Origin of the sequence: Dokdonia sp., from assembly GCF_039945015.1 — a bacterium.
In the GTDB taxonomy this organism is placed as follows: Bacteria; Bacteroidota; Bacteroidia; order Flavobacteriales; family Flavobacteriaceae; genus Dokdonia.
The window spans coordinates 1-57,671 of the sequence record NZ_JBDUXP010000028.1; the positions used below are offsets into that span (position 1 = coordinate 1).

The following is a 57,671-nucleotide window of genomic DNA, read 5'->3' on the forward strand; positions in this document are numbered from 1 at the left end:
GGCTCACCTCTTCCCATTCCGAACAGAGAAGTTAAGCCCGCCAGCGCCGATGGTACTACAATCGTGGGAGAGTAGGTCGCCGCCTTTTTAAGGTCTAATACAGTTAATGTGTTAGACCTTTTTTTATGCCTTAAAATGAGATATACTCATTAAAAGTAAGGGTGTTGTTTAGTATCTATCTTTATTAGGGTGTTGTTTTAATCTATTGATAGTTAGTTTAGTATGTGTTTAAAGACTTGCAAAAGGCGGATGTATTGATCTGGAAAGATGGTTGAGATGTTTTTCGCGAAAGCGGATAGGAATACATTATAAAAACAACGCACTTTACTATCTAAGAATTGATATATTCTTTGTATTCTAAAAAGAAAAGTTCCAGTTTATTCATATAGGTATTAAAGAAGTCAAATACTTCTGGCCAAGTAGTCTTGTTGTGAATACTCACATTTTCTAATGAGAGGTAACAACGTGACACCAACTTGCCGCTAGGTAGTAGAAATTGTTCGTCAAAAATGAGTTCTGAAGACACGTCTTCCTTAAGTATCTTTTTAAGACTAATCAATTTATCAAAATAATAGGCTCTATCAATTTCATCGTTTGCAGCACTTTCTATAGTGACGACTGCTTTTTTTGTATCGAAATCAAATTTTAAACTAAGATCTTTTATACCTGTATTATATAGTAGCCATTTTCTGGGGTGTCGTTTACCAAAAAATATCCAAAATTGTTGTCGTATTTCTTTAGATTGTTCTTTACTAAACATAGTATAAATGTAGTTATAAAAAAATGAGGATCCATAAATTTATGGATCCTCATTATATATAATAAGTTTTAAATACTATAATTTATAATACAGTTGTTGTTCCTGTTCGTCCATTCCATGACCAAGTTCCTGATAACGCAGGATTGCAATCATTTGAGATATAAGATGCAGGAATATTTTCCCCAAGAGGGTTAACTATTTCTGAAGTATAATTAAAGCTCCATGTTGATTCAATACCATTGATCATCGAAGTTTGACCTCCTGCACTTATAGCATCTGCAACATCGCCTAAAGGTAGGGGTGAGTCTATAATAACATCTATAATTACAGGTTCAGTAGTTGGTATTGTTATCCCTGAAGGAGCGCAAGCAATTGCTGCATTTGTATCAAAATCATCTGCACCATTTATAATAAAAGGTGTCATAGAACCTGCATGACTGATTGACATTGTTACAATTTCTTGAGTAACTCCAAAGCCAGAAACAGGAAATGGAACTCCTGGTATCATTGTCGTAAAAGGAGTAGATGTTGCTGTAGCAGGATTTGCAATAAGATCCCAATTCCCAAAAAATGTTGGATCGCTTGAATCTACATAACTACCTACAATAACAGCAGGATCTGCACCTCTTGTTGTTTTGGCCAATACGATATAAGCTTCTGTATCTACATCATTCATAAATACATTAGTAGCTTCTGGTTTTTTAAAATCAGTAAAATCTATATCAAAATTTCCAGTTTCACCTTCAAAGTAAACTAGATTATTATTTTTAGATTGTTGTGGTGTTCCTATAAATTTTAATTCTTCTCCATTTACAAGTTGTATAAGTGCTGTATATCGAGTGTCAAGACCAGCATTGATATAAATCTTACCGTGTAATTCTGGGTTTGTGTAGTGACCAAATATGCCTACATACTTTCCTCTTGATGTATCGTCAAACTGAGATCCAGGAATAAATGTTACAAGATTTGCAATTTCTGGAATACTTTCGTCTATTGTTAATGTTTGGTTATCAGAGTTATCTGTACTACAACTCATGATACATATAACAGCGAATGCTGCTATTAATAATTTTTTCCCCATTATAATTCGTTTTATTTTTTATAATTTATAAAATTACATCATAATTTAGAACTTACAAATTATAGTGGACTAATTATGAGGTATTTTAAGTAAGAAAATACGTGTTTACCATTGCTTTTTTATAGATAATAAGCAATGATAAAACCTAATAGGATAACGGCTAATTTTGAAGCATTAAATTGATGATTCTTTGAGCTTTCAAATAATATTGTTGTAGATACATGTAGTAAGACACCAACAACAAATGCATTTATAGGTGTTTTATAAGATTCTAAAATGAAGTCTTGTTGGTTTATCAAACTACCGATAGGAGTCATTAGAGCAAAAACAACTAAGAACATTATAGATTGCCACGTTTTCATTTTTGATATAAGGAGGAAGGAAGATATGATAATGGCAATAGGAATCTTATGGACTACGATTCCGTAAAGGATATGTTCATGTTCAGGAATAGGAAAACCTTCAATAAGTGCGTGAATACATAAACTTATAAAAAGTAACCAAGGGAATACAGCATTGTCCTTATGATGCATATGTCCATGCTCTGCTCCTTTTGATCCAAATTCTAATAAAATCTGCATGAGTAAACCAGCAATAATATAAATACCAATTTCTTTATCTTGTCCTATATAGATTTCTGGTAAGAACTCAAAGATGGTTGTAGATAGAAGGAATGCACCACTAAATGATAGTAATAGTTTGATACCACTGTTGATACTAGGTTTGAATATAATGGTAATTGTAAATCCAATTAAAACAGCAAATATGGGTAATAGTATCGCAGTCAAAGGTTATTTATTTTGTAATGTTGTGTGGGTAAAATTAACGTATTTTTGCGGTATATGAGTGAACGCAATCAAAACTTTAAGATGGTAGCCAAAACATTTTTTGGTTTCGAGAAAATCTTAGCAAATGAATTACGTAATCTAGGTGCTGGAAAAGTAGAAATAGGTGTACGTAACGTTTCTTTTGAAGGAGATAAAGGGTTTATGTATAAGGCAAATTTATGTTGTCGTACAGCTATTAAAATCCTTAAGCCTATAGCAGAGTTTCGTGCTATGGATGAAGATGAATTATATCGTCGAGTTCAAAAAATGAATTTAAGGTCTTTTATGAATGTCAAGACTACGTTTGCTATTAATGCAACAGTAAGTGGAGATATATTTACACATTCTCAATATGTAGCCTTTAAGGTAAAGGATGCTATTGTAGATAAATTTAGAAAGGAAGAAAAGATACGTCCAGATGTAGATACTAAACATCCAGATGTACGTCTTAATGTACATATACAAGGATACTGGTGTACTATCTCTTTGGATAGTAGTGGCGCTTCTTTACATCATAGAGGATATAGAACGCAAACTAACATTGCTCCTATAAATGAGGCGTTAGCGGCTGGACTTATTCTTATGAGTGGTTGGGAAGGGCAGAGTGATTTGCTAGATCCTATGTGTGGTAGTGGTACGATGCTTATAGAAGCTGCTATGATAGCAGCTAATGTCCCTGCAAATTTAAATAGAAAAGAATTTGCTTTTGAAAAATGGGAAGATTGGGATCCAGATTTATATGACCTTATAGAAGCATCGGCTTTAAAGAAAGTTCGTGATTTTAAGTATAAAATTATTGGGTATGATAAAGCGCCATCGGTTATAAGTAAAGCGAAGGATAATGTTAAGAATGCTCAATTAGAAGATTTTATAACGATTAAGGAACAGAACTTTTTTGAATCAGAAAAAGAAGGAGATGACTTTTTACAATTAGTTTTTAACCCTCCGTATGGAGAACGTTTACCTGTTGCGATAGATGAGTTTTACAAAGAAATAGGAGATACTCTTAAAACTAGTTACCCTGGTTCTCATGCTTGGTTTATCACATCAAATATGGAAGCATTAAAGCACGTAGGTTTACGTCCAAGTAGAAAAATAAAATTATATAACGGTAGTTTAGAGAGTAGACTTGTCAAGTACGAGATGTATGAAGGGAGCCGTAAAGCAAAATATCAAGAATAATAGCTATAGTAATTTATATCCATGAAAAAACTAAAGGTTAAAAAACGTCAGTTTAAAATAAAGTTACGTAAGAAGATATTAGGGGATCATGCAAAAGGGGTGATTTATGATACAGAAAATGGTATGATACTGGCTCCTATAGACGATTATACTATAGGAAGGCATTTAGGTTTTAAAGGGGGATGGAACATTTCGGAAATTACAGAGTTATTAGAATATATAAATGAAGATGATACTGTATATATCTTAGGAACACATATTGGAACATTATTAATTCCTATAGGCAAGAAATGCAAAACAATTATTGGGTATGAAGCAAACCCAGATACTTACGGTTATGTGTCTAAAAATGTGCTTATTAATGATTTAGATAATGCATCTGTTTTTAATTATGCAGTAGGAGATGCAGAGAAGAAAATATCATTTTATAAAAACACACTTAATAGTGGAGGTAGTAAAATAAAACCTATTACCGATAGTTACTTATACTCTCACGATAATCCAGATACGATTGAGGTAGATATGATCCGTTTGGATACTCATATTAATACTGAGAATTTACCTAAGCCTGATCATATTATTATAGATATTGAGGGGGCAGAATATTTTGCCTTACAGGGTATGCAGGATATTCTTAAAGATGTAAAGATGTTGTATATCGAGTATGTGCCACATCATCTTAAAAACGTATCGGGTGTTTCTAATAAGGATTTTATAGATTTGATTGTACCGCATTTTGATAATGTGCGATTTGTGGGGCAAAAGAAAGAAATGGACATTAGTACGTCTTCAGAGGACTTTCTAGCATACCTAGATACATTGTATGCAAACGAAAAGGCAGACGATTTGCTCTTTACAAAAAGTAAATAAGAAATATTGTTAGAATGTTTCTGTATACGCTTTCGCGAAAGCGTATTATATAAAACCAGTCTACAATTTTTATTTTTTGAATAAAGGGATGAGATAGGAAATTGTATATCCATACCCTACACCAAAATCACTAGTATCTGTCGTTTGTCCAAATCCGGGGATATAGATGTTTTCAAAACCGTCTGGACTCGTTTCTGTAATCCTGTTTTTGAGCTGAACATTAATTCCTAGATATAGATTATGGAATAACTCTGCTTGGATACCAAGCTGGACTTCTAACCATACAGCGCTCAGACCATCAAAATCTACAGTATCAGTACGTATGTCTTCTTCAAAAAAAGTATTGGATGTAGAGATTGTAAACGAATTTAATTCTTGGTTAAACGTAGAAAATCCAGCACGCACTCCTGCATAGATCAAATTGTTCATACCAAGCCAGTTCTTATAGGCATTGTAATTAAAACCAGCTTTTATATAAGATCCTTTTGAAGTGACATCAAGATTGGGAAACTCTTCAATAGTACGAGTTTCATTTCCTACTTCTGCCGCTATATAATACCGATTACTTACTCTAAAATCACCCACCACTTCTAAACCACTATAATTGTCGTCTAGAAAACTACGTATTGGTTTTGAGAGGTCTACACCTACTCGTAAGCCATAGTATTGCGTCTTTTGTTGTGTCGTATCTTTTTTTGATACTTTAGTATCTATTTCTTCTTCTTGAGCACTAAGGGACGCACTCATAAGAAGTATAAATAGACTAATGAAAAATCCTAATGTGTGCTGAAGTCTCATCCTCTATAGTAGGGTTTATTACTTGTATTTCATCTATCCAAAAGCCATTGTCTTGTGGCGTTCTGGTAGGATCAAGAGCATCGTATGTTACTCTAAATCCGCATGCTTTACTTATATACTCTTCTATGCGTATGTAGTTAAAACTAATTCCATCTACATTTTCTGGGTTTTCTAATTCTTCACTGCCTGCATTTAATACAAAAAGGAAATCGGTTTGATCTACATTGGTACGTAACGGAATAGAAATTGTTGCTGCATCAAAAGCAAGACCTACTGTTTCTCCATTTTCTACAATAACAAGGCCTTCGGGTATTTTAGGTTCAGAAGTATTTTCTATATCAAAAAAATCAATAACCAGTAATGGTGTAACAGGTGTTGTTTCTGCACATATGTCATCACGCTCACAAGAAGAGAGTAATATGGTGAGCCCGGTTATTAAAATGGCTATTTTAAATTTCATGTTTTAACGTTTTTCGAGCAATACAACATTTTCTACGTGGTGTGTTTGCGGGAACATATCTACAGGTTGTACTCTTGTGACTTTATAGGTCTCATCCAGTAATGCTAGATCACGAGCTTGTGTTGCGCTATTGCAACTTACATAAACTATTTTTTGTGGTGCAATGTTTAAGATTTGTTTAACCACATCTGCATGCATTCCATCTCTAGGGGGGTCTGTAATAATAACATCGGGAATCCCGTGAGTCGTTATGAATTGCTCATTAAAGACCTTTTTCATATCGCCTACATAGAACGCTGCGTTTGTGATGTTATTACGTTCTGCATTTTCTTTGGCAGCTTCGATGGCATCTGGTACAGCCTCGACACCAATTACTTTTTTTGCTTTTTTTGCAACAAACTGTGCAATGGTACCAGTTCCTGTATATAAATCATACACAAGTTCTGAGCCAGTTAGTCCTGCAAAATCTCTAGTGATTTTATATAACTCATATGCCTGATCAGAATTGGTTTGGTAAAAAGATTTTGCATTGATCTTAAATTGTAAGCCTTCCATCTCTTCAAAAATATGATCTCTCCCATGATAACAGATCACTTCTTGATCATATATCGTATCATTTCCTTTAGAATTAATGACATATAATAAGGATGTAATTTCAGGGAATTCATCTTTTAGGTAATCGAGTAGAAGTGTTCTTTTGTCTACATCTTCTTTGTAAAATTGAACAAGCACCATTAATTCTCCAGTAGATGCGGTACGTATCATTAGTGTGCGTAGTAAGCCTTCTTGGTTACGAGCATTATAAAATGCCATATTATGTTGTGAGGCAAAAGCTTTAATACCGTTGCGTATTGCATTACTTGGGTCTTGTTGTAAATGACACTTTTTTATATCCAATATTTTATCCCACATTCCAGCAATATGAAAACCTAAGGCATTACGATCTTCTATAATTTCGTCACTTTTGATTTGTTCTAACGTAAGCCATTTACTATCTGAGAAACCAAATTCCATTTTATTGCGATAAAAATATTGAGAGGCACTTCCTGCAATAGGTGTTACTTCTGGTAGCTCTATTTTTCCTAAACGGGTCAGGTTATTTACAATTTCTTGTTGTTTGTATTCTAGTTGGTACTTGTAGTCCATATGTTGCCACTTACAACCACCACATACTTCAAAATGTTCACATTGAGGTTGTGTACGCTTTCGCGAAAGCGTATGAATATGTATAGCCGTTCCTTCGTAATAGGCTTTACGCTTTTTGGTGGTCTGTACATCTACAACATCACCTGGTACGGCATTATTTATAAAAACGACTTTTCCATCTGGTGCGTGAGCTATAGCTTTGCCTTTGGCACCTGCATCAGTCACTTCAAGTTCTGTAAAAATTTTACGATTTTGTTTTCTTCTAGACATCACGCAAAAATAGCCTGTTTTTATCAAACAGGCTATATAATTTTTAGGATCGTTTTATAGTAAGAAATTATATATAACCAAATCCCTATATCTAATTTTAATTAGTATTTGTGTCTTGATGACCTGGACAAGAGGCACTCATTACGAATCCACATTCAACTGATGAGTCACTTTGTGGGTCTGAAGTACAAGTAGTACAAACAGAAGTGTCAATGGTAGGGCATAGGTCTGTATATTTAGGTATATCTCCTCCAAAAATATGATGCATATTGACTGTTAATCTCGCTATGTCAATTTTTTCTAATGATAATTTTATTTGTTTTTTTTTCATAATACTTTTTACTTTCAGTTTATAATTTTAAACCATCAATTCGAGATATATTTAGAGTCCATTACATCCTAGTTGTTGACTAGGACAGTCATCACTAACCCTTATTACACATTCAACTGATGAGTTACTTTGCGGGTCAGAAGTACAAGTAGTACAAACAGAAGTGTCAACGGTAGGACATAAGTCCGTATGTTTAGGCAGGTCTCCTCCAAAAATATGATGCATATTGACTGTTAATCTCGCTATGTCAATTTTTTCTAATGATAATTTTATTTGTTTTTTTTTCATAATATTATTACTTACTTATTTGTTATGAAATAAACATAAAGTATAATTTCTGATTTAGAGTAATTTACGATCAGTTACTTGTCGTTATTACGAAATATAGACCTATGTATCTTGCTGTTTTTTAATGTTTTCTAGTGACTTTATATAGTACGAAGGGTAAATGCCATATTTCTTATAAAAAAACTTAGAAAAAGACTCTGCATTACTAAAACCAGATTCGTTTGCAATGGTTTTTATAGTATACTTTCTAAAGACTTTATCTTCTCTCAGCCTTTCTAATGCGTAATTAAGACGAAGATTTCTTAAATAGACATTAAAATTTTCATTTTTTAAATAATTAAATGCCTTCGAAAAATAAGGTCTATTAGTGCCTATTTGTTGAGCTAATTTCTCAGCGTTTATAGTGTGTGTTAAAAAATCTTTATCCTTTTCAAATTGTTCTAAATATTCCTTGGTTTTAATAAAAATCTCATCTGGGATATCAGGTTTGTTTTTTGTGTTTTTAATTTCAGGTTTTTTTGATGACTCTTTTCCTTGAAGTTGTTTAAAACGTTTTTTGTATTTGTTTTTTTGGATGAGAGAATATGTTAATGCTAGTAAGATAATACTTATTACAATTGAGAAAATAATTAATGTAATTTTTGATTTTTGATTTTTTGTATCAAGAGAAGCAATGGTATTTTTATGACTTTCTAATAGAATAGGAAGTTCATATTTGTTCTTTATAATATTATTTATAGATTTATAATTAATATCTAGAATACTATCAAAAGAATATATTTTTTTTAAATATTTTAATTCGTTTTTTGATTCCCCTTTTTCTTCATAATAATTTTTTAAGTATTTGTACCCTTCTAAAGTTTCTGGTAAAATGGATGCTGAATTGTCTATAAGGGAGTCTACTTTAAGAAAATATGATACTGCTAGATCTTCTCTGTCATGTTTTAGATGTGATTTTCCAATGTAATAATATGCCAGACTTAGACTTTCTTTAGAATCAATACGATTCATATAATCAATGACTTCATTCATCTTAGGCGATACTTCTATAGTATATGCATTGTCCAACTCATTAATCGCTTGGAATAATAAAAAGTAGTAATAATAATTATTTTCTTTGCTTGGATTGTCATTTGCTTTAATACCTAATTTTAGGTATATATTTGAAGAATCTGCATGGTTTAATTTTCTATAAGCATTGGCTAGATAAAGGAGTACTCTACTATATGTGATAGGCTTTTTATCATTATAATTAAGTGGTTCTATTTTTTTCCAATATTTTTTTAAAGAGTCAAGTGCTTCTTGATTTTCTTCTATTCTAATTTTTAGTGCTGCAATGCTTAGATTGATATCAAGAGCAAGATTGTCTTTATTATCTCCTTTATTATATTCACTTGCTTTTATATAGTTTTCAAGAGCTTTGTTATACTGTAATACATAAAAATAATAATATGCTTTTTGAAGATGTGCTTTCGTTGGAAGATTGCTTTTTTTTAACCTAGGCGCTAAGGCTATAATCGAGTCGTATAAATCTATTCTATCATTTCTTTTATCAAGAATAGCTCTATAATAATACCCTTTTGCTATATGATTTGTATCCTTTTGTTTGCGTGCTCTGTTGAAATATGCATTTGCATATTGTGTCGCTTGGAAGGAATCTAAATTCTTATAATATTTTTCAAATCTTGAATACAATGTGTTATAATCAAGCTTATCTATTTGCTCATAATATTCTTGTTGGGCTTGTATAGGTAAAGTGAAAATTAATATATATATAATAATAGCAACTATTTCTCTGATCATATAGTTAGAACTTAAAGTATATAAATATAAAAATAACTCTCAGAACCTTAATGTGTAACAAGAAAATAATTGTTTAATTATTGAGATAATTACATAAAACTTTATGAAAAATAACTACTCTTAATTTACAAAATATAGACTCTATATTACGTAATAGCGAGATACTTGTCTTGTCTTTTTAGTAAGAATATTAAACATTTGAGGTGTTCAGAACAATAACAAGTTTGTTGAAATTTCAAATATTATAGCGTTGCTTATACTTGGTTAAGTCACGATTGCCAAAAGCATACGAATAATAGTTATAGTAGATAATATAATGCATCTACCCCTACCTCTCTTATTACAAGATTATTTCTACTGCAGATTATGATTGATGACGTGATATCAAATAATAATTAAAACTATTAAAAACTAAAGAAGAGATAACCTTCTTTTTTAATCAAAGATTTTAGAGATATACGGTCTTTAACAATCCAAAATTATTAATCAAAATCACTTTTAACATGAAAACATTAAAAACATTAAGAAAATTTATTTTGAGCGAATCTCAATGCAAATTAATTTCAGGAGGAGCAAACGAATATTACTGCTGGACGTCTGGAGATTTTACATATTACTCTGATAGTGATGATACTGGGAATCCTAGTGAAAGTGGGCAACCAATTAATTGTAGTCCCGTAGCTGTTGTGTCTAGTATTGTAGAGGAGGACGCGATAGGAATTTAATATGTAGGACTCTAAAGTTTTGGATATGGATAGGCGAAACCCGAAAAGCCTAATGATTAAACAGAGTAGGGTTACTAACGATTTTAATTATGAAAAAATATTATATATTAATAATTGCCCTTTTATGGGGAATAACCACAGTCATGGGACAAACAAGGCCTATAAGTGGTACTATAGCAATACCTTGTAATAATCTACCAATTGAAGGTGTTGAAGTTACTATAGTAGATGTAAATGGTGCAATTCTATTTACTGAACAAACAACGACAGATGCTAATGGTAATTATTCTTTTCCCGCTGTACCTTATGGCGCAAATTATACAATTACGGCTCATAAAACAGAAGAATGCCAATCACAAATTGCTTGTGGATTAGACGATGATGATGTTAACCAAATTAGAAGACATCTGTTAGGAGTTGAATTACTTGATAATCCTCTTAATCTTATAGCAGCAGATGTTAATGATGATGAAAGTATAAGCGGTTTAGATATTAATATTATTGCCAGAATTATTCTAGGTATAAATGGAGAAAATGATCCTATAGGCGAAATCTGGAATTTTGTTGTTCCTAATTATCCATTTATAGACCCTGCCGATCCGTTTGGTGAATTAGCGATGGCGAGTGTAATTATGATAGATGATACTTCTGGGCAATCTAATCATGATTTTGATGCTGTTAAAATGGGCGATGTAAATTGCTCATACACTGGTTGTGATGAAACTTATATAGAGATGGTCAAGCTATGGGATGATAGTTATCAAAACCCATCTGGAACTAGTGTAGGTAATTATACAGATTATACAAACCCTTGTATTCCTATTTTTGATATTGATCATCAGCAAATAAACTATAGTGCTTCACATGGAAATGTCTACATGGCTTTTTATATAGATACAGATGAAGATGGAGTATTTGAAGAAATAAGTAATGGTTTTGATGATAATGGGCATTCAGCAGTAACTCTTACTTCTATGATTTCAGGAGGAGAAAAAATCAGAATAATAGTGAGTGAAAACCCAATAACAGGCTATGATGAGATTCCTATTTGTGGAGAAAGAGAAGATTATATGTTATGTGATCCATTGTGTGAACCTATTCCTACAGCTATTATTGTTAATAATGTAAACATTACTAATGATCTAACCTATACATTGCCATGTAATACAGAATGCTTTATTATAGATCCCATGAATGTTAGCGATCCAGTATATAACATTACAGTTCCTATTAACGGTAATAGCTCAATTGATGGACAGTTTTGCATTATTGATGGAACTCCAGATAGTTTTACTGTTGAAATAATCGGGAAAGATTCTTGTGAAGAACCTTATGAAAAGACCATTACAATCAATGTAGAGCAAGATTGTGAAGAGTGTGAGTTAGAGGCATTAGCATCTGTTAGTTCGTGTAGTGATAATGGTACTCCTCTTGACCCAAGTGATGATTTTTATAGCATTGCATTAGATGTCTTTAACACACAAGGAGAACCATGGATGGTACTTAATAGCCAAGGGTCAATCATTTATTTTGGAAATGGAGACGAAAACAATGTAAATGTAGGTAATTACCTTGTGGCTGATCAATCTGAATGGTTTTGGGTAAAATTGAGTAACGATCCTGACTGCTTTGTAGATGTTGCTGTTCTTGCGCCAGAATCTTGTAATTTTTCGTGTAATATAAGCGCTGTTGTTTCTACAGGAGATTGCAATGATAATGGAACTCCAGGAGATCCTAGTGATGATTATTACTTTATGACTGTAAGTGTTCTTGGAACAAACGGAGTTTCTTGGGATTTAGTTGGATATCCAGGTAATCAACCAATATCTTATTCTGGAACAGGGAATACAACAAATATACAACTAGGCCCAATTAATGCAAATGATGCATCTTGGGTGATGTATATTTCCCCAACAGGTTTAGTTGATCCTAGTTGTAAGAGATATGAAACAACCATTTTTGCACCTAAATGTTCTGATGACAGGCCAAAAGATAGAGATGGAGGTAAAGTGTCTATTACTCCAAACCCAAATAAAGGAAAGATGGATATTGAAGTTGATCTAGATACCGATTCAGTAATTGAGTTAAACATTTACAGAATTAATGGTACACTAGTCAAAACAATTAAAAAAGAGAAAACCAATAATAAGATGTTAGCATTTGGTTTAGAACTAGATTTACCAACAGGTTTATATCTGTTTAGTTTTACAACAGATAAAGAAATAATAACTAAAAGAGTTATTATAGAGCGTAATTAATAGATCGTCTTCTTTTGTTTTAGTAGATTATTATGTATCCAAAGATTGTACATATACTATTAAGCTAAGTACCACATGGAGATGCCTAGGAACCTTCTTAAGAAATTAAGGAGGTTCTTTTGTTTTATACTAATTTGAAACGTTATGGTACTTTATCGTATTGTTATTTGCCTATATACGCTTTCGCGAAAGCGTATACTTTAATATTCTTACCTTGATATATAAATAACTTCTTAAAAAATGAACCTATTTAAAAACGCGTCGTCTATACTATAGAAAACGATATGAAACCATCTAAAAAAATAGAAGATTCTTGGCTTGTAACTCAATACTGTAATGGTCATAAAAAAGCCATGGCTGTACTCGTAAAAAGATGGCATAGAAAGTTTTGTAAACAGGCATATAACTATTCTAATGATTTTGATATTGCCAAGGATATTGCTCAAGATGCTTGGATTACCATTTTGAAGAAGATTCATACGATAGAAAACCCTGATAAATTTGGTAGCTGGGGATTGTCTATTGTGACAAAAAAATCAATTGATTGGTATAGGAAAAGTAAAAGAGTTCAGGAAAAGAAGCAAGAGATCATTTCAAAAAAAAGGGAGTTTATCTTAGGCGATATGAATACATCAGAAAATCCATTAATTAAAGAAAAGCTTAAACGAGCCATAGCATCACTTTCTGAAGAACAACAAAAAGTACTAAAGTTATTTTATATAGAATCGTATGGATTACTTGAAATAAGTAAGATCCTGCATATTTCAAGTGGGACTGTAAAATCAAGACTTTATTACGCAAGAGAAAAATTAAAAACAATACTTAAAGATGAGAAATTATGAGAAAAGAATTTGAAGAAGTTGATGTATTAATAAAAGAAGCATTAACAGAAGAGGAAACAAAGTTTTATGATTCACTAGGTGAACAAAATGTTTTTCAAATGCTAGGAGGTGTATTTGATGGAAAGAATAAGTGGATTATTATTATGATGAATATCGTTAGTTTTATAGTACTTGGTTTTTTTGTGTATTGCACCATTCAGTTTTTTAATACTGATGTGACTAATGAACTTATAAAATGGTCTATTGCAGGCGTGTTTTGTATGCTTATGATATCCATGCTCAAACTATTTATATGGATGCAAATGGATAAGAATAGTATTATAAGAGAATTAAAACGATTGGAATTGCAGGTTTCGACATTATCCTCAAAATTATGAGAATGATTTTTTCTCAACACTTAATTTTAGTAAATTGCCACTTCTAAGGATGATTTCTCTCCTCCGCTGAATTTTCGAGCTTTCGAAAGAATAAAGGTACAGTAGGAATTGCATTTTTTTAATTTTTAAACTTTTTAGATTATGGCTACTGTTGATCAACTTACATCAAAAGAGGCAATTGCATTAGAAGACAAATTTGGGGCTCACAACTATCATCCACTTCCTGTGGTATTGAGTAGAGGAGAAGGAGTCTATGTTTGGGATGCTGAAGGAAAACGATATTACGATTTTTTATCTGCATACTCTGCAGTAAATCAAGGACACTGTCATCCGCGCATTGTAAATGCAATGATAGAACAAGCAAAAACGCTTACACTTACATCACGTGCATTTTACAACGATGTGTTAGGAAAATACGAAGAGTATGCAACTTCTTTCTTTGGATATGATAAGTTACTCCCTATGAATACAGGAGCAGAAGCTGTTGAGACAGCTTTAAAACTGTGTAGAAAATGGGCATATGAAGTAAAAGGAATCTCTGAAAATGAAGCTGAGATTATTGTATGTGAAAATAATTTTCACGGAAGAACAACAACGATCATATCATTCTCAAATGACCCAGTAGCTCGTAAAAACTTCGGTCCTTTTACAAATGGTTTTATTAAGATAGAATACGATAACCTTCAAGCATTAGAAGAAGCACTTACAAGTAGCAAAAATATTGCTGGTTTCTTAGTAGAGCCTATTCAAGGTGAGGCAGGAGTATATGTCCCTTCTGAAGGATATCTAGCAGAAGCAAAACGTCTTTGTGAAAAACACAATGTTTTATTTATTGCAGATGAGGTACAGACGGGAATCGCAAGAACAGGACGCTTACTAGCAATAGATCATGAAGATGTAAAAGCAGATATACTAATTCTTGGAAAAGCACTTTCAGGAGGAGCATATCCAGTTTCGGCAGTACTTGCAAATGATGGTATTATGAATGTAATTAAGCCAGGAAATCACGGAAGCACATTTGGAGGAAATCCTATAGCGGCTGTTGTTGCTATGGCAGCGCTAGATGTTGTTAAAGACGAAAATTTAGCAGAGAATGCTCAGGTTTTAGGTACATTATTTAGAAGTGAGCTAGACAAGTATATCGCTACAAGTTCTATCGCAAGTAAAGTAAGAGGAAAAGGATTGTTAAATGCGATTCTTATAAATGATACGGAAGACAGTTCTACTGCTTGGGATATATGTATGGCATTACGTGATAATGGCTTACTTGCAAAACCTACACATGGAAATATTATCCGATTTGCGCCACCACTCGTTATGAATGAGGAGCAGTTATTAGATTGTGTTTCTATTATCACAAAAACACTAAAAGCATTCGAGAAGTAATTTTACTTTTTATAAAAATGAAACCGCCTTTACTATCTGTAGAGGCGGTTTTGTTTTATACGCTCCCGTCTACCGACAGGAAGGTTCGCGAAAGCGTATATATCATCTATATAAAAAGCATAGAAATGTAGAATGTAACTTTATGGTGCAAGATGTGTAAATGGCTCATACGGAATATTACGTAAGATCCAATATCCTAGAACAATAATAATAATCCCATAGGTGAAGTATGATTTATGCCCTAAGTTGTAATAGTATTTAGGGAAGTATTTTTTAGAAAGAAGCGCATATGCCTTTGAGATGATAAGAATTGCAAGAATGACAATAACAATATTATGCTTGAGTGCTTGCCCTATACGTAGATGTAATAAATCATGAGTTGCTCGTTGACTACCACAACCTGGACAATGTAATCCAGTAATTACGTTAAAGAAACATCTTGGAAAAAAACCTTCTCCATTTGCAGCTTCTGGGTCATTATTATAATAATAGGTAACCAAAAAAAATATAGGTATCCCAAGTAGGAGATACCCATATTTTAAATATTTTGATGACTTTATTTTTTTAAAATCCACTACCACCAGAACTTATAGCAGCAGCTATCATAGCTCCATAAAATAAGAAAATGATGCCCATAAGTACGGCTCCACCAATAAGACCTATAAGACCCCAAAGTTTTGCATTTTTAGAATCGCTTATAGCTCCTTCATAATTTCCGCCTTCCCATTTTGCATTTACTTGTGCAGCATATACAATGCTTACAACTCCGGTAATATTGCAACATAAAAATGTTGTTACAATTGCAAGGATAAGATAATTGTTAGGTCTTTCAGGTACCTGTCCAGAAGACGTTGGTTGGTTTTCCATGGTTATTAGTTTTAGTTTATGAACATCCAATTTAAAAGAATATTTTGATTCTGAAAAGCTTAGCATAAAAAAAGCGCCATTAAGGCGCTTTTTATGTATATTAAATGAGGAATATTACATTCCTAATTGCTCAAAAGTTTCTCTTTGCTTTTCCATATAGGCATCGATTCCTCCTAATGAAATAATATATACAATAGAAATTATTAAGGAAATTGCACCTAAGATAAGACCTATTATCGCTATAATTCTAGAAGTTTTAAGTTGACCAGCATTTTCATACACATTGTCCGGATTAGCTTCTAAAGTCTTTTTATCCTTATTTGCTAAGAATAATGCTATTCCAGAAAATAGGACTCCTCCAATTCCAGATGAGCAACAACATGCTATAAATGAAATAATTCCGAGTATAAGAGATATCGTTACATTAGGTAATTTTTGTTGTTCCATAATTTGTTTTGTGTTAGTTAATTAGTGTGTGATTTTGATTAGGTAACTTATAATGATGGTTGCGACTGTTAATATAGCTAAAAAAATAATAGTTTTATTCGCGTATTTTAAGGTTACAAATTGATTTATAATTAAAAAACCCAGTAAACTTATCAAAGGATAGATTCCTGGGTACATTAAAAATGCGTCTATAAACTCTCCCCTAAAAAGCAATGCTACTGAGCGCTGTATTCCACAACCCATACATTCAAAACCTAAATACTTTTTATTCAAGCAAGGTAGCATGTACTCCTCCATATGGGAATATATTATTTGTTTGTAATACTTATTTTACGAGCCTTTGTAAAACCTCCTTCGGTAACAAAAGTGACTACATATATTCCAGTACTTAAATTATGAGTAGGGAATGTATATATAGCTTTAGTTCCTAAATCTTGATTAAAAAAGAGTTGTTTTCCTGTAAGATCAAATAAGGTAACATTCGTAAGTTCAATACTATTTGGATTTCTTATTTCTAGTTGGCTAGCACTATTATTTTGGAAAATAGTAAATGATTCAAGAACACTTTCTCCTATAGTAAGAGTTTCATCTTCTTCTTCCCATTCACCTTCTTCTTCCCAATCACCTTCTTCTTCAGTTTCCTCTTCCTCCTCTTCAGTTTCCTCTTCTTCCTCTTCAGTTTCTTCTTCGGTATTTTCCTCTACTTCTCGAGTAAATCGGATTTCAAATCTTTTTGGGTATTCTCCAGCATCTAATGATATAAGAATACTTTCTGTTTGAATATCATAATAAATCTCTGTAAGAGTATCAAATAAGAAGATACCTTCATAATTAAATTCTTGTATATCTCTAGCTCTAAATCTAAATTCAGAGGGTGTGTCTGCGGTAATTGATAATTGTAATGCTTGATATTCATCATCTGGAACAGCATTGATAACAAATTGATCTTCTTCATTTATTGAGAATGATATATCAGTAGCTATAGCACCTGCACTTTTACCATCCATGGCAGTGTCATATCCTCTAGTTGCATGATCAAGGATTCCTACCCCAAGTTCACGACCATAAGTATCATTGATATTAATCCCTATTTTGAATTGTGTAAATGTCGGGAAGTTATTGATGTCTTCATAATAAGTACCTACACCTATCGCTTCTACAACTTCATTATCTGAAGTTTCTTCATTTGTTCTGAAATCAGAGTTATTACCTTCTTTTACAAATATTCTCATATCATTTGTAAATGTAAATGTATCTGTAGTCTGTAAAGCAGATCCTGTTACCATAAATCCTTGTCCAACAGGGGAGAACCTTCTGTCATAATCGGCTCCAACTACGCCAGTTTCAGAACCTACAATAGGATTACCCGCCTCATCATACATTTGATATTGGGCAGCTACATACATACCATCAGTTGCTAATAACCCCATAGGTGAATACATCCCATAACCAGCTTGATACTGTTCTACAAAGTGTGTTTGTGCTGTAGGATCACTATCCCAAAAATAAGCGACTCCTTCTGTGACATCTATTCCTGTAAAAGTTACAGTATTTCCACTAGGTAATGTCTCCGTAGTGAAGGTTCCTGAATTTGAATTTAATAATAAAAAATAATTCAAGTCTAAAGCAGATGGATATGGGTTTCCTGTAATAGTTTGTGTATCTGGAAGTACGGTAGCAGTAATAGTACCATTATTAGGTCTTCCTTTAAAATCTATACGTTGTCCTAGACCATCACCAAGAACTCCTGCATTATTTGGAGTAGCATCTAGCCCTATACCAGGTACAGTAGTGTCAGTACCATTAACACCTTTCATAGTAAATCCCAGACCTGCAGGTAATGATCCAGAGCTTTGTACATTAATAAATTCGGCAGTAGAATTTCCTGCTTCATATCCATAAATCCAGAAAGATGCAATACTTAGTTGACCAGAACTTGGACCCGAAGAGCCATTAAGTCCAGGTCCTATCAAAACAGGATTACTATTTATTTCAACTCCTGCTCCACCTACAGTAGGTACATAAAAGACTTGTTGAGTTACAGTAACAGAACTTGTTGTAGCGTCTCTAAAAGCAAATATACCATTACCATCTGCTCTTGTAGTTCCATCATCATTAAGAGCAACTCCTACAGGGGAGGCCCATAAGTTATAATCCCATTGGTTGGTCGTTCCTTCTTGATATATGGATATATCTCCGTTTCCTTTGCTAAGCTGATCTGCTCCATTACCCTGAAGTAATTGAGAACCGTTTCTTAATGCGATATTGGGAACTTGGCGTTGTGTTACTATAGAAGCAGTAGAGTTAGATGTTAGTTCTACATCTTCTTCAACGTAAATAAAAGTATCATTAACATAAATATAGGAAGCATCAGTAGTCGTAGGTTGTACGTATAACTGAGCATTTGCTGTAAAACTGAGAGTAGTTAAGACTACTATAAGTAAATTTTTCATAAGGTATTTACTTTAAAAAAATTACTAACGAAGTTAAGTTTTTAAAAGTAATTATGTAAGGTTTTAAGTTATTTTAGATAGGTTTTTCGACAGTTTGCATACTTTTGTCGTTCAACAACGCAATTTTGAATAACAAATTTACAATAGGGCAGTCAGTACAAGTGTTAGACGATGATCTTGAGGGTGTTATTATTGAAATAGATACTTCTTTTATCACTATAGAAACTACTGAAGGTTTCTTGATTCGCTTTCGCGAAAGCGAAATTATCCCTTCTATAAGTAATACTATAAAGGATCAACTTATAGATGTCCCACATCAAATGATACACCAAAAAGAAGAGGTGTCAAGGACAAAATCTACGCGAATAAAACCAAAGGAGCGTAATTTACCTCCTATGGAAGTTGATTTGCATATTCATCAACTTACAAAGTCTTATAAGGGATTGTCTAATCATGAGATACTTACATTGCAAATTGATACAGCAGAACGACAATTACGCTTTGCGATATCAAAGCGTATTCCTAAAGTTGTATTTATACATGGAGTAGGGCAAGGAGTTCTAAAAGAAGAACTATATCATCTTTTTAGATGCTATGATGGGATAAAATATTATGACGCCGATTATCAAAAATATGGCACTGGCGCTACTGAAATATATATCTATCAGAATGCTCAAAGAAATTAATTGATTTTTACAATAGTACTACTAGAAAGTTGGGGTTACGATAATTTCTCCTGATGGAGTTCCTGTAAACATACCAAAAGGAACATTACGTATATCTCGTATTGCTTCTTCTCCATTTTGATTTCTAAAATCTAAGTTTTGAGTATTTATAGTAATGATAATATTATTAAGAAAATAAGTGTGAGGTCGGTATGCATTTGTATTTACAGAATTTGTAATAGCAGGATTTAGATAATCATCTAACGTAGGATTTGCAGGATCTGAATTATCGTTGCTTGGATCAAGATCCGTCATGAATGTATCTTCATTAATCGTTAAGACCCCATCATTATCATCATCAGGATCTAGATAATCTAGAATTCCATCTTCATCAGTGTCACGAGATAACTCCATGTTAATTGTTCCATCATCATTTAAGATAACGCCTTCTTGCCCTGTAGGAACGTTATCTCCATCATCATCAAAATCAATAATATCTACCAACATATCTCCATCTGTATCTATAAGCCCAGTAGGATCTTCTGTTTCTGAAGGGATACCATCACTATCGGCCAATGTCCCTTGTGTAAAAACAGTAACATCTCCATCACTACTTATAAATTCTTCAACAACTAATGGTGTAGCTGGAGGTATAGGATTACAGAAATAATCACTAGTAACTGCATCATCAAACCTTCTATAGCTTATATTGTCATTTCCACTTAATTGTATAGTGATCTCTCTAATTTCGTCTTCTCCATTACCAGGTCCAAAAATATCTTGAGAGGTAGTAAACGCGAGTGCAATACTTTCATTATTGTCAGGATTGATTTTAAAAAACACAAATTGAGAATCAAAATCTTCACATCTTTCTAAGGTTTGTGTTTCAAAATCAAAGGAAGTCACAATAATATCACCGTCGTCACATGATGCAAAACAAGAGATCGCTATGATCGCAATTAATAGCTTTTTCATTAAAATGTATTTTAAAACAAAAATAAGTAGAAAGAGAAGAATAAAACGTTTATGAAAAGTTATTTTATTTACTTTACATTTGTTTTACAATAAAACTACACTTATCATGAATCCTATTTATTTTGATAACGCAGCTACTACTCAAATACGTCCAGAAGTAGTAGATCGCATGATGGAAGTTATGCGTGAAGTACCAGGGAATCCTTCTTCTACACATGCTTTTGGAAGGACTGCCAAGAGTCAGATAGAAACAGCACGTAAACGTATTGCAAAACTCTTTAATGTAACTGCTGGTGAGATTGTATTTACATCTGGTGGGACAGAAGCAGATAACTTAGTTATTAATAGTGCTGTACGTGATCTTGATGTGAGACGTATTATTACATCTCGTATTGAACATCATGCAGTACTTCATGCTGCCGAAGAGGTTTCAACCTGTCATGACATTGATTTACAGTTTGTAAATCTTAAAGAATGTGGAACACCAGATGAAGAACATCTTGAAGAGTTACTAAAATCAAGTGATGTAAAAACACTTGTATGTCTTATGCATGTCAATAATGAGATCGGTAATATGATCGATATTAAGGAAATTGCAATTTTGTGTAAATCATACGGTGCACTTGTGCATTCAGATATGGTACAAAGTATTGGACATTATGAATTAGATTTTCAAGAGATTCCTGTAGATTTTGCTGCTGCTGCTGCTCATAAATTCCATGGACCTAAAGGGATTGGATTTGCATTTGTTCGTAAAAATAGTGGATTAAAACCATTAATTTTTGGAGGTTCTCAAGAACGAGGTTTGAGAGCTGGAACAGAAGCTGTACATAATATAGTTGGTCTAGAAGAATCTCTATTAATGTCTTATAAAAATCTAGAAGAAGAAAGTGCATATGTAAAGGAACTTAAAACATATTTTGCTAAAAAATTACTTGAAGAAATTCCAGGAGTAAAGCTTAATGGTAATTGTAGTGACTCTAAAAAGAGTACATATACATTACTTAATGTATGCCTTCCTATTACACCCGAAAAAGCAGTTTTGCTTCTTTTTCAACTAGATATGAAAGGAATTGCTTGTTCTAAAGGAAGTGCTTGTCAAAGTGGAAGTGCTCAAGGATCTCATGTTCTTAGAGAGGTTTTAAATGATGAAGATTTTAAAAAACCAAGCTTACGTTTTTCATTCTCAATATATAATAAGAAAGAAGAAATAGATTATGTGGTTGATGTACTTAAACAATATATAGAAAGCGAAAACATCTTAGCATAAAGGTATTTTATATTTTATTCATTTATGGATAAAAAATCATATAAATTTAATAGAAATAAGACTAGCGACTAAAGAGGACGCTAGTCTTATTTCGCTTCTAGCTAGAATTACTTTTACAGAAACTTTTGGACATCTCTTCAGAGATAAAGATGACTTATCACGTTATTTTAGAACTACTTTTGCTGTTGATAAGATTGAACGTAGCATAGAGAAAGAAACGACTGTTTTTTGGATTGCTTTTGTCAATAGATTACCAGTTGGGTATGCAAAATTAAAGTTAGATTCTCCTTCAGAGTTTATAAACTCTGAAAAAGTATGTCAACTTCAAAAAATCTATGTTTTAAAAGATTTTTTATCTCTTAAAATTGGACTCAATTTACAAACAGAACTTCTTACAAAAGCCAAAGAGCTAGCTTATGATACTATATGGCTATCGGTACTTCACAGTAACGAACGCGCTATTAACTTTTATAAAAAAAATGGATTTACGTTTATAGGAAATCACGATTTTACAATCGGTAAAGAGTTTTTTGAATTTATTGCAATGTGTAAGAGTTTAAAACCATAGTCTATAACTTCATAGATACTCTCACATTAAATACTCTAGGAGTTAGAAAGTTAGGAACAGCAAACTGTTGACCAGAATTTGCATCACGTACAAACGTATTTGTGATAGAATTTAATCTGTCAAATATATTGTAGATTTCAAATCCAGCAGTTAATTCTTTAAATGGGTGTAACCAATGTCCTTTACTAAACTGTTTTTTATCATCTGCAAATACATAAGAAATACCTAAATCTGCTCTAAAGAAATCACGTAATCTTGGTAAATCTTCAAAATCATAAGGATCTACATTACTAGGTGTTCCTCCAGGTAATCCTGTTTGATAAACCATATTAAGATATAATCTAGCACTAGGGACTGTTGGGATATAATCCTGAAATAAGAATGCAGCCTTAAAACGTTGATCTGTTGGTCTTGCTATAAAACCTCTATTGTCTTGGTTTTCTTCAGCGCGAAGTATTCCGACACTAATCCAACTATCTGTTCCAGGTACAAACTCTCCATTAAGTCTAGATTCAAAACCATAGATGCGGGCAGTGGCATTGTTATTTGCTCTATAACGTATACGCACGTTCTCTAAAGTAAAGGTGTTTACATCTGTAAGATCCTTGTAAAAGGCTTCATTTACCCATTTAAACTTTCCTCCCCACATGTTAAAACTCCAATCATGACCAATAACAGCATGAATAGATTTTTGTGCTTTTACATCAGGTACAACTTCGCCTACAGCATTACGTAACTCTCTGTATAATGGGGGTTGTTGATATACTCCACCAGAAAGTCTAAAGATCATGTCTTTACTCCATTCTGGCTTTATACTAAATTGCGCTCTTGGGCTAAATACTGATTGAGAAGAGCTCTCTAATCCTTGTCCACTTACTGTCCATTGATGTGCTCGTACTCCTAGATTAAAAGAAACTTCATTGCTTCCCCATTCTGTACGTTTGGTATATTGTGCATATCCAGAAACACGATCTATTTGTACATCATTTCTAGCTCTTACACTTGTAAATGGCTCTATAGGTCCATCAAAAGGGTTGAATGGTTGATCGTTTGCAAAATCAGAAATGAAAGGACGTACAGAGAATCCAGCCGAATCAATAATTTCGTATTCTCGTAATTGATCACGTATATCTTCGTGTGTGTATTTTATACCCCAATCTATCTGATCTTCATCTTTTGCATACGTTCCTTTATGTTCAAGATTTATAAATAAAGCATCTAAGAGGTTACGGGCACTTCGTAATTGCCCACCAGCTGCTTGTGTAAATTCTACATCTCCTAAGTCTTCACTTCCTATATTATTATCTGGAGTACCTAAACGATATTGAGCTAGAATATCAAAAAACTCTTGTTCTTGACTTTGATACGCAGATCCTATAAGTTTTAGTGTCAAGTTCTCATTAACTGTATGTGTTGCTTTTAAGGCACCAAAGTAAGTTTCGTATTTGTCTTCTTCTTGGCCGTCAAATAAGATTAATAAACTAACTGGGTCTGCTAAAGTTCCAAAATTTGTTTGACGATTTAATGGCTCAAAATCATAATCGTTTATAGCAATATTTCCTAAGAAGTCAAGTTGGAATTTTTTTGAAAACTTATATGTAATAAACGTTTGAGCATCAGCAAAAATTGGATTGATATTACTTTCTGTTTGTCTAGAGGATACTAATAATCCATTATTACGATATCTAAAACCTCCAATAGCAGTAAGCCTACCATCTTTTGAAACACCCTCTACAGAAGCTGTAGCTCCCAAAAGACTGGCATTTAGAGTTGCTCCAAACCCAACAGGTCTTCTATATGAAATATCAAGCACAGAAGCTAGCTTATCTCCATACTTCGCTTGAAAACCTCCAGCACTAAAAGAAACACTTTGTGTAAGATCACTATTTACAAAGCTAAATCCTTCTTGTTGACCAGAACGTATTAAGAAAGGACGATATACTTCAATCTCATTTACATATACTAAGTTGTCATCAAAGTTTCCTCCACGTACATTATAATTAGTACTCAATTCATTATTACTATTCACTCCAGGAAGTGATTTTATTAGATTTTCTACCCCTGGTTGAGCACCTGGAATCTTACGGATTGTTTCTGATGATAGTGTAACAACTCCTTGTTCCCGCTCTCTTCGCCTATTTGATGTAATGACTACGGTACCTAATTGTTCTGTATCTGTTTTAAAAACAGGATTAAATTCGATATCGGCGTTTGCAGATAAATTAAAAGTTTGTGTAATGTTTTTAAACCCTACATAAGAAAAAGTAATCGTTACTTCTTGATTTGCAGGAATTTCTAGTATAAAGAAACCATTGTCATTTGTGACTTCTCCATTATTGCTATAAGAAATGTTAGCTCCAGGAACAGGTGTTTGATTTTCGTCTAATAGAATACCTCTTATCGTTGCAGTCTGACTGTAGACTGTAGTCAAACAAAAAAGGAATGCGAGGACTGGTAAGTAGTATCTTTTCTTCAAGAGATTATTTTTTTCTAAAAAAGGTTGTTTCAAATGTAGTACTATTTCCTACATTATCTGTGACAATTAATTTTAAGTTGTTTTCTGTATCTGTAACGACATTATCATTAAAATCGTGTACTAATGTTTTTGTTTTATAATCATACTCCATAAGTATGAATTTCCCATTTACGGTTGCTCTAAAGCTTTTTATACCGCTTTTATCATCTTCTATTTTAAATTTAAGATAACGATATTTAGACATCCATCTCCCTTCTGCTACATTTTTGGGAGTAATTACAGGAGGTGTTTTATCTAGACCTAATGAGTATGTCCCAAATTTTCTTGTAGATACAGTGAGTTTATTATCTTTAATCCTAGTATTAGTATAGTATACTTCATTCTTATAATTAAGAATCCCTAAATAGAGTTTCTCTCTATCCTCACCCGTATAACCAGATAAGTCATATTGTATTGTAGCATTTTTATGCAATGGCGTTTCTTCATTATGAAATATAATCGTGTCAGAACTCACATTGATATCGAGAAAAATATCATCATATAAAGCTCCTTTTGGGATATATATATCAAACTTACCTTCAGAAAAACTATAATTCTGATTTGAATATGCAAAATGATCTGTAACAATCTTTTCAGATGGTTTTGCTAGACTATCTAGTACTCCAACAATAGGAATACTTATATGCGTATCATTACCTACATAATCTTTTATCTCAATATCATATTGATATGAAAGACTATCAATAATCGTAAGATCTCCTTGGTCGATTACATTTTTATAGATACTTAATGGATTATTTTTTTCTACAAATAGCTTTTGAACACGATTTTTCTTTTTGATAAATCTAGAATAATCAATCATCCTATTAAGATAACGTGTTTCCGCAAAGGAGAATTTATCCATAATTAGCAAGAAGTTTTCTTCTCCGTTAACCGTCGTTCGTATTTGGTAAATTCCGTTTTTGTTATTGGCTCCATCTTGTTGATCAATGGTGCTTATTCCAAAACCTATTCGGCCTTGTGCTTTTACTTTTCCTGTAATAAAGCTACTGTCTTTTTGCCTAGTAAGTCTAAGTTCTACAGGTTTTTGAGCATTATTGATAAATGAATTTTCATCTAGTGGATATGCAAAAACTTTAGAAATCACTGGAGGTTTATGATCGTTTACATCTATCCCAAATAAGAATGGGTTCATCGGTCTCGCATTTACATCTCTTATTTCATAATGTAAGTGAGGACCACCACTACTTCCTGTGTTTCCACTATATGCAAGAAGATCACCTTGAGCTACATTGAGCGTTCCAGAGGTAGGAAATATTTCGATCTCATACTTCTCTTTCTTGTACTGTTTGGCTTTAATATATGCTTCTATCTCAGGACTAAATTTTTTAAGATGCGCATATACCGTTGTATATCCATTAGGATGTTGCACGTATATTGCTTTCCCATAACCGTAATGAGAAATTTTAATACGGCTTATTGTACCAGATGCAGATGCATATACGTTAAGCCCTTCCTTGCGTTGTGTTTTGATATCTAGTCCGCTATGGAAGTGATTGCTACGTAACTCCCCAAAAGTTCCAGCCATCACTAGTGGGATATCTAGTGGGTTTTTAAAATAATCTTTAGGAATGTCAACTTGACCATATCCTAAGACTGTTGTAAAAAAGCATAAAAGATATATTCGTATTCCCCTTTTCCCCATAGATTGCTAATGTATATAAACCTTTTCTAAATGTAAAACTTGTAATTCCTTGTTTTAGTATGGTTATATACGCTTTCGCGAAAGCGTATACAGAAACAGTACTCATTTTAATAAAAATTATTAAACCTGAATGACACCAAGATTAAAAGGTTTTTCTATGGGTGCGTGATCTGCAGCTTCTATTCCCATAGAGATCCATTTTCTAGTATCTCTTGGGTCTATAACAGCATCTGTCCAGATACGAGAAGCAGCATAATATGGAGAAATTTGGGCGTCATAACGCGCTTTTATTCTGTCATATAATTCTTTCTCTACTTCTGGTGTAATTTCTTTTCCTTGCTTTTTAAGTGAAGCCGTTTCTATTTGTAATAATACTTTGGCTGCAGAGTTTCCACTCATGACAGCAAGTGCTGCACTAGGCCAAGCTGCAATTAATCGTGGATCGTATGCTTTACCACACATGGCGTAATTTCCTGCTCCGTATGAGTTTCCGATAATGATTGTAAATTTTGGAACCACACTATTTGAAACCGCATTAACCATTTTTGCACCATCTTTTATAATACCTCCGTGCTCACTTTTACTACCAACCATAAAGCCAGTAACATCTTGTAAGAATACCAATGGAATTTTCTTTTGATTACAATTTGCAATAAAGCGAGTGGCTTTATCTGCACTATCAGAATAGATAACGCCTCCAAATTGCATTTCTCCTTTTTTGGTTTTTACAAGCTTGCGTTGGTTGGCAACAATACCTACAGCCCATCCATCTATACGAGCATATCCCGTAAGGATGCTCTGTCCGTACCCTTCTTTATATTCATCAAATTCAGAATGATCTACAACGCGTTTTATAATTTCGCGCATATCATATTGGTCTGCTCTTGACGCTGGAAGAATACCAAACATTTCTTCTGGATTTTCTTTGGGTAATGCTGCTTCTGCACGATTGTATCCTGCTTTTGTATAGTCACCTATCTTATCCATTAATTTCTTAATGGTATCTAAGGCATCCTTATCATCTTTTGATTTATAATCTGTTACTCCGCTTATTTCACAATGCGTAGTCGCACCTCCAAGCGTTTCGTTATCTATACTTTCTCCTATAGCTGCTTTTACAAGGTAACTTCCTGCAAGGAAGATACTTCCTGTTTTATCTACAATAAGCGCTTCATCACTCATAATAGGGAGGTAAGCTCCTCCAGCAACACAGCTTCCCATAACAGCAGAAATTTGAGTAATACCCATACTACTCATCACTGCATTGTTTCTAAAAATACGTCCAAAATGTTCTTTGTCTGGAAAGATTTCATCTTGCATGGGTAGATATACACCAGCACTATCTACTAAGTAAATAATAGGGAGTTTATTTTCTATTGATATTTCTTGAGCTCTTAAGTTTTTCTTTCCTGTAATAGGAAACCAGGCACCAGCTTTTACAGTAGCGTCATTTGCAACAATGATACATTGCTTTCCTGAGACATATCCTATTTTAATAACCACACCACCGCTAGGGCAACCTCCATGTTCTTCGTACATTCCATCTCCAGCAAATGCGCCAATCTCAATACATTTTTTTGGATCATCTACAAGGTAATCTATACGTTCTCTGGCTGTAAGTTTTCCTTTTGAATGATGTTTGTCAATACGTTTTTGACCACCTCCTAATTTTACTTGGGCAAATTTTCTTTTTAAGTCAGAAAGTAAGAGTTTATTGTGATCTTCGTTTTTATTGAACTTTAAATCCATAGGTTAAAAATGAGCTATTTTATGTTTTGTGTGTTAAAAAATGATTCTATAAGAAAGCTACTATATTTATAAATAAAAAGAGTAAATCTCAAATATTGTTCGAATTTACGAAAATCGTATAGTTTCTCCTTGTAACGTTTATCAAATTTAGTCGATATTTGTAATTCGATCCCTTGCTAAGTCGGTTGTTTTTACAATTACTTAGCAACGTAAAAATAAACTATGGGAATGAATAAGAATACAGTGCTCGCTTGGGCAACTTTTATTATGGTTTTTGTTGGATTATCTCTTATAGCTCTTGGCGCTTTCAGATATGACGATGTAGCTGGCTGGGGCTTTGCAGCAGTAGGAATTGGTTTTTTTGCCATTGCTTGGGTATTTAACGCTCTCAAAGGTAGAGTGTAAGTTTTTTGGTATGCTGCTCGATGCGTTTCAATCTCACCTCAAACAACAGTTTCCTTTTCTAAAACAACATACGCGTTTATTAGTCACGGTAAGTGGAGGACTCGATAGTATTGTATTATTACAGCTATGTGTCGCTTCAGGTTTAGATGTAAGTGTAGCGCATTGTAATTTTAATTTGAGAGGAAAAGAAAGTGATGGTGATGCATTATTTGTAGAAGAACAAGCCAACATATTAAAAGTTCCTTTCTTTATAAAAGGATTTGATACGTCCGCTTACGCAAAAAAACATACCGTTTCTACTCAAATGGCTGCTCGCGATTTGCGATATGCGTGGTTTAAAGAACTGGCAATTTCAGAAAACTTTGAATACATTCTTACAGCACATCATAGCAATGATAATTTAGAAACCTTTCTTATAAATGTATCACGGGGTACAGGTCTTGATGGTCTTATGGCTATTCCTGCTATTTCTGGTAATGTATTGCGATTGTTGTTACCTTTTTCGCGAAAGCGTATTTACAACTATGCAGAGGAACATAAAATTACTTGGCGAGAAGACAGTAGCAATGCATCTGATGCCTATGTGCGTAATGCGATGCGTCATCATGTGATTCCTGAATTGGAAAAAATACGCCCAGATATATTACATACTGTAGAAAAAACAATTACTCATGTACAGCAATCTGCTAGTTTACTAGAAGCATATACACAAGAACTTAAGAATCGATATTTTTATCCGTTAGACAGTCTTATGGGGCCTAGAGCTATTTGTCTAGATATTCCAAAATTGATGGAACATCCAGATCCTAAAGCTGTACTGTATGTATTGTATAAAGAATGTGGATTTACATCTTGGGAAGATGTATATCATTTACTTAATGCTCAATCGGGTAAACAATTATTTTCAAGCACACACCGTTTGCTAAAAAACCGAACGACATTACAATTATATAATTATAGTAAAGAAGTAAGAAATAAAACGACTTCTTTTCTAATTCCTGATGGAGTACAACGACATCAGGGGGATTATGGTGTTTTATTTTTTGATAGGGTAGATACGACGACAACTGTCTTAGATAGTGAGATCTATGTAGATGCTTCAAAAGTGCAATTTCCGATGACGATACGCCGTTGGAAAGAAGGTGATTTCTTTTACCCCTCTGGTATGCAAGGGAAAAAGAAATTGAGTAAGTTTTTTAAAGATGAAAAGCTATCTTTGGTTGCCAAAGAAAATATCTGGTTATTATGTAATGATACTGATATCATTTGGGTCATTGGGCATAGAGCAGATGGGAGATATCAGGTAGATACAAACACAGAACAAATTATAAAAATCACATATTCATATGATGCGCAAGACGCTTAATATACTATCATTACTTATTCTTACAGTAACGGTTGCTACAGCACAAGGTTTTGGAGGTGGGCAGGAATTTGGGAGTGGTAAAAAATACGATCCTGTAAAATGGTCTGGAGAGGTAGAAAAAGTATCGGATACGGAGTACGTATTACATTATGATGCTAAAATTAAAGATAAATGGCATGTCTACAGTCAGTTTACCCCAGAAGACGGACCTATTCCTTTGCATTTTGAATTTTTACCAGAAAGTGGAGCTACCTATACACTAGACGGGCCCGCAAAAGAAAGTGATACACATAGAGAATACAGTGATATTTTTGAAGTAGATGAGGTGTTTTGGGAAAAAACGGCACGACTCTCTCAGAAGATAAAACTCAATGATAATACTACAAGTGTTATAAAATCTATTATAAAACATCAGAGTTGTATAGAGGACGGTGTTTGTATCAATCAAGAGTTTTATATCGTTCATGATTTAGCAAAAAATGAAGTAAAAACATTTACAGATTATACGGCTTTTGAGGCATATGGAGGCACTTCTACAGCTGATGGGAATAAGGCACCGCCAGAAGAAAAAGAAGATAAGGGGTATTTGATTATCTTCTTAGGAACACTATTGGCTGGGTTATTAGTGACATTTACACCTTGCGTGTTTCCTATGATTCCTATGACGATTAGCTTTTTTATAAAGCAAAATGAAAATAAATCAAAAGGGAAATTTAATGCATTATTTTATGGCTTTTGTATTGTTGCTATTTATGTGTTAATCAGTTTACCCTTTCATCTTTTTGAATCCTTAAACCCAAATATATTCAATGCTATTTCGACAAATGTATATTTGAATATTTTCTTCTTTTTAGTATTTGTTGTTTTTGCAATTTCCTTTTTAGGAGCTTTTGAAATTAACATCCCAAACAGTTGGGCTAATAAAGCAGATAAGGCATCAAGTGGAGGAGGACTCTTAGGAGTTTTCTTTATGGCATTAACTCTTATTATAGTATCATTTTCGTGTACAGGTCCGGCATTAGGATTGGTCTTAGGAAGTGTATTATCTACAGATGGCGGTGCAACTATTTTAACCATAGCAATGCTTGGCTTTGGTTTAGGATTAGCATTCCCTTTTGTATTATTTGCATTGTTCCCGAGTTGGTTAACAAACCTTCCAAAATCTGGAGGATGGCTTAATACAGTAAAAGTGGTATTTGGACTTATAGAGTTAGCACTTGCCTTTAAGTTCTTGTCTAATGCAGATTTGGTATTACAGCTTCATTTGTTAGAAAGAGAAACATTCTTAGCTATTTGGATTGCTATTTCGGCAGTACTTACCTTATACCTACTTGGTAAGATTAAAACCCCTCATGATGATGAAGGGTCAAGACTTTCTGTAGGACGACTATTACTAGGTATAACGACCTTATGGTTTACCTTATACCTTATTCCTGGATTATGGGGGGCACCTTTAAAATTAATAAGTGGTTTTCCGCCACCTATGGAATATAGTGAGTCTCCTAACGGAATAGGAAATTCTAGTGTCGCAGATATACAATTTAAAGATGGTTTGCCAGAAGGAGGTCATGTATTACCTAATGGGATTTTGGCTTTTAATGATTATGAAGAAGGACTCGCCTATGCAAAAACGGTAAATAAAACTGTTTTAATTGATTTTACTGGACATGCCTGCGTAAATTGTAGAAAGATGGAAGAACGTGTATGGATAGAACCTGCCATCCTTGATATCTTAAAAAATGACATTGTATTAATTTCTCTTTATGTAGATGATCGTCGCAAGCTTCCTGAAGGAGACCGTTACGTTTCAAAAATTACTGGAAAACGTGTACAAACGATAGGTGATAAATGGAGTGAGTTTCAGACGATACGTTATCAAGCAAATGCACAACCCTATTATGTCCTTATGGATCACGATGAATCTAACTTAAATACACCCGTAGGATATACCCCAGATGCCGAGGAATATAGAGCTTGGCTTAAAGAAGGAATAACACGATTTAATAATAATTAATAGATGAAAAAGAGATTATTTTTATTAGTATTTGTTTTTGCTTTCGCGAAAGCGTACACACAAGAAACCTATGATGTAAAAGCACATTATACAAAACAAGAGGTGGATATAAAGATGCGTGATGGTATTACATTACACACGACTATTTATTCTCCAAAAGATACTTCAAAAAAATACCCTATGGTGATGCAACGTACACCATATAGTAGCCGTCCATACGGAGAAGATCAATTCCGTTCTAAAATTGGACCTAATAAATATATGATGGAAGAAGGGTATATCATCGTATATCAAGATGTACGTGGACGCTGGTTAAGTGAAGGGAAATACGACAATATGAGAGCGTATATCCCTAACAAGAAAGATGGAGAAGTAGATGAGGCTAGTGATACGTATGATACCATAGATTGGTTAGTGAATAATGTCGCAAATAATAATGGCAACGTTGGTACTTGGGGAATATCATATCCAGGATTTTATGCTACGTATTCATTATTAAGTGAACATCCAGCGTTAAAAGCGAGTTCGCCGCAGGCATGTATCGGTGATTTCTTTTTTGATGATTTTCACCATAATGGGGCTTATTTATTAAGTTACTGGAGAGCAACTGCTTTATTTGGATATCAAAAAGAAGCACCAACAACAGAGGCTTGGTATGCATTTCCAAAAATAGATAGTGATGATCAATTTGATTTCTTTTTAAAGACAGGGCCGTTATCAAATCTAGATGCCTATTATGACGAGACCAATGAATTTTGGACACAACTTAAAGAACATCCTAATTATGATGAGTTTTGGAAGTCTAGAGGAATTATCCAACATTTAGAAGATATCAAACCTGCTGTAATGACGGTAGGAGGACTTTTTGATGCAGAAGATTTATATGGCCCTTGGGAAACATATAAGAATATAGAAAAGCGTAGTAATAATTATAATACGGTTGTTTTTGGACCTTGGAGTCATGGAGATTGGGCACGAACTAAAAAGAGACAAGCTGTAGGGAATGTGTATTTTGGAGATGATATTTCTGATTACTTCCAAAAAGAGCTAGAAACAAAATTCTTTAATCATTTCTTAAAAGGGATGGGAGGGAATGAAACGAGTTTACCTGAGGCTCATATATTTGATACAGGAACTAAAGAATGGAAATCTTTTGATGTATGGCCTCCAAAGACGATGATGGATGCTACTTTTTATCTCGATGCTAATAACAGACTTTCGGGGAGTTCATCTACAAGAAATGGAGCCGAAACGTTTGTGAGTGACCCTGCAAATCCAGTTCCTTATGCAGAAGGGAAGAAAATGGTATTTACACCTCGTAAATATATGAGTGATGATCAACGTTTTGCTGCAAAGCGTGATGATGTATTAGTGTATGAAACACCAGTACTTGATGATGAGGTGACACTTGCTGGAGAGATTATGGCTAAGCTGGAAGTGGCGACTACTGGTACATCTGCAGATTGGATTGTAAAAATTATAGATGTATATCCAGATGATGTTCCCAATACAGAAGAAACAGAAGAAGGTATGCAAATGGCTGGATATCATCAGATGGTACGTAGTGAAGTGATGAGAGGTCGTTTTAGAAGAAGTATGGAACGCCCAGAAGCTTTTGTTCCAGGAAAAAAAGAAGAAGTGTTTATAAAGCTACAAGATGTATTACACACTTTTAAAAAAGGACATAAAATACAGATCCAAGTACAAAGCACATGGTTTCCGCTTATAGACTTAAATCCACAAACGTATGTAGATAATATTTTTGAAGCAAAGAAATCAGATTTCACAAAAGAAACACATACGGTTTTTCATAACTCTAAAATCGTTTTTAACATACTTAGATAGTCATATCAGTACTTCTATAACAAAAAAAGCACACTATTACAGTGTGCTTTTTTTGTTATAGAAACGTCATAAAACGGAAAAACACCCCGCTAAGTCGCGAGATGCCTTTCACCCCCTATAATTGTAATATGTGTGTAAGTTGGCTAACACACATAATTTATGTTGTATTCTGTGCAGTAAATAGTGTTTTTATAAGAAAAACACCCCGCATGGTTGCGGGATGCCTTTCACCCCTAAATTAAATGGTATTGTGCGTTTTAATTTTTTAAACACTCAATTAAAAGTTGCACTTCCCCCATTTGATGAATCTAAACAAACCTTTACTGTTTAATAGTTTAAATGTATAACAAGGTTCTGTTGTAGAAAAGGGGGAAATGCCCCTATTTTGAATTTTCTGCCCATATATTTTGTGTATTTATAGGGGTAAAAAAATGCATATTAACATAATTTTAAGAATTAAAATCCTTTTGTCGATATTTTTATACATTTTGTAGATTTTCTTAAAATCCTTATTTTAAGAAAAAACGAATAGAATAGCATATTTACCCTATAGATAATAGTGTTTATGCATAAGGAAATAACACCATATATTACAGAGAATTATGTAGAAACATATCGAAGGTCTTTTCATGAATTTGAAAGAGAGCTCCGAGAGAATTCAATATATTTATTAGAACACCTCTCTTTTTAGGTTATGTTTCAAAAGGCCTCTTTGACTGATATCATTGTCATTCAAGTAATACGCTGAATAATAAATAGATAAGTGGAATTAATCTCTGCTTTTTCAGTAGCTTCAGCAACAAAATGTTAAAGCTTCGCATTAATTCTCTAGTTTTGTGATTATAAATTTGAAATGCGACTTTAACTGTCATTTCAAACGAACAAACCACCCACATTTATTTATCGAAAACAACAGATACGTCTGTGATTTATTCTTATATGACCATATAAGAGGTAATCATACATGTGTCTAATAATCAAATTAGTAATTATCATATCCTTATGTTATGAATAGAAAGTCATTGTTTTTATCTTTTATTTTTTTAGTTGTTATGTGTTGTCCTATTATGTTAGGACAACAAGCAGCATCAGCCATTGATGCCATTACACCTACCACCCCAGAAGCTGGCACTTTAAGTAGAGCCGGTAATGTTCCTATCAACCCTGCTACTGGACAAATGTCTTACAGTGTACCTATACATGTAATACAGACAGGAGGATCATCTTGGCCCATTTCTTTACAATATAATTATGGAGGGTTTATCGCAGAGGCAAAACCATCCCTTTCCGGATGGGGTTGGAATCTTAATGCCTATGGCTCTATTACAAAAGTAACAAGAGGGTTACCCGACTTTCATCCTGATGGGTATTATGGAGAACATAACAGAAAACAGATTATAGATCAGTATGTAGCTACAAATAATATAGAGGGGATGCCTTTTGAATATTTCTGGAAATTTGTAAATAACGAATATGACTCAGAAGCAGACAAATATATTGTTAATGTAGGAGGCGCTAACTTTTCCTTTAAAGTATATATCGATCAAAATGATGGGCAGTATAAAGCACATTTCCTGTCTAATCATAATTTTAAGGTAGCTATAACCATGCAAAGCTCTCCTGTAGAAATAGGAAGTTTTCAAGTTACTGATGGTCATGGCACTATTTATTATTTTAATTCAGAACATAGAGAATATGTAGTTGATCCACAGGACTCTGGACATCCTTACAATATAGATAAAACCACTTCTTGGTTACTCTCTAAGGTTGAGTACATAAATGGTCAGGATATTCAATTTAATTATACTCCAGATGATTATACGTCTTGGGATTTCTCAGCATTTGCCTTTACTTGGGATGGAGCTACTGGAGCAGATCCTAATCAAGTTGGGACATTTCTTGATGACTATATAGGAAATTATAATGATAGAATGAATAGTACTGATATGCAGCGACAGATTTTAACGTCAATTACATTTCCAAAAGGATCATTACATTTTGAAACAGCTACTGGTCCTAGTGGGCATAAAGTATTTGATGCTATTACCTTAAAAGACCATACCACTGCGGTTGTTAATACATTTGAGATAGATTATCAAGGTGCTAGAGATGCCTTAACAGAAGTTCGTAAAAATAACGAACTCTTGTTTGGTTTTGATTATCTAGGATTAACTAATGGAAATATACCTGGTTTTTATGAATCTCCTACCAATAAACCTTTAAACCAAGATATCTATGGTTTTTATAATGGGTCTAATAACAATCAAGAAGCTATTGACTATGCTTTTAATGAGCAAGTTGATAAATCCATAAAGTTTGGAGAAACTCGTAAAGGGGCAATGTCAAAAATTATATATCCTACGGGAGGACATACTTCTATTGAATATGAACAAAATACCGTAAAGACACCTCTACTTGAGAGTGATGGATCTGGATCTAATGGTGGTTTTAATAGGCAATTATTTTTAGAGTTAAATCCAAGTGCCGATAATGATGAAAGACATATAGAGGTTACCCATACATTTGATTTCCCAGTATTTGCTTCTATGTCACATTCAATTGTTGGAGATGTGGCTTCTGGAAATGCAATACATATGGAAGTACTAAGAATAGGAGGTGATGATGTTTCAGAGTATTTTAATTGTTATCCAGGGACTGTAGCATTTCATCCTTGGTTTCCTTTTACTGCAGAAGGAGAGCGTAATAGAATGTTACCTCCAAATCCTTCAATTCCTAGAATTTGTGATCAATTTTACCCAAACCCACCTCTTACCCCATTTTTGTTAATCGGTATGGAACCTGGCAATGGTTGTCCAGATTGGAATGTAGATGGTCCTACAAATGATTGGTTTGGGTGTACAAGTCGGTATACAATTAATCAACAAGGAAATTCTGGAACTTTCTGGCTTCTACCTGGAACGTATCGGTTTTTAATATCTACTCGTGCCAATGGGAATGCAGATAGTGAATCAGGAAACACTGTTGGAGTTTTTTCAGAAGGATCGTTACAGGCACATATCCGTCTTCAATATCAAATTCCACCAAATGTTAATGAAGATGATGACCCAGAGAATTCTTTTGTAAATGACTTGACAGGTGGTATCCGTGTAAATAGAATATCAAATCACGATAAAGGGGGAGATAAAAAGACTGAAATCATCTATGATTATAATGATGAACAAGGACTCTCTACAGCCGAAGAAAATCAAATCCCTAATAATGTAGAATCCCACCAAATCAATCTCACTTTAAACAATGGAGCTTATTATGAAAGAACAGACACCTACTATAAATTAAATTCTTTTGGTGCTATGGATGCCCATAATGGAGTTCCAGTATATTATAAACGTGTCAAAAAATACTATGCTCAAGTTGGAACGAGTACCACAGAAGGAGAAGAGGAAGAAGGCGGAGATACTCCTATAGGACCTACCAATCCTGATATCCCAATAACAAATACAGATATACCTAATACCAATGGTGTTGAAATCTTCGAGTATGAGATGCCCTTAGAAGATAGAACGTATAAATATCCTCCTAGACCTATACATCTGGATAAGAGTAAGGCAAAACTACGAGTACAAAAAATGCTAAATAATGAAGGAACTATTGTTTCTAGTCAGACAACTACTTATGAAGAAATACGTCCTTTGTCTAGTAATGATATTGACACAGACCCTTCTGATAATATTATTACAGATACCCATGACGAAAGTAATAATCATCCATGGAGTTTTAAAATTCTTGCTAAGCAAGAACGAAATGTAAATGAATTTTTATACTGTTACATACCTGGAAATCAACAATGCTATGGAGCCATAAGAGAACTCTATGATGTTGTTCGTTATAAAGAAATTGAGAGTTATTATGAGGTAGGACATTCAGAATCTACAACAGATGGATTAGTGACTACTGTTGAGTATGTACGTGATCCTTTAACAAATTTCACACTACTCAAAGAACAAAAAACAACAAATTCTCAAGGAGAGTTACAACGTCAAGTCTATGAATACCCTAAAGATAGAACTCAGGAATTGCAATACCTTTCTATGATAAACCGCAATCAGGTCTCAATACCTATTATTCAAAAAACATATATTGATGATCTGGTTACAAGTATTCAAAAATCAGATTTTATCTTCCAGAACAATGGATATCTTATTAAAGAAGTAAAAGCCAATAAAGGAGACGTTCCTCTTTCAGATTTAGAGAGTAAATATGTAATTAATTCATATGATTCTCAAGGAAACATACGAGAATACACTCCAGATAATGGAAGTCCTATTTCTATTATTTGGGGATATGACAAACAATATCCTATTGCCAAAATAGAGAATGCTACCTATGCAAATGCGATCTCTGGACTGACCACTTTTGAGCTTACTCAGATTCATAGTCCGTCATCAGATGCTGCGTTACAATTGGTACTCAATACCATTAGAGAGAATAACCCTAATGCACTAGTGACGACCTACACCTATAAACCTCTCATTGGGATTAGCTCTGTTACAGATCCTCGTGGATATACCATGTATTATCAGTATGATGCGCAAAACAGATTAAAACTGGTCAAAGATCAGGACGGGAAAGTCTATAGCAAAAACGAGTATCACTACGGGATCAATAACTAATAAAAATCGGAAACAGATGAAAAAATTAATCATTACCATCGCTTTAGCGATTCCGATGCTTGTTATCGGACAGACGCAAACAGAAAATTATGTAAAAACTACGGTATATCAACAAGCTGTAGATCAAGGGCAAGAAGACAATCTTGATGCCTCTCAAAAAATAGAATCCATTAATTATATAGACGGATTAGGAAGACCAAAACAGGCAATTGCTGTACGAGCAGGAGGTGCAGGTCAAAACATTATCTCTTATGTAGAGTATGATGACCTAGGAAGAACTCCTAAACAATATCTTCCATATGCCACTCAAACAGAAATTACAAATCCATTAGATTTTGTAGATCAGCAAGTACTTAAACTTAATATTGAAAATTTTTACAATACACTTAAGTATGAAGATACTGAGAATCCATTCTCAGAAATGATCTATGAAAATTCACCTCTTAATAGAGTACTAGAACAAGCTGCACCTGGAAATTCTTGGGCACTTGCAGATGGCCATACTATTAAAATGGAGTATCAAAACAATATCGCAAACGAAGTACGTTATTTTGATGTTACTTTTGCTGGAGGTGACACAGCAGTTCCTTTACTGACTCTTTCGGGATATTATATGGTCAATGAATTGTATAAATCTGTTACTAAAGATGAGAATTGGACGTCCAACTCTGGGAATAATCATACCATCGAAGAGTTTACCAATAAAAGCGGTCAAGTACTTTTAAAACGTACTTACAATGATAATCTCACACACGATACGTATTATATCTACGACGATTTTGGAAATCTAACTTTTGTACTTTCTCCAGAGGCAAGTAATCAAATAATAAATGGAGATACTCTCGCGAGTAACTACCAGGAGATTTTAGATAAGTTTGGTTATCAGTACAAATACGATGATCGTAACAGACTTATTGAAAAGAAAATCCCTGCAAAAGGATGGGAATATATTTTGTATGATAAATTAGACCGTCCTGTATTAACACAAGATGCCCGCTTACGCGAAAACAACCAATGGCTCTTTACCAAATACGATGCACTTAATCGTGTCCTCTATACAGGGATCTATCAAGCTGCCTCAGGAAATACAATAACATCTGCACAAAACACCATTAGTGCACAATCTAGCTTTAATGAAACCCGTACTTCTGATCCAATCATTATAGCAGATACAAATGCGTATTATTCTAATGGAGTATTCCCTACTACAGGAATTACATTACATACCATTAATTATTATGACACCTATACAGATCTTTTAGGTTATGTCTTGCCAGATGTTGTTTACGGACAAGAGCTAACCGATGCTACTCAAGGGCTTCCTATCGTATCTAAAGTACGTGTGCTGAATGATCAAAATGACTGGATTACATCTGTTACAGGATATGATGATAAAGCGAGACCTATTTATGGAGCAAGTTTAAATACCTACCTCAATACTCAGGACATCTCTGAAACCTTATTAGATTTTACTGGAAAAGTAGTAGAGAGTAGAGCTACACACCAAAAAGGAAGTCATAAAGGAGTCGTGACTATAGATTATTTTACCTATGATCATCAAAATAGACTCATCACTCATATGCAACAGATTGATGATGAACCTGTGCAACTCATTACAAGTAATATCTATGACGAGTTAGGACAATTAGAATCAAAACATGTAGGAGGACAGCTTTTTGAAAGTGGATATACTGACCTTGTAGGTGTAGAAGAGATAAATGGAGGAACGATACTTCAGAAAAATATCGCGGGGAATAGCTATAATGCAGGATTTGCTACCATTGGAGAGTTAGAAGAAAATGGAGGTTTATCATTTACAATACCTAATCCAGAAGACGAAATACGAGTAGGATTATCAGATATTAATAATAGTGTCAGTCCTACAGATATAGACTATATGTTTATATTAACCCCTATTACGACTCCTAATGTATCTAGATATAGAGTATATACACGTAAAGCAGATGGGAGTTTTGGTTCTCCACATGTAGACGCGACATATACGATAGATAGTAATTCGTTTTCTATAGAAAAAGAAGGAACTCAATTACATTTTATCCAACATGGGGTGGTCGTATATAGTCATACACTCTTAGACCCTAATACATCTCTTATAGGGGATGTAAGTCTTAAAACTCCAAACGCACAAATAAGTAATATTCATTTTTATGCAACAACTATTGATAAGAGCTTGCAAAAAGTAGATTATAAATACAATGTACGTGGGTGGCTTACCGATATTAATGATATAAACTCCGAAGAAAGAACACCACCTCTGTTTAACTTCCATATCAATTATGATGATACTGTAAAAGGAGATGCAGGAGCTCCTGGACAAGCAGTACCTCTTTATAATGGAAACATCTCACAAACGATCTGGAAAAGTGCAAACACAGATAGCAAGAAAAGAACCTATGGTTATAAATACGATGCTTTAAATCGTATCAATACTGCTTATAGTAGAAAAGGAGTAGACCTTATGGAATATGATCATTATAATGTCTCAGGAATAAACTATGATAAAAATGGAAATATTCAGGCCTTAACACGTCAAGGGGATTACAATGGAAATGCACTTACCATGGATGATCTTACATATACCTATCTGGGAAACCAACTACTAGAAGTAAGTGATAATGGACATGCTAATTTAAAGAAGAATGGTTTTTTTGATGGGAATACCTCTGAGGGTGATTATGTGTATGATGTAAACGGAAATATGATTGCAGATAAGAATAAGGGAATTACTACGATAGCATACAATTACTTAAATCTTCCTACGTTTGTTAAAATTAATACTATAGATGCAGAGGAAAATGTACAAGATGGAACTATTACGTATATTTATGATGCCACAGGAATAAAACTAGCAAAAGTGCTTCGAGATAATATTACGCTGAGTACCGTGACCACCTCATATGCAGGTGGATATATCTATGAAGATACTAATGGACTAGAAGCATTACAACTATTCTCGCATCCAGAAGGATATGTAACACCTGTAACAATAAAGGACGTTGCTGGTCATCAGTATGCCTTTAATTATACCGATCATTTAGGAAATGTGAGACTCACTTATGCCGATAGCGATGGTGACGGAACCATAGATCCTACTACAGAAATTATCTCAGAAAAGAATTACTATCCCTTCGGATTACAGCAACAAGGGTACAACGACGTGGTTACTTCCAATTCTAACTCCATGGCGGAGCGTTTTATGTTTAATGGAAAGGAAAATAATTCAGAACTCGGACTTGAATTTTATGACTTTGGAGCTAGAAATTATGAAGCTTCTTTGGGAAGGTGGATGAATATTGATCCACTCGCGGAAGCAATGAGAAGACATTCTCCATATAATTTTGCATTTGATAATCCTGTATATTTTACAGATCCTGATGGAATGATGCCACAAGGTAATTGTGATTGGTGTAAACAATTTTTTGTAGACTGGACGATAGGTACTAATATTGGACACCGTAATTTTGTAAATAATACTGTTGATGGAGCTCTTCTACTTTTAAATCTGTCTGGCATTAATGGAATAGATTTGGCTCAAGGAAATTTTCAAAGTATATTTGATCGAACTGGAGCTGTAGTTGAGGGTGCTGTTGTTGGTGCATTTATGACTGCTTATAATACTGTAGATGGTGCAGGCGATGTTATAGATGGACGTGTAGTTGAAGGTGCAGCAAAGATGACAGAAGGATTTGATAATGCAGTTCTGGCTGCTGCAACAGAAGGTGTTCTTAGAGGAATACCTGCTTCAAAAACAGCAGTACCTTCCGTAGCGGAACAAGTAGTTACAGAAGCTAGACGAGTCAATCCTAATGTAAATACAACTACTCTTACACCTGGCCCTAATGCTGGAAGAAGTATTCAAGCTAGAAGTAAAAGCCAAAGTTTTAGAGCTGGAGAAAAGAGTGCAATAAATGAGATTGGTGCTACGGACGGATGTCACACTTGCGGTTCTACAACATCTGGAAGGGCTTCTGGAAATTTTACTCCAGATCATCAGCCTGTTAGTTCATTAGTTCCAGATGGCACCCCACAACAATTATACCCTCATTGTGCTTCATGTTCATCATCACAAGGAGGTATAACAGGAGGATTAATTCGTAGAGGTTATGATTCTTCGAGAATAAATGGAGTAGTTACTCCATTTAATTGAAAAACTAGTTATAATTGCTTATTATCGCACTATGAATGATTACGTAATATTAGAATTAAAAGATACTTTTGTAACACAAGGTCTTGATACAATATTAAAAAGGGAATTTCTTATAAAAAATGGTGAGTATTCTGTAGATAAAGTTAAGATTATTATAGACTACATCTTAAAATACTTGAATGAGAGTGGTAATGAAATTAAAGATCAGGAAACTTTTGGATGTGGTTCTTGGCTTATAAAATTTGTTTTTGATAACACGTATATTCAAATTCACGAATTAAAAGATGTTATAAATGATAAAAATGTCTATGAATTTGATGTAACGCTAACCAGTACCTTTTTTAGTGAACAATTTGATTTATGCCAAAAGTATGGTTTAGTTCCAAAAATACCTCTCTTATCACAAAAAGCAGCTGTTTCTAAAGAAATCTATAATGGAAGTGAAGTAAATGGTGTGAGATATAAAGCTCCAGAGTATATGACAGGTTGGTATCTAACTTCTAATTCATATAATGGAGATGTTAAATCATTACAGGTAGAAAGCATATTTTATTTAATAAAAGCAAGACCAGACTTAGTAAAGTATCTCGCTTTACCTGTTGGATATAGATTTTATATCGATGAAGAAGGAGATGATGTTTGGAGAGATGAAGATCAATAATAATAGAAAGAGGCTATCTTGATTTTAGATAGCCTCTTTTTTATATTCAATTATTCCAACCAAATCTCTTTGGCTTTGTTAAATCCCCGCTAGCGCTCGTCTGTGACGGGTGCCGTATGGGGTAAGCAGTAAAATAAATTTAGACACAAAAGCTATACATATAAAGTACGTATAGCTTTTTGTGTTTTAAGGATGTGGGTACTAAGAATACATTTAAAAGATAGGGAAGATGATGAGTAGCTTTTCGCGAAAGCGTAAAAAGGTAAAGAAAGAAGTATATTTATGATGCCACAGGAATAAAGTTTGAAAAATGTTTGTGGACACTCGTTGCAAACAAACGTAGCGAGGATTACTTTACTCAATGTAAATGCAAAAGATGTAACGCTTTCTGTTGGGATACCTAGAACTCAAATGTCTACAACTAATGAAAAACCAGAATTTAAACCAATGTTTCAATAATTATGAAAAATAAGATTTTTATTATTTCCTTAGCTTTAGTAATAGCTTTTGTTATTTTTTTTACAACTCCAAAATTGTATAATAAAGATAAATTTGGAATTAATTATAATGATTTTAGAATAGAAAATAATATTCCAATATTAGATAATAGTTGGCTTTCAAGAAATGATAAAGCTCTATTCGAATATTACAGTGTAGATACTTTAAAATATGGGCATATTAAAAAATATTTAAATTTAAATAAGAGTAAAGTAGGTTCAGAAAGAGATGTTTTTAAATTAGAAGGAACTACCATATTATCTCTTTTCGAGAGAAACGATAATAATAAAGTTTTATATAAGATTGAAAATCCAAACAATGGTTCGGTAAATATTTTTCAGTCAGAGAAAAAAGTGATAGATAATAAAGAAGCTAATAAGTTATTGAAAGTTTCAAATGTTGATTTTCAATTTGACGAATCTTGGAATCAAGAATAGGATAATAAGTTCCCCCCGCTAGCGCTTGTTTGTGACGGGTGCCGTATAGAGTAAGCAGTAAAATAGAATTTAGATACAAATAGCTATATGTAACATACATATGGCTTTTTGTTTTTTTTAAGAAGTTACTGTATGACTTTTTACGAACCTGCCTGTCGGCAGATAGGAGCATAAAAAATAAATAGTTTAAAAAGTTATATTTATGACGCCACAGGAATAAAGCTAACTAAGGACACGTCTAGAAATGGTGGGTAACAAAATATGAAAGGTTTAGATCAAATATGGTTAGGTATAATAGAGATTAAGCCTAAAAACTTAAATACTGTTTTGGAAGATTCTTTAGGAGCTTTTGTGAATGTAGCATATAAAGCTTATTCCAAAGATCATTTTTTATCTAAAGTTAAAGATACTTTTTTTGAAAATGACTTTGAAGTTTTGGATGTTGATGATATTGGAACTATATATAATACAGCTATTGATAATGAGACCGAAGCTGAAAAATTAGAGTTAATTAATGATATAATTAATCAAGGTTACGATTTTTCTTGGGGTATTTTTCATACCTATAGTGATGAAGAAGAGTAAGTAATAGATAAGATGTATTAAAAACGCTCATCATATAAGATGGGCGTTTTATATATTCAATTATTCCAACCAAATCTCTTTGGCTTTGTTAAATCCAACCCAGTTCTGATCTTTATCATATCCACGAGCAGATAGACTATAACGGATAAGTTTTTCTCCATATAATTTTGCGTTTGATAATCCAGTATTCTTTATTGATCCAGACGGAATGATGCCTTGTCCTAGTGGTGATTGCCCTAAAAATGAAAGGCTATTAAAAAAATTAAAAGAAATACAAAGACAAGGAGAGTTTCATGATATTATAACTGACATCCAACTAGCACAAGCCTTTGTAGTATTTACTCCTGTTGTAGGTCAAGCAGTTTCAAGAACCGCAGGTACTCTAAATATGATTAATGGGCGGATTTCTAAAAAAATGAAAGAAAGAATAAGTGAAATTGACAATGAATTACAGATATTAGAAAATCAAAGAGATAATATTCTTAACGGAACAGAAGTTGAAAAAGAAGGAGAAGAACCAGAAGTCGATCTAATTCCTATTTCCGAATTTGATACTGAAGAAAAAATAGATTACATGAAGTCATTTTTAGAAGACTCAAGAGCTATTTATCAAGACGATTTAGATGTCTCTGAAGGAATGTCAGAAGCATTATCTAATTTTACAACGAGTGGAGCTGTACTAAATATAACAACAGCCTTTATTTCTGAGCTTAAAAATAGCCATGTTAGTAACGAAGAGCTTTTTAATTCTCTATTAAATTATGCTAATGATATGGATAAACTTAATGGGCAAATGAGGGCTCTTGTTAGAAATAAAGCTTTTCAAGAATATATAAAAAAAAATAACGATGAATAAAAAAATTATAAGCTTAGTTATTTTGATAATAATTGTATTTTTTTCATTTAAAACATATAGTTTATCTAATGAATTGAAAGATAATTATAACAAAATTAAATTATTAGAAGAAGATATAGCTAGAACAGAAGGAAATACAAAAAGAATGAATATGGGAGTCTTTAATAAGAATGCTAAAGAGTTCAATTCTATAATCAACAGCTTTCCTAATAATATTATAAACTCGACCTTTTTAAATTATGAAACTATAGTTTACAAGAAAGAATAGTAGGCTCGTTAGAAATTATGACACTCCCCGCTCCCGCCAGTTTGTAACTGGTGGCGTTAAGAGTGATCAAATCAACTAAATAAATATGTAAAAGCTATACGTGTAATACGTGTAGCTTTTTATGTTTTAGGATATGGGTATTAAGAATACATTTAAAAAATGAAAAAGATGATGAGTAGCTTTTCGCGAACCTGCCTGTCGGCAGACAGGAGCGTAAAAAAAGATAAAGAAAGAAGTATATTTATGACCCCCCCGCTAGCGCTCGTCTGTGACGGGTGCCGTATGGAGTAAGCAGTAAAATAGAATTTAGATACAAATAGCTATATGTAACATACGTATGGCTTTTTGTTTTTTTAAGAAGTAGTTGTATGACCCCGCTAGCACTCGTTTGTGACGGATGCCGTATAGAGTGAGAGCATTATTTAAATATAAAAGCTATGATATATATTATGGCTTTTATATTTTAGAGGTATGAGTAGAAAATACAAATTCCATAATCCTACAGCAGCTTATTTTGTAAGTTTTGCTACCGTATACTGGATGGATATTTTTACTCGTGAATGTTATTTTAAACTACTCGCAGATAGTGTAGACTTCTGTCACAAAGAAAAAGGAATGGAATTGTTTGCATATTGCTTTATGCCTAGTCACATTCATCTTATTTTCAGATCAAATAATGAAACTCCATACGAATTATTAAGAGATTTTAAAAAACATACTGCAAAGGCAATCATTAAAGAAATACAATACAATCCTCAAGAAAGCAGAAAAGAATGGATGTTATGGATGATGGAGCAAGCTGCTAAAAAGAAAGGAAATATATCAAAACATCAATTTTGGCAACATCATAATAAACCTATAGAGTTATGGAGTCCAAAAGTGATTAAACAAAAACTAGACTATATTCATAATAATCCTGTCGTTTCTGGATTTGTTACTAAACCAGAAGACTGGAAATATTCTAGTGCTAAAAACATTTCTGAGAATCCTGATAGTCCTTTTGAGATTGATATCATAGGTTTTCTGGATTAAAGTGTTTATGGGCACTCGTTACAGACGAGCGCTAGCGGGGGAATTACTAAAAAATTTAGAATGAAATTAGAAGCATTAAAGAAGAGAATAAAACGTAATAGACTTGCTGAATTAGCAGATGAGTTTTATTGCGATGCAAATTCACAGATCGTTACAGATTTAAAAAGTAATGGTAAAGATGTATATTTTGGAATACAAAATGAAAATGGCACTTATACTATTTTGGGAAGTGAATACACCTATTATAGAATGAAAGATGGTAATGAAAAAAGAATTCTCAATAAAGATTTTGTACTAGTCTTACAGAAAAATGCAATGAATATTGGTAAAGGAGGTGAGTTTGAATTTATTAACATAGGTAAACAAGACTCTGTTTGGGTAATAAATGGTAAGACAATGTGTGCAATATGGAATACAGTGAAATTTTTAAATGAAAACGAAAATGAATGATATATCAAAATATAATACCCTTTGATAATAAATAGGTATTACTAAAAATGATAAATTAAATAACTGAAAACAGTAGTTAACTGGAAAGCTAATTACTGTTTTTCTAATTAATAGATTTTAAAAAAAGGATAATAGTTAAAAATTGAAGATTCGTAATAAAACAATTAGTTCTTTGATAATAAGATGTTAAATATCAATATGTGTTTTTTTTTGAATTAATAGCAATAAAATCATCTTAGACTATTATCCCCGCTAACGCTCGTCTGTGACGGGTGCCGTATGGAGTAAGCGATCAAAATAAATTTAGACACAAAAGCTATACATAAAAAGTACGTATAGTTTTTTGTGTTTTAAGGATGTGGGTACTAAGAATACATTTAAAAGATGGGGAAGATGATGAGTAGCTTTTCGCGAACCTGCCTGTCGGCAGACAGGAGCGTAAAAATAGATAAAGAACGGAGTATGTTTATGATGCTAATTAAGTCATGAAAACCCTTTGCTAGCTTCTTTAAATGCACTCATTGCAAACGAACACTATCGGGAGCACAAGAGGTAAAGGATAATATTTTGTAAAACACTCCGTTTTTGTATATAACGAACAAAACCATCGAAAAAACAATGAAATATCTCTTTATTTTATTCTCATTATTATTCGTAACCAATGCTTGTACTACTAATGACCCTAATGATTCTATTTCACCTAATGCGTCAACTGCACAATTTAATTTACTTTGGGAAATACCAGTTCCCTCATTTTTACCACAAGGAATCGTATTAGACGAGCAAGGACGCAACTATTTTTATGTTGCTTCAAAATCAGGCGGAGTCCAAATATTTGATGATAGTCAAAGCCCTGCTGAGCTTATTTCAGATGTTTCTATAGATAATTTTGGAAATCATCACGCTATGCACTTAACTCAACAAGGTGATTATCTATATGTAGCACTTGGAGATTTTTTTGGTGGAAATGCCAAAGCAGGCATAGCAATAATAGACGTTAGTGATCCCAATAATCCAACAACAACAGACTTTTGGGAAACAAGTGTTATTGAAGAAGGAAGTGCTATCGTAATCGTGAAAGATAATTATGCCTATTTAGGAGCAATGAGCAAAGGTATTTATGTGTTCGATATTTCTAACAAAAGTAACATCGTACAAACTGATCAATTTATACCAGATATTGACTTCCCCGTACCCAACCCTAATTCAATTCAAGAACCAAATGCTAGAGGAATGACTATTAGAGGAAATGATTTATTTGTTTCCTATGATGCGGGAGGAATTAGAGTTATTGACGTTACAGATAAGTCTAATCTTGAAGAAAAAAGTAGATACATCAATGAAAGTTTTGATAAGCAGCATGCGTATAATAATATAATCTTAAATGGGGATTATGCATATACAGCAACCGATTATTGTGGAATGGAAATATTAGATATTTCCGACATAAATAACATTACTTTGGCTTCATGGTGTAATCCTTGGGAATGTGATACTCCGCAAAATATTTGGCTCAACAGTGCTGGACATGCTAATCAACTTGTATACGATGCACTCAATAACAGAGTAATACTATCAACTGGAGGAAGTGAAATTACACTTATAGATGTAAGTAATCCTAATGATTGCCAATTTATTTCTTCTTATGGAACTAGAAGTAATAATCTAGCTACTTGGGGATTAACAATGAAAGACAACAAAGTATATGCGACATATATTACCTCAGTAATTCCTTTTCCAGGTACTTGGAGAGGTATAAAATGTATTGAGATTAATTAATAAAACCCCACTCCCGCCAGTTTGTAACTGGTGGCTTTGAGAGTGATCAAAAGAACGGAAATATTCAAGTACTAGAAACTTTGCAGAAGTTTATACGATATTAGAGATTGATGCTATAGGGTTTATAGGGTAGCTTATACTATAAATTTCTTACTTATGCCTCCACCAGTTACAAATTAACGGGAATGGAGGGAGACTCTCTTCATTCTTTAATTTTAAAAAGAACAGAATTATAGTAATTAGAATAAAATCGATATTATAATTTTATATTTATCTCACCTAGAACTACTCTCCTTTATAAGGGGCAGTTTATTTCAAAAGTATCATAGAGATAGCACTAGTGTATAAAAGAGTTTTCCAAAAAACAATAATTATTTTTTATGTCAAATATTAACGGAATAGCTATTGAAGATTTTATAATTAAAATTGCTAAGATTAATACTAATATTGATAAGCTTAAAGAAGCTTTGATAAGGAATTCGCTAATTAAAAGAAATTCAATCTTATCAAAAACTTATATTAATTTTCGAAATGAGTCTAAATTAGAGCCAGAAATCTCTTGTCAATTATCATTTGATTTGAAGCAAAGTATTAATACTACTGAAGCTGTTGGTTTTAGTATTGATATATATAAAGAAGATAATAACTGGGTTTTTGATGGAACAATCACTAATTATTTTCATAAATATAATATGTCTAATCATGATTATTTTGATTTTATTGAAAATGAATATGAAGATATACTTGATTTAGTGAAAAATATAGAAAAATTATATGATCAATTAGAAATAAAATTTTTTGATATTTTGAAAAACCTTCAATCGATAATGGATCAAATTAAGACATAGCTTAAATTTGATATCTAAATAATTAAAAAACAGCAATTCTGATAAAAAAAATTGCTGTTTTTCTTTGTTATAAAAAACACTCTCCTCGCTCTCGTCAGTTTGTAACTGGTGGTCTTGAGAGTGATTAAATCAATTAATGAAAATTAAAAAGTATGACTATACGTTATAGCTTTTTACTTAAAAAAACATCTATTAAATATCAAACAATTAATTCAAATCAACTTATCACTTTTTAATCGAGCTCAGGTTTACTTCTAGAGGTTATCTATCCCCTATAAACACATGCCCATTAGAGGGAGTCCCTCCTTGTTGATGACATTGGTGAGTATAATATCCAGCATATGCTGCATTCGTAGCAGTGGCTACCCAATAATCTCCTTCTGTAGCTGAAAAGGTACATGTAATAGTATAAGTATCGTGTCCTCCTTGAATGAACTTTTGTTCCTCCTTGCTTATAACATTACCTAAGTCTGAAATATTTTTTAACATAACTAATTAGTTTAAAGATTAATATAGTTCATAATTAGAGGTTTATTATTAATCAAACAATAGTAAATTCAAATACGTTCTATAAAATTTCATAAATATAGAATCTGTTTTCATTTTCGAACTATTTGCAAATTCTGCTAATTCAAAAATTATTGATCTGTTGGACATTGTCTAACACAATTCTCTAAATTATCAAGAATTTACCCTGTTTCTGAATTTATCATATATATACCATTTTGCAGACCAGCATATTGTTCACTACAATTGTTTTCCCCACGCTCCCGCCAGTTTGTAACTGGTGACTTTGAGAGTGATTAAATCAATTAATAAGTATGCAAATAGCTGTATGACTTTTTGCGAACTTGCCAGTCGGCAGACAGGAGCATAAAAAGAGATAAAGAAAGAAGTATATTTATAATGCCACAGGAATAAATTTTGAAAATGCTTGTGGGCACTCGTTGCAAACAAATACTTGCGAGGATATCCAAATCTACGAGCGAGGTGGAAAATGTACAGGAATGTATTTTGACAAGAGACTATATAGACTCGAGAATAGTTTAGGAATTGATATGAATCATTTGCAAATAAAAGATAAAGTGAGTGAGAGAGAACTGGCATTAAAAATACTTAGCAAACAACAAAAAGGAAGATCAGTATATAGAAAAAGAGAACACTAGCGTTCTCTTTTTTATGGGGTTTTAAACCTTGTAGAAACAGGTTTATTAACCCTGTTGTAGAGATATTTAGTACTATACATTTGCCAGAAACAAAATCATTATGGCTTTAATATGTAGAACAACAAGAACGTGGATAACAAGACAAGTACTCGACCCTATAAGAAGAAATGTAAATCGACGTCGTAGAACTTGTAGGCAAAGAAGAAGATGGTGGCAACGATTATTTTGTTGGTTTATAACAGTTGTTATTCAAATAGTTGAATGGGTTGCTCGAAATATTATTGTTCCTATTATTAATACAATTTGTGTATTTGTTACTTGGGTCATTGGTTCGATTATGCTTCCTTTTGCAGTAGCTATTGATGTAGTTGCAGGAACTACAAGTAGAGCACAATGGGTTAGAGATTGGTTCATTACTCCTACTCGTATTACTTTTGTTACGATAGAGGATGATCCTACTGATCCAACATCATTCCTGTATACATTTACGTGTAATTGTAATGGTAGTACTCTTGTTGTGTCTGCTCAGAATGATATACAAGCAGAAGCTATGGCAACTCGAGGTTGTAGAGCTCGGTGTTAGTAAGGTCTGTGCAATAGTCGTTTGATGGGAGAGGAGTTTGAGGAAACGTCCTCAATCAGATCGCATGTCTGAAAAAAAACTTAGCGTTAGTGTAATTTGCATCAAACATGCAATCTGGATCAAAGATTGCCTAAAAGTATCACGATTTAGGTTAGTCTTTGATCGAATGAACTAAAAGTCTTGATGGACCACCTAGGACATTTACCGTTAAAGGGAATTTGCTTCATTTGCGATTCTGATTTTATCTTTTATCCAGAACCTTACTTTAGGAATCCAATCACCAAGTTCTACAGACCAAAATTATCTTTACCTCCGCACATATGATATTTTTGAAAACCAATAAGCACATTTGATTTTCCTTTTTAGGTAAAATCTACAATGGCGGATTTACATCATCAGCAATTTGAATTCTGTTGATTGCTTCTAGTTTGTCGTTAGTGTTCATCTGTGATGGATACCGTCAAGAGTAAGAGCAAAAGAACAATAAAGCTGTATCTGTCTGGATATAGCTTTTTGTGTTTTTAAGAAGTAGTTGTATGACTTTTCGCGAAAGCGTAAAAAATAAATAGTTTAAAAAGGTACATTTATGAGGTCACAGGAATAAAATTCAGAAAATGTTTATGAGCACTCGTTACTGATGAGTGCTAGCGGGGAGGCGGAATAAGAATTTGAAATATATTTATTAATGAGATAAAATCCTTTTATTCAATCATATTGGCATATTAATTGTTGCTTTTTATCTAAACTAAGCCATGAGATTTATTACGTTCATACTTATCTGTTTATTGACTTATTCCTGTGTCCCTATTCAAATAGCACCTCAAATTAAAGATTACAAGATTAAAAAAGGTAAAAATTTTAAACGAAAACTCCCCAAGCAATACTCTTATATTTTTAAAGATCCTCATGGAGCAAATTCATTTTATCATTTCTTCAATGCCAATCATCAACAAGATGCTGTAGATGTTGCACACAATATTGCTATTACTATTGACCATAGGACCTACTATCTGTCTTTTTTTGAGACAGAAAAAAAAACCAAAATATTAAATCTTATTCCCTCAATTTTAGGAGACGATAGCGAAAATCAAATTGACAGTATTGAAAATTGGTACATTGTCCTTATGGTGAGAGATGTCCATTTCAACGATGCGCTTAAACAAGGATATCGAGAACGAGATAAGATCATTGCTTATTTAAACAAATTAAAGGCTTCTTACATAAATAGTATAACTTATGACAGTTCGTGGACTCCTACACTTGATTAACTTTATACCTAGATCCCTCACTAACGCTCATCTGTAACAAGTGCCGTATAGAGTGAGGACATTAATTTACATATAAAAGCTATACGTGTGATACGTGTAGCTTTTTATGTTTTTATAATCAATAACTATTGTTAGAAGGCTATAATTTCTAAAATTACGTTACCCTACTGAGGTAATACCTATCAAAAATCTATATATTTATCCCTCACTTGTAAAGTAAAGATAACGTGCGCAAACTTCTTTCTTTCTTCAAACTAGAAGTATATGTTAACCAAAGTTTTTGGGAGCGCCGTTTTTGGGGTAGATGCCACAACCATCACTGTAGAAGTAAATGTAGATAAAGGAATAGGCTACCATCTGGTAGGTCTTCCTGATAATGCGATTAAGGAAAGTAATTATAGAATCGCAGCTGCACTTCAGAATAATGGCTATAAAATTCCGGGTAAAAAGATTATTATTAATATGTCTCCTGCCGATATGCGTAAGGAAGGTTCTGCTTATGATCTTACGCTTGCTACAGGACTCCTAGCTGCCACAGGACAGATAAAAGGAGATACTATAGGTGACTATGTTATTATGGGAGAACTCTCTCTCGATGGAGGATTACAACCTATAAAAGGAGCATTACCCATTGCTATCAAAGCAAGAGAAGAAGGTTTTAAAGGGTTTATTGTACCTAAACAAAATGCAAAAGAAGCTGCTATCGTAGATGGACTCCCTGTTTATGGGGTAGAAAATATAAGCGAAGTCATTGCTTTTTTTGATAAAGGAACTCCTTTAGAACAAACAATTATAGATACTCGCGCAGAGTTTTATAAAAGTCTAGAACATCCAGAATTTGATTTTGCCGACGTAAAAGGACAAGAATCTATAAAGCGCTGTATGGAGATTGCTGCAGCTGGCGGACATAATATTATTTTGATAGGCCCTCCAGGTTCTGGAAAAACCATGATTAGTAAACGACTACCTAGTATTTTGCCGCCTATGTCTTTACGAGAGGCCCTTGAAACCACAAAAATACATAGTGTTGCAGGGAGAGTTAAGAATAACCAAGGGTTAATGAATGAGCGCCCATTTAGATCACCACATCACACCATTTCAAATGTCGCCCTCGTAGGAGGAGGAAGCTATCCACAACCTGGTGAGATTTCCCTTTCTCATAATGGCGTGTTGTTTCTGGATGAATTACCAGAGTTTAAAAGAGAAGTCTTAGAAGTGATGCGACAACCCTTAGAAGATCGTGAAGTCACGATTTCTAGAGCACGTTTTACGGTGACCTATCCCAGTAGTTTTATGCTCGTAGCGAGTATGAATCCGAGTCCAGGTGGCTATTTTAATGATCCAGATGCTCCCGTTACCAGTAGTCCTGCAGAGATGCAACGGTATCTAGGGAAGGTGAGTGGCCCTCTATTAGACCGTATCGATATTCATATTGAAGTAACTCCAGTTCCTTTTGAGAAACTGAGTAGCGAGCAAAAAGCCGAATCCAGTGTCGAGATCCGTAAGCGTGTGACAGCAGCAAGAGAATTGCAAGTTGTCCGCTTTCGCGAAAGCGAATCTACCAACTATAACGCTCAGATGAATGTCAAGCAAATCCGAAAGTACTGTGCACTCGATGTGGCTTCAAAAAACCTACTAAAAACCGCCATGGAACGGTTGAATCTCTCTGCACGTGCCTATGATCGTATCCTTAAAGTATCCCGAACCATTGCAGACCTAGCAGGAAGTGATGTTGTTACGGGAATACACATCAGCGAAGCGATACAGTATCGTAGTCTGGATAGAGATGGATGGCTCGGTTAACTATAACTGGAGCACTGAGTGATTTTGTGACGTTAGGAACAAAATAGTATCGAAGTGTGGATAGAGATGGGTGGTTGGGATGATATGATTTTCACCCAATTCTCTAAGATTTATCTTAAAAATATAACGATCATAGAATATCTTAAAATGCATGCAAATGTGTATTACATCGATTAAATCAATCATTTAATCTAAGTTTTTAATGAAACACTTACTCTAATACTGTATAAATTGTATTCTAATAATTTTGGTCAAATTAATAACCTAATAGTATGGCGGCGTTAAGAGATAATGAAGTATTGATTAAAGAAAATGAAGTCTTATTAGAACTATTTGAACAAACTGATGGATTGATTTATCAGCTTAGGTATTGCCCAGATTCAAATAGCTATAGTTTCCCTTTTTGTAGTCATGGGGTATGGAATATATATGAGTGTACCCATGAACAAATAAAGAATGATGCCACGCCTGCCTTTGATAGAATTCATCGTAAAGATATACATGGAGTATATCAAGTAATTCAAGAATCTATACGAACACATTCAAATTGGAATTGCGATTATAGAGTACTACTTCCTGAAAAAGGAATGCGATGGTTACGCGCAAATGGAAGCATAAAGAAAGATGATAGTGGATGCTATCTTTGGAATGGATATATCTATGATATTACCAAACAAAAAAAAGTTGAAAAAGAATTACTAGATAGCAAACAACGGTTACAATTTGCATTAGAAGGTTCTCAAGATGGTGTTTGGGACTGGAATGTAAAAACAGATACTGCCTATTATTCTGATGAATCTATACGCATGCTCGGTTTTACATCTAGTGAGTTTGATCAAACTGCTAGCTTCTGGAATGATAGAGTACATAAAAATGATCAGGAAGCCTATTATGCAGATATTAAAAGACATTTAAACGGAATCTCTCCCTATTACTCAAACGAACATAGAATACGGTGTAAAGATAATAGCTATAAATGGGTATTGGATCGAGGAAAAGTCATCGAAAGAAATGAACAAGGAGAAGCTATACGAGTTATAGGAACGCATTCTGATATTACGTTTCAAAAGCATAGAGAGCAAGAATTTCTTACCACGATTGATATTGTAGAAGCTCAAAATGAAAGACTCTTAAACTTTGCTCATATCGTATCTCATAATTTACGGTCCTATTCTGGTAATTTTGAATCACTATTAGGAATGATGAATCAAAGTGATACGATCGATGAGAAACTAGAATATGTTCAGTATTTAGAACAAGTATCTTCAGGACTCTCAGAAACCATAGACCATCTCAATAAAATAGTATCGATACAAACAAAAGTTTCTCAAAAGAGAGAAGCTATTTATCTGTACGGATTGATCGATAAAATAGAAATTATTTTGGCAAGAGAGATTGAAAAGAATAACGTTATTATTCATAACAATATTCCTGAAAATCTTCAGATCTATTATATTCCTGCATATATAGAAAGTATCATTTTTAACCTTATCTCAAATGCTATAAAATATAAACATCCTGATCGTAACCCTGTAATATCTATAGATACCATTTCTTTAAAGAATCAACTGATCGTAAAGATTTCTGATAATGGATTAGGTATAGACCTTAATACATACGGAGATAAGTTATTTGGAATGTATAAGACATTTCATGGTAATGAAGATGCAAAAGGGATTGGGCTTTTCATTACAAAAAATCAACTGGTTACTATGGGAGACGATATTGTAGTACGTAGTGAAGTAAATAAAGGATCCAGTTTTCAAATTACATTTAATAATAAGATTTCAGAAGCGTAGTATAACCCCTAAGCTTAATTTCTATTCTAGAACCCAGTGTCGAGATACGTAAGCGTATGATGGCTATTAGGGGTTGTAAGTAGTTCGCTTTCGCGAAAGCGTATACAGCATCATTTTCCTGCAGTAGTTTCAGTAAAAAATAAGTTTCCTATTATTGATTTTCAGTATTTTAAAGTACTTTTAATGCTTAGGGGAATTTAAAAACATAGTACAATGGAAACAAAATTTGGTTTTACTTCATTTACAATTTCAGAGTTTGAAAAGTGGATTAAGCAAGAGAATATCGCTAGGACAGTATTGTTTATTCAAGAACATCATACATTCTCTCCAGGCTATATTCATTTTAAGGGGAATAATCATTTTGATATGCAAAAAAGCATGAAGAATCATCATGTAAATAATAATGGTTGGAGTGATATAGGACAGCACTTTACTATTTTTCCAGATGGTGTCGTTATGACTGGTAGGAGTTTAGAAAGCTCTCCAGCGTGTATATTTGGGAATAATAAACATGCAATTTGTATAGAAAATGTAGGCTTTTTTGACACAGGAGAAGACGAGATGACAGCAAAGCAACGAGATAGTATTATACGATTAACAGCTGCTCTTTGTAAACGTCTTGACATTCCA

At 33.4% G+C, this 57,671-nt stretch carries 48 protein-coding genes and 1 rRNA gene (1 of these 49 running past the window's edge); 30 read left to right on the forward strand and 19 right to left on the reverse strand.

The genetic code is table 11. From position 1 onward, the window contains the following. Window positions 1-88: ribosomal RNA gene (gene rrf, locus ABJD27_RS19300) — 5S ribosomal RNA — on the forward strand; the annotation flags it as partial. 243 nt (window positions 89-331) lie between these two features. On the opposite strand, the gene ABJD27_RS19305 is transcribed toward rrf, so the two are convergent. The 3 genes from ABJD27_RS19305 to ABJD27_RS19315 form a co-directional block, all read right to left on the reverse strand. Continuing rightward, a complete protein-coding gene (locus ABJD27_RS19305; protein WP_348172564.1) occupies window positions 332-760 on the reverse strand; it encodes a DUF4268 domain-containing protein in 429 nt (142 codons plus the stop codon). A gap of 82 nt (window positions 761-842) precedes the next feature. Next, the gene (locus ABJD27_RS19310) at window positions 843-1,841 is read right to left on the reverse strand and encodes a hypothetical protein (RefSeq protein WP_348172567.1); all 999 of its coding nucleotides are present in this window, start codon (window positions 1,839-1,841) and stop codon (window positions 843-845) included. A gap of 119 nt (window positions 1,842-1,960) precedes the next feature. Continuing rightward, the gene (locus ABJD27_RS19315; RefSeq protein ID WP_348172570.1) at window positions 1,961-2,629 is read right to left on the reverse strand and encodes a ZIP family metal transporter; all 669 of its coding nucleotides are present in this window, start codon (window positions 2,627-2,629) and stop codon (window positions 1,961-1,963) included. 54 nt (window positions 2,630-2,683) lie between these two features. On the opposite strand from ABJD27_RS19315, the gene ABJD27_RS19320 reads away from it, so the two are divergent. Both ABJD27_RS19320 and ABJD27_RS19325 read left to right on the forward strand, forming a co-directional pair. Next, window positions 2,684-3,850: a class I SAM-dependent RNA methyltransferase gene (locus ABJD27_RS19320; RefSeq protein WP_348172573.1), complete on the forward strand. Its 1,167-nt coding sequence runs from the start codon at window positions 2,684-2,686 to the stop codon at window positions 3,848-3,850. A gap of 21 nt (window positions 3,851-3,871) precedes the next feature. Further along, on the forward strand, window positions 3,872-4,720 hold the full coding sequence (locus ABJD27_RS19325; RefSeq protein WP_348172576.1) for an FkbM family methyltransferase: 849 nt from the start codon (window positions 3,872-3,874) through the stop codon (window positions 4,718-4,720). Between the two features lie 69 nt (window positions 4,721-4,789). On the opposite strand, the gene ABJD27_RS19330 is transcribed toward ABJD27_RS19325, so the two are convergent. From ABJD27_RS19330 to ABJD27_RS19355, 6 genes are all read right to left on the reverse strand, one after another. Beyond that, window positions 4,790-5,467, reverse strand: coding sequence for a DUF6048 family protein (locus ABJD27_RS19330; RefSeq protein ID WP_348172579.1), 678 nt, complete (start codon window positions 5,465-5,467; stop codon window positions 4,790-4,792). A 16-nt stretch (window positions 5,468-5,483) separates the two neighbouring features. Beyond that, a complete protein-coding gene (locus tag ABJD27_RS19335) occupies window positions 5,484-5,978 on the reverse strand; it encodes a DUF6452 family protein (RefSeq protein ID WP_348172581.1) in 495 nt (164 codons plus the stop codon). A 3-nt stretch (window positions 5,979-5,981) separates the two neighbouring features. Then, a complete protein-coding gene (gene rlmD / locus ABJD27_RS19340; RefSeq protein WP_348172584.1) occupies window positions 5,982-7,394 on the reverse strand; it encodes a 23S rRNA (uracil(1939)-C(5))-methyltransferase RlmD in 1,413 nt (470 codons plus the stop codon). 97 nt (window positions 7,395-7,491) lie between these two features. Then, on the reverse strand, window positions 7,492-7,725 hold the full coding sequence (locus tag ABJD27_RS19345) for a hypothetical protein (RefSeq protein WP_348172587.1): 234 nt from the start codon (window positions 7,723-7,725) through the stop codon (window positions 7,492-7,494). Between the two features lie 51 nt (window positions 7,726-7,776). Then, on the reverse strand, window positions 7,777-7,950 hold the full coding sequence (locus tag ABJD27_RS19350) for a hypothetical protein (protein WP_348172590.1): 174 nt from the start codon (window positions 7,948-7,950) through the stop codon (window positions 7,777-7,779). Window positions 7,951-8,115: 165 nt separating this feature from the next. Next, window positions 8,116-9,816, reverse strand: coding sequence for an AraC family transcriptional regulator (locus tag ABJD27_RS19355; protein WP_348172593.1), 1,701 nt, complete (start codon window positions 9,814-9,816; stop codon window positions 8,116-8,118). A gap of 503 nt (window positions 9,817-10,319) precedes the next feature. Here ABJD27_RS19355 and ABJD27_RS19360 point away from each other — a divergent pair. The 5 genes from ABJD27_RS19360 (at window position 10,320) to rocD (ending at window position 15,404) form a co-directional block, all read left to right on the forward strand. Further along, the gene (locus ABJD27_RS19360) at window positions 10,320-10,541 is read left to right on the forward strand and encodes a hypothetical protein (RefSeq protein ID WP_348172596.1); all 222 of its coding nucleotides are present in this window, start codon (window positions 10,320-10,322) and stop codon (window positions 10,539-10,541) included. An 89-nt stretch (window positions 10,542-10,630) separates the two neighbouring features. Then, a complete protein-coding gene (locus ABJD27_RS19365; protein WP_348172599.1) occupies window positions 10,631-12,799 on the forward strand; it encodes a T9SS type A sorting domain-containing protein in 2,169 nt (722 codons plus the stop codon). Between the two features lie 284 nt (window positions 12,800-13,083). Then, a complete protein-coding gene (locus ABJD27_RS19370) occupies window positions 13,084-13,641 on the forward strand; it encodes an RNA polymerase sigma factor (protein ID WP_348172602.1) in 558 nt (185 codons plus the stop codon). After that, window positions 13,638-14,018: a DUF6768 family protein gene (locus ABJD27_RS19375; RefSeq protein ID WP_348172605.1), complete on the forward strand. Its 381-nt coding sequence runs from the start codon at window positions 13,638-13,640 to the stop codon at window positions 14,016-14,018. Before ABJD27_RS19370 ends, ABJD27_RS19375 begins: the two co-directional genes overlap by 4 nt. 141 nt (window positions 14,019-14,159) lie before the next feature. Next, window positions 14,160-15,404: an ornithine--oxo-acid transaminase gene (gene rocD, locus ABJD27_RS19380; protein WP_348172608.1), complete on the forward strand. Its 1,245-nt coding sequence runs from the start codon at window positions 14,160-14,162 to the stop codon at window positions 15,402-15,404. 140 nt (window positions 15,405-15,544) lie between these two features. On the opposite strand, the gene ABJD27_RS19385 is transcribed toward rocD, so the two are convergent. From ABJD27_RS19385 to ABJD27_RS19405, 5 genes are all read right to left on the reverse strand, one after another. Then, window positions 15,545-15,979: a DUF2752 domain-containing protein gene (locus ABJD27_RS19385; protein ID WP_348172611.1), complete on the reverse strand. Its 435-nt coding sequence runs from the start codon at window positions 15,977-15,979 to the stop codon at window positions 15,545-15,547. Next, a complete protein-coding gene (locus tag ABJD27_RS19390) occupies window positions 15,969-16,271 on the reverse strand; it encodes a CD225/dispanin family protein (protein WP_348172614.1) in 303 nt (100 codons plus the stop codon). Before ABJD27_RS19390 ends, ABJD27_RS19385 begins: the two co-directional genes overlap by 11 nt. 114 nt (window positions 16,272-16,385) lie before the next feature. Next, window positions 16,386-16,718: a CCC motif membrane protein gene (locus ABJD27_RS19395; protein ID WP_348172617.1), complete on the reverse strand. Its 333-nt coding sequence runs from the start codon at window positions 16,716-16,718 to the stop codon at window positions 16,386-16,388. Between the two features lie 21 nt (window positions 16,719-16,739). After that, window positions 16,740-17,015, reverse strand: coding sequence for a DUF2752 domain-containing protein (locus ABJD27_RS19400; protein WP_348172620.1), 276 nt, complete (start codon window positions 17,013-17,015; stop codon window positions 16,740-16,742). Window positions 17,016-17,026: 11 nt separating this feature from the next. Beyond that, complete coding sequence (locus ABJD27_RS19405; RefSeq protein ID WP_348172623.1) at window positions 17,027-19,171, reverse strand: T9SS type A sorting domain-containing protein; 2,145 nt, start codon at window positions 19,169-19,171, stop codon at window positions 17,027-17,029. A gap of 125 nt (window positions 19,172-19,296) precedes the next feature. Here ABJD27_RS19405 and ABJD27_RS19410 point away from each other — a divergent pair, with 125 nt between their 5' ends. After that, complete coding sequence (locus ABJD27_RS19410) at window positions 19,297-19,857, forward strand: Smr/MutS family protein (RefSeq protein ID WP_348172626.1); 561 nt, start codon at window positions 19,297-19,299, stop codon at window positions 19,855-19,857. A 21-nt stretch (window positions 19,858-19,878) separates the two neighbouring features. On the opposite strand, the gene ABJD27_RS19415 is transcribed toward ABJD27_RS19410, so the two are convergent. Further along, a complete protein-coding gene (locus ABJD27_RS19415) occupies window positions 19,879-20,811 on the reverse strand; it encodes a hypothetical protein (protein ID WP_348172629.1) in 933 nt (310 codons plus the stop codon). Window positions 20,812-20,917: 106 nt separating this feature from the next. Between ABJD27_RS19415 and ABJD27_RS19420 the strand changes: the two genes are divergently transcribed. Continuing rightward, entirely contained in the window at window positions 20,918-22,081 is a 1,164-nt protein-coding gene (locus ABJD27_RS19420; protein ID WP_348172632.1) for a cysteine desulfurase family protein, read from the forward strand. 569 nt (window positions 22,082-22,650) lie between these two features. Here ABJD27_RS19420 and ABJD27_RS19425 read toward each other — a convergent pair. The 3 genes from ABJD27_RS19425 to ABJD27_RS19435 all read right to left on the reverse strand — a co-directional run bounded on the left by ABJD27_RS19425 (window position 22,651) and on the right by ABJD27_RS19435 (window position 28,579). Further along, window positions 22,651-25,125, reverse strand: a complete 2,475-nt coding sequence (locus tag ABJD27_RS19425) for a TonB-dependent receptor (RefSeq protein WP_348172635.1) — start codon at window positions 25,123-25,125, stop codon at window positions 22,651-22,653. 4 nt (window positions 25,126-25,129) lie between these two features. Next, complete coding sequence (locus tag ABJD27_RS19430) at window positions 25,130-26,830, reverse strand: M23 family metallopeptidase (protein WP_348172638.1); 1,701 nt, start codon at window positions 26,828-26,830, stop codon at window positions 25,130-25,132. Between the two features lie 120 nt (window positions 26,831-26,950). Continuing rightward, window positions 26,951-28,579 (reverse strand): carboxyl transferase domain-containing protein, encoded by a 1,629-nt coding sequence (locus tag ABJD27_RS19435; protein WP_348172641.1) that lies wholly within the window; start codon window positions 28,577-28,579, stop codon window positions 26,951-26,953. Window positions 28,580-28,801: 222 nt separating this feature from the next. Between ABJD27_RS19435 and ABJD27_RS19440 the strand changes: the two genes are divergently transcribed. The 15 genes from ABJD27_RS19440 (at window position 28,802) to ABJD27_RS19510 (ending at window position 50,422) form a co-directional block, all read left to right on the forward strand. Continuing rightward, a complete protein-coding gene (locus ABJD27_RS19440) occupies window positions 28,802-28,984 on the forward strand; it encodes a CAL67264 family membrane protein (protein ID WP_348172643.1) in 183 nt (60 codons plus the stop codon). A 10-nt stretch (window positions 28,985-28,994) separates the two neighbouring features. Continuing rightward, on the forward strand, window positions 28,995-30,350 hold the full coding sequence (tilS, locus tag ABJD27_RS19445; protein ID WP_348172646.1) for a tRNA lysidine(34) synthetase TilS: 1,356 nt from the start codon (window positions 28,995-28,997) through the stop codon (window positions 30,348-30,350). Further along, on the forward strand, window positions 30,331-32,364 hold the full coding sequence (locus ABJD27_RS19450; protein WP_348172649.1) for a cytochrome c biogenesis protein CcdA: 2,034 nt from the start codon (window positions 30,331-30,333) through the stop codon (window positions 32,362-32,364). Before tilS ends, ABJD27_RS19450 begins: the two co-directional genes overlap by 20 nt. Window positions 32,365-32,367: 3 nt before the next feature. Then, a complete protein-coding gene (locus ABJD27_RS19455; protein WP_348172652.1) occupies window positions 32,368-34,209 on the forward strand; it encodes a CocE/NonD family hydrolase in 1,842 nt (613 codons plus the stop codon). Window positions 34,210-35,216: 1,007 nt separating this feature from the next. After that, on the forward strand, window positions 35,217-38,840 hold the full coding sequence (locus ABJD27_RS19460) for a hypothetical protein (RefSeq protein WP_348172655.1): 3,624 nt from the start codon (window positions 35,217-35,219) through the stop codon (window positions 38,838-38,840). A gap of 16 nt (window positions 38,841-38,856) precedes the next feature. Further along, a complete protein-coding gene (locus ABJD27_RS19465) occupies window positions 38,857-43,008 on the forward strand; it encodes a DUF6443 domain-containing protein (RefSeq protein ID WP_348202089.1) in 4,152 nt (1,383 codons plus the stop codon). Window positions 43,009-43,039: 31 nt separating this feature from the next. Beyond that, entirely contained in the window at window positions 43,040-43,669 is a 630-nt protein-coding gene (locus tag ABJD27_RS19470; protein ID WP_348161881.1) for a hypothetical protein, read from the forward strand. Window positions 43,670-44,130: 461 nt separating this feature from the next. Then, on the forward strand, window positions 44,131-44,604 hold the full coding sequence (locus ABJD27_RS19475) for a hypothetical protein (protein ID WP_348161879.1): 474 nt from the start codon (window positions 44,131-44,133) through the stop codon (window positions 44,602-44,604). 261 nt (window positions 44,605-44,865) lie between these two features. Beyond that, window positions 44,866-45,189 carry a hypothetical protein gene (locus ABJD27_RS19480; RefSeq protein ID WP_348161877.1) on the forward strand — a complete coding sequence of 108 codons (324 nt, stop codon included), beginning with the start codon at window positions 44,866-44,868 and terminating at the stop codon, window positions 45,187-45,189. Window positions 45,190-45,397: 208 nt separating this feature from the next. After that, window positions 45,398-46,045 carry a hypothetical protein gene (locus ABJD27_RS19485; RefSeq protein WP_348161875.1) on the forward strand — a complete coding sequence of 216 codons (648 nt, stop codon included), beginning with the start codon at window positions 45,398-45,400 and terminating at the stop codon, window positions 46,043-46,045. After that, window positions 46,038-46,313, forward strand: coding sequence for a hypothetical protein (locus tag ABJD27_RS19490; RefSeq protein WP_348161873.1), 276 nt, complete (start codon window positions 46,038-46,040; stop codon window positions 46,311-46,313). The genes ABJD27_RS19485 and ABJD27_RS19490 overlap by 8 nt, the downstream gene beginning before the upstream one ends. A 471-nt stretch (window positions 46,314-46,784) precedes the next feature. Continuing rightward, the gene (locus tag ABJD27_RS19495) at window positions 46,785-47,345 is read left to right on the forward strand and encodes a transposase (protein ID WP_348161871.1); all 561 of its coding nucleotides are present in this window, start codon (window positions 46,785-46,787) and stop codon (window positions 47,343-47,345) included. Between the two features lie 60 nt (window positions 47,346-47,405). Then, window positions 47,406-47,795 (forward strand): hypothetical protein, encoded by a 390-nt coding sequence (locus ABJD27_RS19500; protein WP_348161869.1) that lies wholly within the window; start codon window positions 47,406-47,408, stop codon window positions 47,793-47,795. Between the two features lie 618 nt (window positions 47,796-48,413). Beyond that, window positions 48,414-49,574 carry a hypothetical protein gene (locus ABJD27_RS19505; RefSeq protein ID WP_348161867.1) on the forward strand — a complete coding sequence of 387 codons (1,161 nt, stop codon included), beginning with the start codon at window positions 48,414-48,416 and terminating at the stop codon, window positions 49,572-49,574. Window positions 49,575-49,954: 380 nt separating this feature from the next. Continuing rightward, window positions 49,955-50,422 (forward strand): hypothetical protein, encoded by a 468-nt coding sequence (locus ABJD27_RS19510; protein ID WP_348161865.1) that lies wholly within the window; start codon window positions 49,955-49,957, stop codon window positions 50,420-50,422. Window positions 50,423-50,683: 261 nt separating this feature from the next. Here the strand turns inward: ABJD27_RS19510 and ABJD27_RS19515 are convergent, their stop codons facing one another. Continuing rightward, complete coding sequence (locus ABJD27_RS19515; protein ID WP_348161863.1) at window positions 50,684-50,911, reverse strand: hypothetical protein; 228 nt, start codon at window positions 50,909-50,911, stop codon at window positions 50,684-50,686. Window positions 50,912-51,688: 777 nt separating this feature from the next. On the opposite strand from ABJD27_RS19515, the gene ABJD27_RS19520 reads away from it, so the two are divergent. From ABJD27_RS19520 to ABJD27_RS19540, 5 genes are all read left to right on the forward strand, one after another. Further along, on the forward strand, window positions 51,689-52,171 hold the full coding sequence (locus tag ABJD27_RS19520; protein ID WP_348161861.1) for a hypothetical protein: 483 nt from the start codon (window positions 51,689-51,691) through the stop codon (window positions 52,169-52,171). A gap of 752 nt (window positions 52,172-52,923) precedes the next feature. Next, window positions 52,924-53,439 carry a hypothetical protein gene (locus ABJD27_RS19525; protein ID WP_348161859.1) on the forward strand — a complete coding sequence of 172 codons (516 nt, stop codon included), beginning with the start codon at window positions 52,924-52,926 and terminating at the stop codon, window positions 53,437-53,439. A 264-nt stretch (window positions 53,440-53,703) separates the two neighbouring features. Then, window positions 53,704-55,242: a YifB family Mg chelatase-like AAA ATPase gene (locus tag ABJD27_RS19530; RefSeq protein ID WP_348161857.1), complete on the forward strand. Its 1,539-nt coding sequence runs from the start codon at window positions 53,704-53,706 to the stop codon at window positions 55,240-55,242. Between the two features lie 272 nt (window positions 55,243-55,514). Next, window positions 55,515-57,041, forward strand: coding sequence for a PAS domain-containing protein (locus ABJD27_RS19535; RefSeq protein WP_348161856.1), 1,527 nt, complete (start codon window positions 55,515-55,517; stop codon window positions 57,039-57,041). A gap of 213 nt (window positions 57,042-57,254) precedes the next feature. Continuing rightward, window positions 57,255-57,671 carry the start of an SH3 domain-containing protein gene (locus tag ABJD27_RS19540; RefSeq protein ID WP_348161854.1) on the forward strand. It continues 567 nt past the right edge of the window, so only the first 417 of its 984 coding nucleotides appear in the window; it begins with the start codon at window positions 57,255-57,257; its stop codon lies beyond the right edge, outside the window.

What these genes read in the sequence shown, in the direction of transcription:
- ABJD27_RS19305 (WP_348172564.1), bottom strand. Translation starts at nt 760, where the DNA reads ATGTTTAGTAAAGAACAATCTAAAGAAATACGACAACAATTTTGGATA.
- ABJD27_RS19310 (WP_348172567.1), bottom strand. Translation starts at nt 1,841, where the DNA reads ATGGGGAAAAAATTATTAATAGCAGCATTCGCTGTTATATGTATCATG.
- ABJD27_RS19320 (WP_348172573.1), top strand. Translation starts at nt 2,684, where the DNA reads ATGAGTGAACGCAATCAAAACTTTAAGATGGTAGCCAAAACATTTTTT.
- ABJD27_RS19325 (WP_348172576.1), top strand. Translation starts at nt 3,872, where the DNA reads ATGAAAAAACTAAAGGTTAAAAAACGTCAGTTTAAAATAAAGTTACGT.
- ABJD27_RS19330 (WP_348172579.1), bottom strand. Translation starts at nt 5,467, where the DNA reads ATGAGTGCGTCCCTTAGTGCTCAAGAAGAAGAAATAGATACTAAAGTA.
- ABJD27_RS19335 (WP_348172581.1), bottom strand. Translation starts at nt 5,978, where the DNA reads ATGAAATTTAAAATAGCCATTTTAATAACCGGGCTCACCATATTACTC.
- rlmD (WP_348172584.1), bottom strand. Translation starts at nt 7,394, where the DNA reads ATGTCTAGAAGAAAACAAAATCGTAAAATTTTTACAGAACTTGAAGTG.
- ABJD27_RS19345 (WP_348172587.1), bottom strand. Translation starts at nt 7,725, where the DNA reads ATGAAAAAAAAACAAATAAAATTATCATTAGAAAAAATTGACATAGCG.
- ABJD27_RS19350 (WP_348172590.1), bottom strand. Translation starts at nt 7,950, where the DNA reads ATGCATCATATTTTTGGAGGAGACCTGCCTAAACATACGGACTTATGT.
- ABJD27_RS19355 (WP_348172593.1), bottom strand. Translation starts at nt 9,816, where the DNA reads ATGATCAGAGAAATAGTTGCTATTATTATATATATATTAATTTTCACT.
- ABJD27_RS19360 (WP_348172596.1), top strand. Translation starts at nt 10,320, where the DNA reads ATGAAAACATTAAAAACATTAAGAAAATTTATTTTGAGCGAATCTCAA.
- ABJD27_RS19365 (WP_348172599.1), top strand. Translation starts at nt 10,631, where the DNA reads ATGAAAAAATATTATATATTAATAATTGCCCTTTTATGGGGAATAACC.
- ABJD27_RS19370 (WP_348172602.1), top strand. Translation starts at nt 13,084, where the DNA reads ATGAAACCATCTAAAAAAATAGAAGATTCTTGGCTTGTAACTCAATAC.
- ABJD27_RS19375 (WP_348172605.1), top strand. Translation starts at nt 13,638, where the DNA reads ATGAGAAAAGAATTTGAAGAAGTTGATGTATTAATAAAAGAAGCATTA.
- rocD (WP_348172608.1), top strand. Translation starts at nt 14,160, where the DNA reads ATGGCTACTGTTGATCAACTTACATCAAAAGAGGCAATTGCATTAGAA.
- ABJD27_RS19390 (WP_348172614.1), bottom strand. Translation starts at nt 16,271, where the DNA reads ATGGAAAACCAACCAACGTCTTCTGGACAGGTACCTGAAAGACCTAAC.
- ABJD27_RS19395 (WP_348172617.1), bottom strand. Translation starts at nt 16,718, where the DNA reads ATGGAACAACAAAAATTACCTAATGTAACGATATCTCTTATACTCGGA.
- ABJD27_RS19400 (WP_348172620.1), bottom strand. Translation starts at nt 17,015, where the DNA reads ATGGAGGAGTACATGCTACCTTGCTTGAATAAAAAGTATTTAGGTTTT.
- ABJD27_RS19405 (WP_348172623.1), bottom strand. Translation starts at nt 19,171, where the DNA reads ATGAAAAATTTACTTATAGTAGTCTTAACTACTCTCAGTTTTACAGCA.
- ABJD27_RS19415 (WP_348172629.1), bottom strand. Translation starts at nt 20,811, where the DNA reads ATGAAAAAGCTATTAATTGCGATCATAGCGATCTCTTGTTTTGCATCA.
- ABJD27_RS19420 (WP_348172632.1), top strand. Translation starts at nt 20,918, where the DNA reads ATGAATCCTATTTATTTTGATAACGCAGCTACTACTCAAATACGTCCA.
- ABJD27_RS19430 (WP_348172638.1), bottom strand. Translation starts at nt 26,830, where the DNA reads ATGGGGAAAAGGGGAATACGAATATATCTTTTATGCTTTTTTACAACA.
- ABJD27_RS19435 (WP_348172641.1), bottom strand. Translation starts at nt 28,579, where the DNA reads ATGGATTTAAAGTTCAATAAAAACGAAGATCACAATAAACTCTTACTT.
- ABJD27_RS19440 (WP_348172643.1), top strand. Translation starts at nt 28,802, where the DNA reads ATGGGAATGAATAAGAATACAGTGCTCGCTTGGGCAACTTTTATTATG.
- tilS (WP_348172646.1), top strand. Translation starts at nt 28,995, where the DNA reads ATGCTGCTCGATGCGTTTCAATCTCACCTCAAACAACAGTTTCCTTTT.
- ABJD27_RS19450 (WP_348172649.1), top strand. Translation starts at nt 30,331, where the DNA reads ATGATGCGCAAGACGCTTAATATACTATCATTACTTATTCTTACAGTA.
- ABJD27_RS19455 (WP_348172652.1), top strand. Translation starts at nt 32,368, where the DNA reads ATGAAAAAGAGATTATTTTTATTAGTATTTGTTTTTGCTTTCGCGAAA.
- ABJD27_RS19460 (WP_348172655.1), top strand. Translation starts at nt 35,217, where the DNA reads ATGAATAGAAAGTCATTGTTTTTATCTTTTATTTTTTTAGTTGTTATG.
- ABJD27_RS19465 (WP_348202089.1), top strand. Translation starts at nt 38,857, where the DNA reads ATGAAAAAATTAATCATTACCATCGCTTTAGCGATTCCGATGCTTGTT.
- ABJD27_RS19470 (WP_348161881.1), top strand. Translation starts at nt 43,040, where the DNA reads ATGAATGATTACGTAATATTAGAATTAAAAGATACTTTTGTAACACAA.
- ABJD27_RS19475 (WP_348161879.1), top strand. Translation starts at nt 44,131, where the DNA reads ATGAAAAATAAGATTTTTATTATTTCCTTAGCTTTAGTAATAGCTTTT.
- ABJD27_RS19480 (WP_348161877.1), top strand. Translation starts at nt 44,866, where the DNA reads ATGAAAGGTTTAGATCAAATATGGTTAGGTATAATAGAGATTAAGCCT.
- ABJD27_RS19485 (WP_348161875.1), top strand. Translation starts at nt 45,398, where the DNA reads ATGATGCCTTGTCCTAGTGGTGATTGCCCTAAAAATGAAAGGCTATTA.
- ABJD27_RS19490 (WP_348161873.1), top strand. Translation starts at nt 46,038, where the DNA reads ATGAATAAAAAAATTATAAGCTTAGTTATTTTGATAATAATTGTATTT.
- ABJD27_RS19495 (WP_348161871.1), top strand. Translation starts at nt 46,785, where the DNA reads ATGAGTAGAAAATACAAATTCCATAATCCTACAGCAGCTTATTTTGTA.
- ABJD27_RS19500 (WP_348161869.1), top strand. Translation starts at nt 47,406, where the DNA reads ATGAAATTAGAAGCATTAAAGAAGAGAATAAAACGTAATAGACTTGCT.
- ABJD27_RS19505 (WP_348161867.1), top strand. Translation starts at nt 48,414, where the DNA reads ATGAAATATCTCTTTATTTTATTCTCATTATTATTCGTAACCAATGCT.
- ABJD27_RS19510 (WP_348161865.1), top strand. Translation starts at nt 49,955, where the DNA reads ATGTCAAATATTAACGGAATAGCTATTGAAGATTTTATAATTAAAATT.
- ABJD27_RS19515 (WP_348161863.1), bottom strand. Translation starts at nt 50,911, where the DNA reads ATGTTAAAAAATATTTCAGACTTAGGTAATGTTATAAGCAAGGAGGAA.
- ABJD27_RS19520 (WP_348161861.1), top strand. Translation starts at nt 51,689, where the DNA reads ATGGCTTTAATATGTAGAACAACAAGAACGTGGATAACAAGACAAGTA.
- ABJD27_RS19525 (WP_348161859.1), top strand. Translation starts at nt 52,924, where the DNA reads ATGAGATTTATTACGTTCATACTTATCTGTTTATTGACTTATTCCTGT.
- ABJD27_RS19530 (WP_348161857.1), top strand. Translation starts at nt 53,704, where the DNA reads ATGTTAACCAAAGTTTTTGGGAGCGCCGTTTTTGGGGTAGATGCCACA.
- ABJD27_RS19535 (WP_348161856.1), top strand. Translation starts at nt 55,515, where the DNA reads ATGGCGGCGTTAAGAGATAATGAAGTATTGATTAAAGAAAATGAAGTC.